This is a genomic window from Amycolatopsis sp. NPDC049252, from assembly GCF_043197175.1.
Lineage (GTDB): Bacteria > Actinomycetota > Actinomycetes > Mycobacteriales > Pseudonocardiaceae > Amycolatopsis.
This window is the reverse complement of the sequence record NZ_JBICSQ010000060.1, coordinates 1-56090: the sequence shown is the minus strand read 5'-3', so window position 1 is coordinate 56090 and position 56090 is coordinate 1. Positions and strand designations below refer to the sequence as shown.

50 protein-coding genes are annotated in these 56090 nt (G+C 71.4%); 32 read left to right on the top strand and 18 right to left on the bottom strand.

The genetic code is table 11. From position 1 onward, the window contains the following. Positions 1-337 precede the first annotated feature (337 nt). Together ACGFMK_RS36955 and ACGFMK_RS36950 are read left to right on the top strand one after the other, a co-directional pair. Positions 338-1156: an alpha/beta fold hydrolase gene (locus ACGFMK_RS36955; protein WP_392773530.1), complete on the top strand. Its 819-nt coding sequence runs from the start codon at positions 338-340 to the stop codon at positions 1154-1156. Further along, positions 1153-1911, top strand: a complete 759-nt coding sequence (locus ACGFMK_RS36950; RefSeq protein ID WP_392773528.1) for an SDR family oxidoreductase — start codon at positions 1153-1155, stop codon at positions 1909-1911. Before ACGFMK_RS36955 ends, ACGFMK_RS36950 begins: the two co-directional genes overlap by 4 nt. Here ACGFMK_RS36950 and ACGFMK_RS36945 read toward each other — a convergent pair. Continuing rightward, positions 1896-3452: a transposase gene (locus tag ACGFMK_RS36945; protein WP_392773527.1), complete on the bottom strand. Its 1557-nt coding sequence runs from the start codon at positions 3450-3452 to the stop codon at positions 1896-1898. The two genes, ACGFMK_RS36950 and ACGFMK_RS36945, sit on opposite strands and share 16 nt — an antisense overlap. A 153-nt stretch (positions 3453-3605) precedes the next feature. Between ACGFMK_RS36945 and ACGFMK_RS36940 the strand changes: the two genes are divergently transcribed. The 5 genes from ACGFMK_RS36940 to ACGFMK_RS36920 all read left to right on the top strand — a co-directional run bounded on the left by ACGFMK_RS36940 (position 3606) and on the right by ACGFMK_RS36920 (position 10446). Beyond that, a complete protein-coding gene (locus ACGFMK_RS36940; protein ID WP_392773526.1) occupies positions 3606-6203 on the top strand; it encodes a bifunctional FO biosynthesis protein CofGH in 2598 nt (865 codons plus the stop codon). A gap of 106 nt (positions 6204-6309) precedes the next feature. After that, on the top strand, positions 6310-6843 hold the full coding sequence (locus tag ACGFMK_RS36935) for a DUF4232 domain-containing protein (protein ID WP_392773524.1): 534 nt from the start codon (positions 6310-6312) through the stop codon (positions 6841-6843). A gap of 111 nt (positions 6844-6954) precedes the next feature. Continuing rightward, positions 6955-7812 carry an arpA protein gene (locus ACGFMK_RS36930; protein WP_392773522.1) on the top strand — a complete coding sequence of 286 codons (858 nt, stop codon included), beginning with the start codon at positions 6955-6957 and terminating at the stop codon, positions 7810-7812. Positions 7813-7829: 17 nt separating this feature from the next. Continuing rightward, positions 7830-8678 (top strand): class I SAM-dependent methyltransferase, encoded by an 849-nt coding sequence (locus tag ACGFMK_RS36925; RefSeq protein WP_392773520.1) that lies wholly within the window; start codon positions 7830-7832, stop codon positions 8676-8678. 13 nt (positions 8679-8691) lie between these two features. After that, positions 8692-10446 (top strand): choline/carnitine O-acyltransferase, encoded by a 1755-nt coding sequence (locus ACGFMK_RS36920; protein WP_392773518.1) that lies wholly within the window; start codon positions 8692-8694, stop codon positions 10444-10446. On the opposite strand, the gene ACGFMK_RS36915 is transcribed toward ACGFMK_RS36920, so the two are convergent. Next, positions 10412-11359 (bottom strand): alpha/beta hydrolase fold domain-containing protein, encoded by a 948-nt coding sequence (locus ACGFMK_RS36915; protein WP_392773516.1) that lies wholly within the window; start codon positions 11357-11359, stop codon positions 10412-10414. The genes ACGFMK_RS36920 and ACGFMK_RS36915 overlap by 35 nt on opposite strands. A 1-nt stretch (position 11360) precedes the next feature. Further along, the gene (locus tag ACGFMK_RS36910; protein ID WP_392773514.1) at positions 11361-12146 is read right to left on the bottom strand and encodes a class I SAM-dependent methyltransferase; all 786 of its coding nucleotides are present in this window, start codon (positions 12144-12146) and stop codon (positions 11361-11363) included. Positions 12147-12354: 208 nt separating this feature from the next. On the opposite strand from ACGFMK_RS36910, the gene ACGFMK_RS36905 reads away from it, so the two are divergent. The 7 genes from ACGFMK_RS36905 (at position 12355) to ACGFMK_RS36875 (ending at position 23044) form a co-directional block, all read left to right on the top strand. Next, entirely contained in the window at positions 12355-14676 is a 2322-nt protein-coding gene (locus ACGFMK_RS36905) for a discoidin domain-containing protein (protein ID WP_392773512.1), read from the top strand. 22 nt (positions 14677-14698) lie between these two features. Beyond that, positions 14699-16891 (top strand): discoidin domain-containing protein, encoded by a 2193-nt coding sequence (locus ACGFMK_RS36900; RefSeq protein WP_392773511.1) that lies wholly within the window; start codon positions 14699-14701, stop codon positions 16889-16891. An 88-nt stretch (positions 16892-16979) separates the two neighbouring features. Continuing rightward, the gene (locus tag ACGFMK_RS36895) at positions 16980-17987 is read left to right on the top strand and encodes a LacI family DNA-binding transcriptional regulator (protein WP_323334255.1); all 1008 of its coding nucleotides are present in this window, start codon (positions 16980-16982) and stop codon (positions 17985-17987) included. A gap of 231 nt (positions 17988-18218) precedes the next feature. Further along, positions 18219-19595 carry an ABC transporter substrate-binding protein gene (locus tag ACGFMK_RS36890; RefSeq protein WP_392773509.1) on the top strand — a complete coding sequence of 459 codons (1377 nt, stop codon included), beginning with the start codon at positions 18219-18221 and terminating at the stop codon, positions 19593-19595. After that, positions 19573-20547 (top strand): carbohydrate ABC transporter permease, encoded by a 975-nt coding sequence (locus tag ACGFMK_RS36885; protein WP_392773507.1) that lies wholly within the window; start codon positions 19573-19575, stop codon positions 20545-20547. Before ACGFMK_RS36890 ends, ACGFMK_RS36885 begins: the two co-directional genes overlap by 23 nt. Beyond that, entirely contained in the window at positions 20544-21413 is an 870-nt protein-coding gene (locus tag ACGFMK_RS36880) for a carbohydrate ABC transporter permease (RefSeq protein WP_392773505.1), read from the top strand. The genes ACGFMK_RS36885 and ACGFMK_RS36880 overlap by 4 nt, the downstream gene beginning before the upstream one ends. 41 nt (positions 21414-21454) lie before the next feature. Continuing rightward, positions 21455-23044 carry a glycoside hydrolase family 13 protein gene (locus tag ACGFMK_RS36875; protein ID WP_392773503.1) on the top strand — a complete coding sequence of 530 codons (1590 nt, stop codon included), beginning with the start codon at positions 21455-21457 and terminating at the stop codon, positions 23042-23044. A gap of 62 nt (positions 23045-23106) precedes the next feature. On the opposite strand, the gene ACGFMK_RS36870 is transcribed toward ACGFMK_RS36875, so the two are convergent. Continuing rightward, on the bottom strand, positions 23107-24441 hold the full coding sequence (locus tag ACGFMK_RS36870; protein ID WP_392773501.1) for an LVIVD repeat-containing protein: 1335 nt from the start codon (positions 24439-24441) through the stop codon (positions 23107-23109). 102 nt (positions 24442-24543) lie between these two features. Between ACGFMK_RS36870 and ACGFMK_RS36865 the strand changes: the two genes are divergently transcribed. Together ACGFMK_RS36865 and ACGFMK_RS36860 are read left to right on the top strand one after the other, a co-directional pair. Beyond that, positions 24544-25980, top strand: a complete 1437-nt coding sequence (locus ACGFMK_RS36865) for an ABC transporter substrate-binding protein (RefSeq protein WP_392773499.1) — start codon at positions 24544-24546, stop codon at positions 25978-25980. A 9-nt stretch (positions 25981-25989) separates the two neighbouring features. Next, positions 25990-26454, top strand: coding sequence for a hypothetical protein (locus tag ACGFMK_RS36860; protein ID WP_392773497.1), 465 nt, complete (start codon positions 25990-25992; stop codon positions 26452-26454). A gap of 10 nt (positions 26455-26464) precedes the next feature. Here ACGFMK_RS36860 and ACGFMK_RS36855 read toward each other — a convergent pair whose 3' ends face one another. Continuing rightward, on the bottom strand, positions 26465-27343 hold the full coding sequence (locus ACGFMK_RS36855) for a LysR family transcriptional regulator (RefSeq protein WP_392773495.1): 879 nt from the start codon (positions 27341-27343) through the stop codon (positions 26465-26467). Positions 27344-27413: 70 nt separating this feature from the next. On the opposite strand from ACGFMK_RS36855, the gene ACGFMK_RS36850 reads away from it, so the two are divergent. Next, positions 27414-28427, top strand: a complete 1014-nt coding sequence (locus tag ACGFMK_RS36850; protein WP_392773493.1) for an SDR family oxidoreductase — start codon at positions 27414-27416, stop codon at positions 28425-28427. Here ACGFMK_RS36850 and ACGFMK_RS36845 read toward each other — a convergent pair. Further along, entirely contained in the window at positions 28424-29155 is a 732-nt protein-coding gene (locus ACGFMK_RS36845) for an SDR family oxidoreductase (RefSeq protein WP_392773491.1), read from the bottom strand. The two genes, ACGFMK_RS36850 and ACGFMK_RS36845, sit on opposite strands and share 4 nt — an antisense overlap. Before the next feature lie 24 nt (positions 29156-29179). Between ACGFMK_RS36845 and ACGFMK_RS36840 the strand changes: the two genes are divergently transcribed. Continuing rightward, positions 29180-29809: a class I SAM-dependent methyltransferase gene (locus tag ACGFMK_RS36840; RefSeq protein WP_392773489.1), complete on the top strand. Its 630-nt coding sequence runs from the start codon at positions 29180-29182 to the stop codon at positions 29807-29809. Between the two features lie 45 nt (positions 29810-29854). Here ACGFMK_RS36840 and ACGFMK_RS36835 read toward each other — a convergent pair whose 3' ends face one another. The 3 genes from ACGFMK_RS36835 to ACGFMK_RS36825 all read right to left on the bottom strand — a co-directional run bounded on the left by ACGFMK_RS36835 (position 29855) and on the right by ACGFMK_RS36825 (position 32883). Then, the gene (locus ACGFMK_RS36835) at positions 29855-31759 is read right to left on the bottom strand and encodes a S8 family serine peptidase (protein ID WP_392773488.1); all 1905 of its coding nucleotides are present in this window, start codon (positions 31757-31759) and stop codon (positions 29855-29857) included. An 81-nt stretch (positions 31760-31840) separates the two neighbouring features. Further along, positions 31841-32104 (bottom strand): hypothetical protein, encoded by a 264-nt coding sequence (locus ACGFMK_RS36830; RefSeq protein WP_392773486.1) that lies wholly within the window; start codon positions 32102-32104, stop codon positions 31841-31843. A 206-nt stretch (positions 32105-32310) separates the two neighbouring features. Then, positions 32311-32883, bottom strand: a complete 573-nt coding sequence (locus ACGFMK_RS36825) for a nucleotidyltransferase family protein (RefSeq protein ID WP_392773485.1) — start codon at positions 32881-32883, stop codon at positions 32311-32313. A gap of 48 nt (positions 32884-32931) precedes the next feature. Here ACGFMK_RS36825 and ACGFMK_RS36820 point away from each other — a divergent pair, with 48 nt between their 5' ends. Together ACGFMK_RS36820 and ACGFMK_RS36815 are read left to right on the top strand one after the other, a co-directional pair. Continuing rightward, positions 32932-33393 carry a GNAT family N-acetyltransferase gene (locus ACGFMK_RS36820; protein WP_392773483.1) on the top strand — a complete coding sequence of 154 codons (462 nt, stop codon included), beginning with the start codon at positions 32932-32934 and terminating at the stop codon, positions 33391-33393. A 9-nt stretch (positions 33394-33402) separates the two neighbouring features. Beyond that, on the top strand, positions 33403-34362 hold the full coding sequence (locus ACGFMK_RS36815; RefSeq protein ID WP_392773482.1) for an SGNH/GDSL hydrolase family protein: 960 nt from the start codon (positions 33403-33405) through the stop codon (positions 34360-34362). Between the two features lie 50 nt (positions 34363-34412). On the opposite strand, the gene lpdA is transcribed toward ACGFMK_RS36815, so the two are convergent. The 3 genes from lpdA to ACGFMK_RS36800 all read right to left on the bottom strand — a co-directional run bounded on the left by lpdA (position 34413) and on the right by ACGFMK_RS36800 (position 37086). Beyond that, positions 34413-35804: a dihydrolipoyl dehydrogenase gene (lpdA, locus tag ACGFMK_RS36810; RefSeq protein ID WP_392773481.1), complete on the bottom strand. Its 1392-nt coding sequence runs from the start codon at positions 35802-35804 to the stop codon at positions 34413-34415. Between the two features lie 49 nt (positions 35805-35853). Beyond that, complete coding sequence (locus ACGFMK_RS36805) at positions 35854-36618, bottom strand: lysophospholipid acyltransferase family protein (RefSeq protein ID WP_392773479.1); 765 nt, start codon at positions 36616-36618, stop codon at positions 35854-35856. Positions 36619-36681: 63 nt separating this feature from the next. Continuing rightward, positions 36682-37086 (bottom strand): nitroreductase family deazaflavin-dependent oxidoreductase, encoded by a 405-nt coding sequence (locus ACGFMK_RS36800; protein ID WP_392773477.1) that lies wholly within the window; start codon positions 37084-37086, stop codon positions 36682-36684. A gap of 314 nt (positions 37087-37400) precedes the next feature. On the opposite strand from ACGFMK_RS36800, the gene ACGFMK_RS36795 reads away from it, so the two are divergent. The 10 genes from ACGFMK_RS36795 to ACGFMK_RS36750 all read left to right on the top strand — a co-directional run bounded on the left by ACGFMK_RS36795 (position 37401) and on the right by ACGFMK_RS36750 (position 48525). Then, entirely contained in the window at positions 37401-38441 is a 1041-nt protein-coding gene (locus tag ACGFMK_RS36795) for a LacI family DNA-binding transcriptional regulator (RefSeq protein WP_392773475.1), read from the top strand. 82 nt (positions 38442-38523) lie between these two features. Next, entirely contained in the window at positions 38524-39657 is a 1134-nt protein-coding gene (locus tag ACGFMK_RS36790) for a DUF993 family protein (protein WP_392773473.1), read from the top strand. Then, positions 39657-40469, top strand: coding sequence for a sugar phosphate isomerase/epimerase family protein (locus ACGFMK_RS36785; RefSeq protein WP_392773471.1), 813 nt, complete (start codon positions 39657-39659; stop codon positions 40467-40469). The genes ACGFMK_RS36790 and ACGFMK_RS36785 overlap by 1 nt, the downstream gene beginning before the upstream one ends. Positions 40470-40524: 55 nt before the next feature. Next, positions 40525-41199 carry an IclR family transcriptional regulator gene (locus ACGFMK_RS36780; protein ID WP_392773469.1) on the top strand — a complete coding sequence of 225 codons (675 nt, stop codon included), beginning with the start codon at positions 40525-40527 and terminating at the stop codon, positions 41197-41199. A 44-nt stretch (positions 41200-41243) separates the two neighbouring features. Beyond that, positions 41244-41954, top strand: a complete 711-nt coding sequence (locus tag ACGFMK_RS36775) for a response regulator transcription factor (protein WP_392773468.1) — start codon at positions 41244-41246, stop codon at positions 41952-41954. Between the two features lie 2 nt (positions 41955-41956). Further along, positions 41957-43240 (top strand): sensor histidine kinase, encoded by a 1284-nt coding sequence (locus tag ACGFMK_RS36770; RefSeq protein ID WP_392773466.1) that lies wholly within the window; start codon positions 41957-41959, stop codon positions 43238-43240. A 721-nt stretch (positions 43241-43961) separates the two neighbouring features. Continuing rightward, entirely contained in the window at positions 43962-45353 is a 1392-nt protein-coding gene (locus ACGFMK_RS36765; protein ID WP_392773464.1) for an amino acid permease, read from the top strand. After that, positions 45350-46105 (top strand): carbon-nitrogen hydrolase family protein, encoded by a 756-nt coding sequence (locus ACGFMK_RS36760; protein WP_392773463.1) that lies wholly within the window; start codon positions 45350-45352, stop codon positions 46103-46105. Before ACGFMK_RS36765 ends, ACGFMK_RS36760 begins: the two co-directional genes overlap by 4 nt. Continuing rightward, positions 46102-47793 (top strand): flavin monoamine oxidase family protein, encoded by a 1692-nt coding sequence (locus ACGFMK_RS36755; protein ID WP_392773461.1) that lies wholly within the window; start codon positions 46102-46104, stop codon positions 47791-47793. Before ACGFMK_RS36760 ends, ACGFMK_RS36755 begins: the two co-directional genes overlap by 4 nt. An 81-nt stretch (positions 47794-47874) precedes the next feature. Continuing rightward, on the top strand, positions 47875-48525 hold the full coding sequence (locus ACGFMK_RS36750) for a TetR/AcrR family transcriptional regulator (RefSeq protein WP_392773459.1): 651 nt from the start codon (positions 47875-47877) through the stop codon (positions 48523-48525). 121 nt (positions 48526-48646) lie between these two features. Here ACGFMK_RS36750 and ACGFMK_RS36745 read toward each other — a convergent pair whose 3' ends face one another. Continuing rightward, positions 48647-49387 carry a TetR/AcrR family transcriptional regulator gene (locus tag ACGFMK_RS36745; protein WP_392773457.1) on the bottom strand — a complete coding sequence of 247 codons (741 nt, stop codon included), beginning with the start codon at positions 49385-49387 and terminating at the stop codon, positions 48647-48649. A gap of 67 nt (positions 49388-49454) precedes the next feature. Between ACGFMK_RS36745 and ACGFMK_RS36740 the strand changes: the two genes are divergently transcribed. Both ACGFMK_RS36740 and ACGFMK_RS36735 read left to right on the top strand, forming a co-directional pair. After that, the gene (locus ACGFMK_RS36740; RefSeq protein WP_392773455.1) at positions 49455-50321 is read left to right on the top strand and encodes an alpha/beta fold hydrolase; all 867 of its coding nucleotides are present in this window, start codon (positions 49455-49457) and stop codon (positions 50319-50321) included. A gap of 80 nt (positions 50322-50401) precedes the next feature. After that, entirely contained in the window at positions 50402-50794 is a 393-nt protein-coding gene (locus ACGFMK_RS36735; RefSeq protein ID WP_392773454.1) for a hypothetical protein, read from the top strand. Between the two features lie 201 nt (positions 50795-50995). Here the strand turns inward: ACGFMK_RS36735 and ACGFMK_RS36730 are convergent, their stop codons facing one another. Genes ACGFMK_RS36730 through ACGFMK_RS36710 form a run of 5 tightly spaced genes read right to left on the bottom strand, consistent with a single transcriptional unit; the run spans position 50996 to position 55942 of the window. Beyond that, positions 50996-51514, bottom strand: a complete 519-nt coding sequence (locus ACGFMK_RS36730) for a pyridoxamine 5'-phosphate oxidase family protein (protein ID WP_392773452.1) — start codon at positions 51512-51514, stop codon at positions 50996-50998. Beyond that, positions 51507-52514 carry an LLM class F420-dependent oxidoreductase gene (locus tag ACGFMK_RS36725; RefSeq protein ID WP_392773451.1) on the bottom strand — a complete coding sequence of 336 codons (1008 nt, stop codon included), beginning with the start codon at positions 52512-52514 and terminating at the stop codon, positions 51507-51509. The genes ACGFMK_RS36730 and ACGFMK_RS36725 overlap by 8 nt, the downstream gene beginning before the upstream one ends. Beyond that, positions 52511-53617 (bottom strand): thiolase family protein, encoded by a 1107-nt coding sequence (locus ACGFMK_RS36720; protein WP_392773449.1) that lies wholly within the window; start codon positions 53615-53617, stop codon positions 52511-52513. Before ACGFMK_RS36720 ends, ACGFMK_RS36725 begins: the two co-directional genes overlap by 4 nt. After that, complete coding sequence (locus tag ACGFMK_RS36715; RefSeq protein WP_392773447.1) at positions 53614-54801, bottom strand: acetyl-CoA acetyltransferase; 1188 nt, start codon at positions 54799-54801, stop codon at positions 53614-53616. Before ACGFMK_RS36715 ends, ACGFMK_RS36720 begins: the two co-directional genes overlap by 4 nt. A gap of 4 nt (positions 54802-54805) precedes the next feature. Next, a complete protein-coding gene (locus tag ACGFMK_RS36710) occupies positions 54806-55942 on the bottom strand; it encodes a fatty acid--CoA ligase family protein (RefSeq protein WP_392773446.1) in 1137 nt (378 codons plus the stop codon). Between the last annotated feature and the right edge of the window lie 148 nt (positions 55943-56090).

The following is a 56090-nucleotide window of genomic DNA, read 5'->3' as shown; positions in this document are numbered from 1 at the left end:
CTCGCAAGGCCCGGCATCACCCGAAGCGGGTTATTCCTAGCAGTTTGTGTGGGACACCCACTCAATCGCTTCTGCGAGAGCTTGGTTCGTGTCCCCGCCGCCCGGTTTCCCTGGCGACTTGGAGAACTTTACATGCCCCGAAACCCCCCGAAACAGGGGGGTCCCTTAACAAGATCAGCGCAGGTCAGAACCCCTGACGGAGCCCGCCTGGCCCCAGTGTGCCCCCAACGCGCCCGGAGCGCCAGAGGAATAGCCCGGGAAGAGCACAGCAAGAACATTGCTCCGAGTACATTGCACCGTATTGCTCCGCGCCAAAGCTCCGCTTAGCGTCGATGGCATGACAGAAGGAACGACCCTCGCGCACGACGACGCGGGACCGAAGGACGCGACGACCGTCCTGCTCGTCCACGGCCACCCCTTCGACCGCTCGATGTGGCGGCCCCAGGTCGAGCACCTGACCGGACACGGCTACCGCGTCGTCGTCCCGGACCTTCGGGGCTACGGCACCCAGAGCACCCAGAGCACCCCCAAGACCGCAGAGGCCAAGACCGGCCTCGACGTCTTCGCGAACGACCTCATCAAGCTGGCCGACCACCTGGCCGTGGAGACCTTCGTGCTCGGCGGCCTCTCCATGGGCGGCCAGATCGTCATGCAGGCGGTCGCCGACCACCCCGGTCGCGTCAGCGCACTCCTGCTGGCCGACACCTTCGCCGGCCTCGACACCCCCGAGGTGAAACAGGGCCGCGTCGACACCGCGGCGAGGATCACCAGGGAAGGCATGGAGCGCTACGCCGACGAGCTCCTGCCCAAGATGATCTCGCCGCAGACCCGCGCGACCAGGCCGGACGTCGAGGAGCACGTCAGGCGGATGATGCGCAACGCTCCCGCCGAAGGTGCCGCGGCCGCGTTGAGAGGACGGGCCGAGCGTCCCGACTACACCCCCGGGCTCAGGAACATCGCGGTCCCGACCCTGGTCGTCGTGGGCAGAGAGGACGAGTTCACCCCGGTGGGCGACGCCGAGCGGATCCACCGGGAAGTGCCCGGTTCCGCCCTGGTGGTGATCGACGGCGCGGGCCACCTGCCTAACCTGGAGCGCGAGACCGAGTTCAACGAAGCGCTCAGCACCTTCCTGACCACAAGCGGAGCCAAGCCATGACCCAGCAGACCGTGTTCGTGACCGGCGCCAGCGCCGGCTTCGGTGACGCCATCGCCCGCCGGTTCGTCGCCGAGGGCGCCCGGGTGATCGCCGTCGCCCGTAGTGAGGACAAGCTCGAGAAGCTCGCCGCGGAACTCGGCGACGCCGTCCTGACGGTGAAACTCGACGTCAGCGACCCCGAAGCCGTCAAGACCGCGATCGACACCCTTCCCGAGGACTGGCGTGAGGTCGACGTCCTGGTCAACAACGCCGGCCTGGCCAAGGGCCTCGAGCCCGCGCACAAGGCCGACCTCGCCGACTGGGACGAGATGATCGCGACCAACGTCCGGGGCCTGGTGCACGTCACGCGCGCGCTGCTGCCCGGCATGGTCGAGCGCGGCCGCGGCCATGTCATCAACATCGGCTCGATCGCCGGCACCTACCCCTACCCCGGCGGCAACGTCTACGGCGCGACCAAGGCGTTCGTGCACCAGTTCAGCCTGAACCTGCGCAGCGACCTGCACGGCACCGGCGTCCGCGTGACGAACATCGAGCCCGGCATGGTCGGCGGCACGGACTTCTCGAAGGTCCGCTTCGACGGCGACCAGGAGAAGGCCGACAAGGTCTACCAGGGCACCACCCCGCTGACCGCGGACGACGTCGCCGAGTCCGTCCACTGGGCGGCGAGCCAGCCGAAGCACGTGAACATCAACGTCATCGAGCTGATGCCGGTGGTCCAGAGCTTCTCCGCGCTGCAGATCTACCGGGAGTCCTGAAACAGGTCGAACAGCGCCTGCTGGGCCGGGTCACGCTCGGTCGGCTGGCGCGCGGTCCGCGGCCGTCCGCCGGTGGACGGGTAGCGCAGCACGAGCTCGCCGATGCCCGCCAGCCGGTCCAGCAGTTCGCGCACGGACAGGTTCATCCCGGCGCGGTCGGCCTCGCGCCGCATCAGGTGGGTCGCCGTCGCGGCGAGGACCGAGACGAGCCCGTGCGCGGCGATCCGCTGCCGGGTCCACTCCCAGCGCGGGGTCGGGCCGGTGACGGCGGGGCCGGTCAGCCAGCGGAACGTCGATTCGAGGTGAGTGCGGGCCCGGTAGGCGGTGACGACCTCGGCGACCGGCCAGTCCTGGTCGGTGACCAGCACCTGCTTGCCGAAGAACTCGTCGTCGAGCCGGGCGACGGCAGCGGTGTCGATCCGCCGTTCGAGCCGGATCTCCCCGGCCCGGCTGCCGCTCAGCACCGCCGTGAGCACACGTTCGACGCGCCGGCCGCGGGTGACCCGGCCGATCTCGGCGTGCACCTGCGCCCGGTCACCGCGGTGGGTGCCCGCGGCCAGGGCCCCGGCCAGGCCGTCCAGCTCGCGGGTCGCGGTGGCCAGCTCGTCGGCGAACGCGCGGGACTGCGCCGCGTGCAGCGTCGCCGAATGCGTCAGGATCACCCGCCGCCGGACGCCGTCGACGACCGCGTGCGTGTCCAGCGCGGTGAGGCCGGCGAACCGTTCGGGGTCGACGCGCTTGCGGGCGGACGCGGGCTGGGTCAGCAGCTCGGGGTGGTCGGTCAGCGGCAGCGAGCCGACGAACCCGCTGCGTGACCCGAGGTCGAGCTGCGCGGCCTGCCCGGTGTGGAAGATGAGCGTCGCCGGGCCCAGCTCCGCGGTCAGCGCGGCGAACGTCGGCGCGGTGCCGTCGTCGCGCCGGTAGAGCCGCGAGCCGAGCGGGATCGCGCCGTCGCGGGTCACCCGCAGGCCCACGCCGGCGAGCACACCCTGGCAGGCCGAGGGCAGCGTGCAGTCCGCGGCGGCGAACGCGGCGAACTGCGGGACGTCGACGGCGAGGGCCGCGTGGTCGTCGAGCACCTCCAGCACGGCCGCGGCGACGGTCTCCTCGATGCGCGCGATGCGTTCGGGGGTCAGCCTTTCCAGCGCCCGCCACACCGTGTCCACTGTGGACACGCGAGGGTGCACCAAGTCCGCCGCGGCCCCGGTCGCCCACCACTGCGCGATCGGCGTCTCCGGCGCGGTCGCCCGGTGCAGCACGGCGATCGCCAGCGTCTGCCCGAGCGTCGTCTTGGCGCGCTGGGGTCCGGCCACCTCGTCGACGCGCCGGACGAAGTCGAGCCGGCGCAGGGTCGCCCACACCGCGGCCACGTCGCCGTACGCGCGGTAGCGTGCCGACGCCGGTTCACCGCCCGGGACGGCCCGGGCGATCTCGTCGGCGGTACCGAGGTAACGCTGGGTCACCACGCGGGGCTTGCCGTCCACGCGGGCGGACTCCGCGAGGTAGTAGTACGTCCGTCCGCCGATCTTCTTCCCGATCACCGAGGCCACCCTTTAGGTAATACACGCCGGACGGCTGATCGACAACCAGCGCACCACGCTGACCTGCGACGACGATCACGATCCACGATCGGGTGAGCCGGGTGCGGAACACACACTGGCTGGTCGTACGAGGACGGTCCTAGCGTGGGCCGAATGGGACCCGATCCTGACGCCACCACCCCGACCGCCTCCGCGATGCGCCGTGCGCTCGCCCGGGCGCGTGACGGGAAGACACTCGACGTAGCCGAGGCGAGCGTCCTGCTGCACGCCCGCGGCGAAGACCTGGGGAAGCTTTCCGAGTACGCCTCCCGCATCCGTGACGCCGGCCTGGCCGAGGCCGGCCGCGCGGGGATCATCACCTACAGCCGCAAGGTCTTCATCCCGCTGACCCGGCTCTGCCGCGACCGCTGCGGCTACTGCACGTTCGTCACCGTCCCCGGCCGGCTCGAATCGCCGTTCCTCTCGCCCGACGAGGTCCTCGACATCGCCCGCAAGGGTGCCGAGATGGGCTGCAAGGAAGCCCTCTTCACCCTCGGCGACCGGCCCGAGGACCGCTGGAAGGCGGCCCGCGACTGGCTGGACGCGCACGGCTACGACGACACGCTCTCCTACGTCCGCGCGATGGCGATCCGGGTGCTGGAGGAGACCGGCCTGCTGCCGCACCTCAACCCCGGCGTGCTGTCCTGGCAGGACTTCCAGCGCCTCAAGCCGGTCGCGCCGTCGATGGGCATGATGCTGGAGACCACGGCGACCCGGCTGTGGAGCGAGAAGGGCGGCCCGCACTACGGGTCACCCGACAAGGATCCCGCCGTCCGGCTGCGCGTGCTCGAAGACGCCGGCCGCAGCAGCGTCCCGTTCACCACCGGCGTGCTGATCGGCATCGGCGAGACGCACGACGAGCGCGCGGACGCCCTGTTCGAGATCCGCAAGATCGCCAAGACCTACGGCGGCATCCAGGAAGTCATCGTGCAGAACTTCCGGGCCAAGCCGGACACGAAGATGCGCGCGACGCCGGACGCCGACCTCGAAGAGCTGGCCGCGAACATCGCCGTGGCGCGGCTCGTGCTCGGCCCGAAGATGCGCATCCAGGCGCCACCGAACCTGATCGGCAACCAGTACGACCTGATGATCCGCGCCGGGATCGACGACTGGGGCGGCGTCTCGCCGCTGACCCCGGACCACGTCAACCCGGAACGCGCGTGGCCGCAGATCGACGAGCTGGCCCGCCGCACCGAGAAGGCCGGCTTCGAGCTGAAGGAACGGCTCACGATCTACCCCGAGTACGTCAACGCCGGCGAGCCGTGGCTGGACCCGCGGATCACCCGGCACGTCGCCGCGCTCGTCGACCCGGCCACCGGGATGGCGCGCGAGGGCGCGATGCCGGTCGGCATCCCGTGGCAGGAGCCGGACGGCGGCTGGCAGCAGTCCGGCCGCACCGACCTGCACACCGAGATCGACACCACCGGCCGGACGGAAGACCGCCGCAGCGACTTCGACTCGGTGTACGGGGACTGGAAGGAGATCGGCGACCGGATCAAGACCGGGCCGCAGAAGTTCGACTCCACCGTGCTGGAAGCCTTGCGCAGCGCCGAAAAAGACCCCGCCGGGCTCTCCGACGACGCCGCGCTGGCGCTGCTGTCCGCCGACGGCAAGGAACTCGACGCCTTCACGAAGCTCGCCGACGACCTGCGGCGCGAGACGGTCGGCGACGACGTCACCTTCGTCGTCACGCGGAACATCAACTTCACCAACGTCTGCTACACGGGCTGCCGCTTCTGCGCCTTCGCGCAGCGGCGCACCGACGCCGACGCGTACACGCTCTCGCTGGAGCAGGTCGGCGACCGCGTCGACGAGGCGTGGGCCGCCGGCGCGACCGAGATCTGCATGCAGGGCGGCATCCACCCGGACCTGCCGGGCACCGCGTACTTCGACCTCGCGGCCGAGGTGAAGCGCCGCCAGCCGGACATCCACCTGCACAGCTACAGCCCGATGGAGGTCGTCAACGGCGCGTCGCGGACCAACCTCTCGCTGCGCGACTGGCTGATCGCGGCGAAGGAGTCCGGCGTCGACTCGCTGCCCGGCACGGCCGCGGAGATCCTCGACGACGACGTCCGCTGGGTGCTCACCAAGGGCAAGCTGCCGACGTCGGAGTGGATCAAGGTCGTCACCACCGCGCACGAGGTCGGCCTGCCGACGACGTCCACGATGATGTACGGCCACGTCGACACGCCGGCGCACTGGGTCGCGCACCTCAAGCTGCTCGCGAAGCTGCAGCGCGACGGCCTGGAGAAGCACGGCAAGCGCGGGTTCAGCGAGTTCGTGCTGCTGCCGTTCATCCACCAGAGCTCACCGATCTACCTCGCCGGGCTCGCCCGCCCGGGCGCGACGCAGAACGAGAACCGGGCGGTGCACGCGCTGGCCCGGCTGCTGCTGCACGGGATGATCGACAACATCCAGAGCTCCTGGGTGAAGCTCGGCACCGAGGGCAGCCGCGCGGTGCTGCAGGGCGGCGTCAACGACATCGGCGGCACGCTGATGGAGGAGACGATCAGCCGGATGGCCGGTGCGTCGAACGGGTCGTACAAGACGATCAGCGACATGCGCGAGATGGTCGAGCCGCTGGGCCGGCCGCTGGTGCAGCGGACGACCGGGTACGGCCGGCCGTCGGCCGAGCGGATCGCCGCGGCCGAGGCGTCCGACGGCGTCGCCACCGCGGTTCGGAAGCCGTTGCTGCCCCTGCTGACGCCGTAGCAAAAGCGGTTCGGGGGTTCCGGGTGGCGGAGCCCCCGGCCCGGGGCGGAGCCCCGGTTGACACAGCGGGCGCCCGGCTCCGGGGCGCCCGCTACTCTTCGGCCGCATGGGGGTTTTCCGCTTCGCGCCGTTGATCGTCGTCGCCCTTCTCGCGGGTTGTGGCCAGGCGCCGCCTCCGCCGCCCGTCCCGTTGCCGACGACGACACCGAGCCCGACGTACGCGCCGCCGCCGTCGGCCGGCCTGTCGCTTTCGGTCGGCCAGGTCGAGGCCGGGCTCGGGCACCGCGCGAGCGTGCTGACGCTGACCAACCTGGACAGCAAGCCGCGCAAGGTCACCGGCTACCCGGACGTGACGATCCTGACGGGCGACGGTTCGCCGTTGCAGGTCCAGGTCCTGCACGAGACGTCCTACTTCGCGCCGGATCCGGGCCCGCAGGACCTGACCGTCCCACCGGGCGGGAAGGTGCTGTCCGTGCTGGCCTGGTCGGCCACCGTCACGACCGGGGACCAGCACACGGGTGCGGCGATCTCGGTGATCCCGATCCCCGGGGAAGCCGCGCAGAAGCAGCCGCTGGAGACCGACCTCGGCACCACGGACACCGTCAAGCTCAGCGCGTGGGCCACCAAAATCGGCACCTGACCACCTTGTGTCACCGCTCACAAACCCACGGTTCCGATCGGGAACCCTGTGCTAGTTGTTTTCCTCACGACCCGGGCAAGCACCGCAGCTTCACCCGTCGAGAGGACTTCGATGAGCACCTCCGTGGCCGCGCTGGACATGATCGATTCGGACCGCTACCCGCTCACTGATCCCGGCAGCGCCGCCTGGCGGGAGGTCGTGGCCCGCACCCGCGCGGACCTCGCCGACGTCGGCTGCAGCGTCCTCGCCGACTTCATCCGGCCCGAGCTGCACAAGGTCCTCCGGGCCGAGTGCGCCGCGCTCGAACCGCACGCCTACACGAAGATCGAAAAGGTCAACGCCTACAACACCGCGATCGACGCGGATCTCCCCGCGGACCACCCGGGCCGGACGATCATGGAGCGGGGCAACGCCTTCGTCGCCCGCGACCACATCCCGGCCGGCGCGATCATCGGCCGGCTCTACGGCAGCCCGCTGTTCCAGCGGTTCATCGCCGACTGCTTCGGCTTGCCGGAGCTGCACGAGCTCGCGGACCCGCTGTCCGGGCTGACGCTGAACGTGATCGCGCCCGGCCGCGCGCACCCGTGGCACTTCGACACGAACTCCTACACCGTCAGCATGCTGACGCAGGCCACCCGTGCCGGCGGCACGTTCGAATACTGCCCGAACATCCGCTCCGCCGACGCGGAAAACTTCGCCGACGTCCGGGCGGTTCTTTCCGGGGAAAGCACCCATCCGGTCCAGCGCCTCCGCCTCCGTCCGGGCGATCTGCAGTTGTTCAAAGGCCGCTTCGCCTTGCATCGGGTCACTAGGGTGGAAGGGAAGATCGCCCGCCACTCGGCGATCTTCGCCTACAGCGAGCGCCCCGGCGTCATCGGCAGCCCGGAGCGGACCAGGCAGCTCTTCGGCCGGGTCCTGCCCGAGCACCTGGCTGGTCACGCTGTGCGGGGCGACGCCCTGCTCGACTAGATCTAGGAGCCTGGCCCGTGCCTTTCGACTCGACCGGCAAGATCTCGTTCGATCACATCTACACCGCGCCCGACCCCCGTCCGTTCTTCGGGACGTTGCAGCGCGTGGACTACCAGATTCCGCAGCTGGCGAAGCCGTACTTCACGAAACTGATCGAGGAATACCAGGCGGAGCGCGCGGTCGCGCGGCCGACGGTGCTGGACGTCGGTTGTTCCTACGGCGTCAACAGCGCGTTGCTGCGGTGCGAAGCGACGCTGGACGACCTCTACGAGCAGTACACCGCGCCCGGTGTCGAGGACCTCGACCGCGCCGCGCTGCTCGAACGCGACCAGCGGCTCGTGCGCAGCCGCGCGACCGCCGACGGCGCCCGGTTCTTCGGTCTCGACGCCGCGGGGGCGGCGCTGGACTACGCGCGGTCCGCCGGGTTCCTCGACGAGACGATCTACGCCGACTTCGAACGCTACGACCCCGACGAGACGCAGCAGCCGCTCCTCGATCAGGTGGATCTCGTCATTTCGACCGGGTGCGTCGGGTACGTCACCGAGAAGTCGATCGCCCGGATCGCGCGCGGCAGCCGGCCGTGGATGGCGCACTTCGTGCTGCGGATGTTCTCCTACGAGCCGGTCGCGGAAAGCCTGGCCGAGCTGGGCTACGAGACCGCGGCCATCGACGGCGTGTTCCGCCAGCGGCGGTTCGCGAGCGCCGAAGAGCAGGCGCACATCATCGACTCGCTGGGCGAGGCCGGCGTCGATCCCGAAGGGTTCGAGTCCGACGGCTGGCTGTACGCGCAGCTGTATGTTTCCCGACCGAAGAAGGGTGCGGCAGCCGGACTGGCTTCCGCGCTCAGCACGGTTTCTCCCGACTAACGAGGATGACAGAGTGAGCAGTCCGGAATGGTCCCCCCGCACGTTCGGCAACGAGGACCGGCTTCCCCGCGTTCCCGTGCCTTCCCTCGCCGACAGCGGCCGCCGCTTCCTGAAGTGGTGCGGCCCGCTGCTGACGCCGGACGAGCTGGCGGAGACCGAAGCGGCGGTCGAGGACTTCCTGGCGCCCGGCAGCCCGGCCCACGGGTTGCAGGCCGCGCTGGAGGAGTACGACTCCTCGCCCGGGGTACACAGCTGGCTGGACACCTTCTGGCCGTACCGCTACCTCGGCCGCCGCGACCGGATCGCGCTGAACGCCAACTTCTTCTTCCTGTTCGCCGCATCGCCGCTGGGCCAGGTGGAACGCGCGGCCGAGCTGACCGCGTCCGCCGTGGACTACAAGCTGCGGCTCGACGACGAGCTGGTGCCGCCGGTGCTCGTGCGCGGTGCGCCGCAGTCGATGGTGCAGCACAAGTACCTGTTCTCGGCGACGCGGATCCCGGGTGACCCGCTGGACCACGCGCGGACGCCGTACCGCGAGGGCTGGGAAGGGCCGTCCCGGGAGCGGCACATCGTGGTGTTCCACCGGAACACGCCGTTCCGGATGGACGTCGTCGCCGAGGACGGCCGCCCATACTCCGCCGGGCAGATCGCCGACGGGCTGCGGGCGATCCTCAAGGACGACCACGACACGGACGTGCCCGCCGGGCACTTCACCACGAAGGCCCGTGCGGAGTGGGCGTCGAGCCGTCAGGCGCTGATCGACGCGGGCAACGCCGAAGCGCTCGAGACCGTCGAGACGGCGTTGTTCTGCTTGTGCCTGGACGACTTCACGCCGTCGACCACGCTCGAAGCCGCGGATCAGCTGCTCTACGGCGCCAACCGCTGGTACGACAAGGCCGTGTCGCTGATCGTGTTCGAGGACGGCACCGCGGGGATCAACGTCGAGCACTGCGAACTCGACGGCACCACGATCCTCGGCTTCACGGACGCGCTGCTGAGCGGGGAACGGCTCCCGCGTGATCCCGCCGGCGGTGTCCCGGGGTTCACGCCGGTCGAGTTCACGCTGACCGACGCGCTCCGCGAAGACGCCCGGGCGGCCGGAGAGGCTTTCGCGGCGTACGCGGACGCCACGGCGACGCAGACCGTGTCGTTCGACTTCGGCGCCAACCGCGTGAAGGAGCTGGGGATGTCCCCCGACGGCTTCGCGCAGATGGCGTACCAGCTCGCGCACAAGCGGGCGAAGGGCCTGACGGGCGCGACGTACGAGTCGATCGCCACCCGGCAGTTCCGGAACGGCCGGACCGAGGCGATGCGGGTCGTGACGCCGGAGGTCTTCCGGTTCGTCGCCGCCATGGAAGACGGCTCGACGGAAGAGAAGCGGGAGGCTTTCCGTACCGCGGCGGCGAAGCACGTCTCACGGGCGAAGGAGTGTCAGGCCGGGGACGCGCCGGAGCAGCACCTGTGGGAGCTGCAGCTGATCGCGAAACGGCGGGGTGACGCGGACACGCTGCCGCTGTACAGCTCGCCGGGCTGGCTGAAGATGCGCGACGACTACCTGAGCACGAGCTCGGCACCGTCGGTGAACATCCAGTACTTCGGGTTCGGCTCGACGAGCCCGCAGTGCATCGGCATCGCGTACGTGCTGCTGCCGGACCGCTGGAACATCTACCTCAGCACGCCGAAGCACGTGTCGTCGGAGATGTACCGCTTCGCCGACGAACTCGGGAAGGCCGTCAGCGAGCTGCAGGAGCTGCTGGCCGGCGGCTGAGCAAGCGCTGTAACCAGGTCAGCCGGGCGGCCCGCGCCGCCCGGCTGAGCTGTGCTTTCGGCACCAGCGCGTCGAAGCCGTGGAAGCCGCCGGGCCAGACGTGCAGCTCCGCCTCGCCGCCCGCCTGCCAGAGGCGGCTCGCGTAGGCGACCACCTCGTCACGGAACGTCTCGGCGGTGCCGACGTCCAGGAACGCCGGGGGCAGCCCGGAAAGGTCGGCGGCGCGGGCCGGCGCGGCGTACGGCGGGACGTCTTCGGTGCCGCGGCGAGCACCGAGGTAGGCCGTCCAGCCGACGTGGTTGGCCGTGCGGTCCCAGAGCCCGCGGCCGTCGAGGTCGACGGCGGACGGCGTGTCGTTGCGGTCGTCGAGCATCGGGCAGATCAGCAGCTGCCCGGCGAGTTCCGGGCCGCCGCGGTCGCGGGCGAGCAGCGCCGTGGCCGCCGCGAGGCCGCCGCCCGCGCTGATGCCGCCGACGACGAGCGGGCCGTCGCCCTGCGACGCCGTCCACAGCAGACCGGCGTAGCAGTCCTCGACGGGCGCCGGGTACGGGTGCTCGGGCGCGAGCCGGTAACCCGGCGACACGACGGTCAGGTCCAGTTCGCCCGCCCAGTCCAGCAGGTTCGGCACGTCCGCGCCGAGGTGGCTGCCGACGATCGTGCCGCCGCCGTGCACGTAGTAGAGAACACCCGCGCTCTCGGCCGGACGCGCGACCAGCAGCGGCACCGCACCGGCGTGCTCTTCCGCAAAAGCGAACCGCGGGTACGCGGCGGCCAGCTCCTCGACGGTCCGGTGGTCGGCGGCGTTCAGCTCGCGGCGGCCGGGGATGTCGGCCAGGTCCGCCAAGGGCGGGCGCAGCGCCCGCAGCTCTTCGACGATCGGCGCCAGCTCCGGGTCGAACGGCGGTGGCGGCACGTCAGGCTCCTTCGGGCACCGAGACGACGAGGACGAGCGAGCCGTCGAACGTCGGCTGCTCGCGAAGGCGGCCGTAGCGGCGTTCCCACGTGCCGTCGTCGAGGTCGTGGCGCAGCTCGGCGGCGAACCGGTGGTGCACGCGGTCGTCGACGAAGCTCCACGCCGAGCACGACAGCCGCGCGCCCGGGTCGAGGAGCCGCTCGGGGCGGGCGTAGTAGGCCTCGTTGAAGCCGTCGGTGCAGTCGATCGGCACCGGGACGCCGACGATCGACGTGTGCCCGCCGAGCCCGTCGGCGATGTCGTCGACCGGCGGGTAGCGCCGCGCCTCGGTCTCGATCACCTCGGGCGCGTAGTCGAGCAGCCAGAACCGCCGCAGCAGCGCCGGGTCGCAGGTCAGGATGGCGACCGGGCCGCGGGTCACCCGGCGGATCTCCTTGAGCCCGGCCCACAGGTCGTTCCACTGGTGGACGCTGAACGTGCTCATCGCGCCCTCGAACGACCGGTCCGGGAACGGCAGCTTCTCGGCGACGGCGTCGATCGCGGGTGGCAGGCCCTCGGGCCGCTGCGCGCGCATCGACGCCGACGGCTCGACCGCGGTCACCTCGCGGTCGTCCGGCTCGTAGGCCCCCGCACCCGCGCCGACGTTGAGGACGGTCCGCGCTTCGCCGAGCGCGTCGAGGATGTACCGGCCGATCCGCGGGTCCGGCACGCGGTAGTCGGTGTACACCCCGCCGATCGCGCCGTAGTCGGCGTCACCGGCGCTTCCGTCGGCGCGTCGCTCGCTCATGCCGTCAAAACTAGCAGCGTTCCGCAGGGCTTCGACGTCGGTGGCGCTGCTCCGCCCGACGGAAACCGACGTCCGGCATCCGGCGCAGCGGTCAGTTTCTGTCGCAAATTTGCGTAAGTTCGTTCATCTATTGCGTTATCTTGTCCCGGATTCGTATGATCCAGGTCACAAGGGTCCCCACCCGCACTCGACGAGGAGTTGCTGCTCCATGTCTCCCCACCCTGTCTTCAGCGCGCCCCAAAACGCTCCGGTACCGCGTCGCCGCGCGAGATTCGGCGCATTGGCCGCCGCCATCGCTGCCGCGACCGGCCTGACCGTCGTCACCCTCGCCGCGTCCCCCGCCACCGGTTCGGCGTTGGCCGCCGGACGCGGCGCGACCGTGCCGTTCCTCGAACAGGAGGCCGAGACCGCCGCGACCAACGGCACGGTCATCGGCCCGGACCGCAACGCCGGCACCCTCGCCGGCGAGGCGTCCGGCCGCAAAGCCGTGACGCTGGGCGGTCAAGGCAAGTACGTCGAATTCACGCTCACCGCGCCGGCCAACTCGATCGACTTCCGGTTCAGCCTGCCGGACTCCGGGAACGGCACGGGCACGAGCGGCTCGCTTTCGTTGTACGTCAACGGTTCCCACAACCGTGACGTCGCGCTGACGTCGAAGTACGCCTGGTACTACGGCTCGTACCCGTTCACCAACAACCCGGGTGACGGCCACGCGCACCACTTCTACGACGAGACCCGCGCGTTGCTGGGCACGAACTACCCGGCCGGCACCAAGATCAAGCTGCAGGTCGACGCGGGCGACGTCACGACCTCGACGATCGACCTGGCCGACTTCGAGCAGGTCGGCGCGGCCGCGGCCAAGCCGGCGAACGCGCTGTCCGTCACCGATTACGGCGCCACCGCGGGTGACACGAGTGACGACGCGGGCGCGTTCGACGCCGCCGTCGCCGCCGCTCGCAGTCAAGGCAAGGAGGTCTGGATCCCGTCCGGGACCTTCACCCTCGGCCACCACGTCACCGTCGACCAGGTGACGATCCGCGGCGCCGGCCCGTGGTACTCCGTGCTGACCGGCCCGCGCGCCGGGATCTTCGGCAAGGGCGAACCGGCCAGCTGCGGCACGTCGACCTACCCCGGCAACGGCGCGGTCCCGGGCACGAGCAGCGCGGTCAAGCTGTACGACTTCGCGATCATCGGCCAGGTCGACGCCCGCGTCGACTGCGACCAGTCCAACGCCATCGGCGGTGCCCTGGGCGGCGGCTCGGTCGTGCAGAACCTGTGGCTGCAGCACACCAAGGTCGGGCTGTGGCTCGACGGGCCGTTCGACGGGCTCACCGTGTCCGGCAACCGGATCCTCGACCAGACCGCCGACGGGCTCAACCTGCACCAGGGCATCAGCAACGTCACCGTCACGAACAACTTCCTGCGCAACACCGGCGACGACGGCCTGGCCATGTGGTCCGAGCACGACGCCGACCACAACAACACGTTCTCCTTCAACACCGTGCTGCTGCCGATCCTGGCCAACAACATCGCGATCTACGGCGGGCACGACAACACCGTGTCCGACAACGTCGTGGCCGACAACCAGGACCAGGGCGGCGGCATTCACATCGCCAACCGCTTCAGCGCGGTGCCCCTGGCCGGCACGACGACCGTCGCGCGCAACACCGCCATCCGCACCGGCGTGCTCGACTCGAACTGGCAGTTCGGCGTCGGCGCCCTGTGGTTCGACGGCCGCGACGGCGCCATCACCGGCCGCGTCGACGTCACCGACCTCGACCTGCTGGACAACAACTACGAGGCCATCCAGTTCATCGACAGCCAGACCACCGACGTGCACTTCACGAACGTGCGCATCACCGGCGCGGGCACCTTCGCCTGGCAGCTGCAGGCGAAGCCGACCGGCACGGTGAAGAACGTCGTCGCGACCGGGATCGGCCGCGCGGGGGTCTACAACTGCATGGGCCCGGACGCGCTGACCGGCCTCGCCGACCAGGGCGGCAACTCGGGCTGGAGCACGACGTACTGCGGCTCCTGGCCGACGCCGGTCTACGGCTCGGACAACGGCGGCACGACCACGCCGACGACCCCGACCACGCCCACCACGCCGCCGACCACCACGACGACGGCCCCGCCGACCGGGAACCTGGCGCTGCACAAGGCGATCAGCGCGTCGGCGTCCCAGGGTGGCTTCCCGCCGGGCAACGCGGTCGACGGTGACGCGAACTCGTACTGGGAGAGCGCGAACAACGCGTTCCCGCAGTCGCTGACCGTCGACTTCGGCGCCACCGTGTCGGTGTCGCGGCTGGTGCTGAAGCTGCCGCCGTCCTCGGCGTGGGGCACGCGCACGCAGACGATCGCGGTCGACGGCGTCAAGGCCGCGGCCGGCTACACGTTCGACCCGGCTTCGGGCAACACCGCGACCATCACCTTCCCGGCGACGTCCGCGCGCACCCTGCGGCTGACCTTCACCGGCAACACCGGCTGGCCCGCGGGACAGCTGTCCGAACTCGAAGCCTATTCGTCCTGAACCCAGCAGAGAGGTGACGACGATGTCCCCCATCCCACGGCGCCACGCGGCGCTGCTGGCCGCGGCCCTCGCCGCGTCCGGCCTGACTGTCCTGGTCAGCGGCACTCCGGCGGCCGCAGCGACCTGCCCGACGACGGCGTCCGGCGGTGCCAGCGTGCCCTTCCGGACGGTCGAGGCCGAGTGCTCGGCGACCAACGGCTCGGCCGTCGGCCCCGACTACACGCAGGGCAGCATCGCTTCGGAGGCGTCCGGGCGGCAGGCCGTCCGGATCGGGTCCGGCCAGTACGTCGAGTTCACGCTGCCGGCGGCGGCGAACGCGATCAACGTCCACTACACCATCCCCGACGGCTCGTCCGGGCGGCTTTCGGTGTACGTCGGCGGGACCAAGCTCGGCAGCGGGCTGTCCGTGACGTCCCGGTACTCCTATGTGGACACCGGCTTCATCTCGGGCTCGAAGACGCACCACTTCTTCGACGACGCCCGGCTGCTCTTCGGCCAGAACGCGGCGGCCGGCACGAAGGTCCGCGTCCAGGCCGACTCCGGTGACGTCGGCCAGGCGACCATCGACCTGGCCGACTTCGAGCAGGTCGGCGGCGCGGGCTCGAAGCCGGCGAACGCGCTCTCGGTGACCGACTACGGCGCCACCGCGAACGACTCCTCCGACGACACCCAGGCGTTCCGCAACGGCCTGTCGGCGGCGCGGTCGCAGGGCAAGGAGCTGTTCGTGCCGTCCGGCCGGTTCGAAATCGGGTCGGCACTGCAGATCGACCAGACGACCGTCCGGGGCGCCGGCCCGTGGTACACCGTGTTGCACGGCAACAACATCTTCAACAACGGCAGCGCGTCCGGGAACATCAAGCTGTACGACTTCGCGGTGTTCGGCGACGTCACCGAACGCAACGACGGCAGCCCGGACAACGCGTTCCACGGCGTCCTCGGCACCGGCTCGGTCGTGAGCGGCCTCTGGATCCAGAACACCAAGTGCGGGCTGTGGCTGATGAACGGCGCGTCGTCGAACCTCACCATCGAGAACAACCGCATCCTGGACACCCAGGCCGACGGCGTGAACTTCGACGGCGCGGTGACGAACTCGGCGTTGCGCAACAACTACCTGCGCAACAACGGCGACGACGGCCTCGCGCTCTGGTCCAACGGCCAGGCCGACTCCGGCAACACGATCGCCAACAACACCGTGGTGCAGCCGAACCTGGCCAACGGCATCGCGCTCTACGGCGGGTCGGACAACACCGTCAGCGGCAACCTGGTGCAGGACACCAACGCGCTCGGCGGCGGTTACCTGGTGGCGAACCGGTTCAGCTCGGTGCCGCTGGGCGGCACGGTCACGCTGTCGAACAACACCGCGCTGCGGGCCGGGGCGCTCGACCCGAACTGGCAGTTCGGCGTCGGCGCGCTGTGGTTCGACGCGCGTGACCAGGCGATCACCGGCGTGACCATCCGCGTCACCGGGTTCACCGCGATCCAGAGCCCGTACGAGGCGATCCAGTTCATCGACGGCAACGGGCAGGGCAAGCAGATCCAGGGCGTCACGATCGACGGCGTCTCGGTGCAGGGCGTCGGCACGTTCGTGGCGCAGTCGCAGACGCAGGGGTCGGTGTCGATCAGCAACCTGAGCGCGTCCGGCGTCGGCGTCACCGGCACCTACAACTGCCCGTACCCGGCGTCGATCCCGAAGATGACCTTCGGCGGCTCGGGCAACAGCGGCTGGACCGGCACCTGGACCGACTGCTCGAGCTGGCCCGCGCCGAACTCGGGCCCGCAGCAGCCGCCGCAGTCCGGCAGCAACATCGCGCGGGGCAAGGCGATCAGCGCGTCGGCGTCCCAAGGCGGGTTCCCGCCGTCGAACGCCAACGACGGCAACGCGGACACGTACTGGGAGAGCGCGAACAACGCGTTCCCGCAGACGCTGACCGTGGACCTGGGCGCGGCGGCGTCGATCAACAAGGTGACGCTCAAGCTGCCGCCGTCCTCGGCGTGGGGCGCGCGCACCCAGACGGTGACGATCTCGGGCAGTCAGGACGGCGGCTCCTACACGACGCTGGTGGGTTCGCGCGGCTACGCGTTCGACCCGGCGTCGGGCAACACGGCGTCGGCGTCGTTCTCGGCGACGTCGCAGCGCTTCGTGCGGCTGACGTTCACCGGCAACACCGGCTGGCCCGCGGGCCAGGTGTCCGAGTTCGAGGTGGCGGCCTCGTAGACTCGCATCGTCCGGCAAGCCCGTACCGGTCCCGGGACCGGTACGGGCTTGTCTTACTTTTGCGCGCAGTTGCTGTAAAGTTTCACTCATGACGCGTCGTCTTGCCGAAGTCGCCCGCCAGGTCGGGGTCAGTGAAGCCACGGTCAGCCGGGTGCTCAACGGGCGGTCGGGGGTGTCCGCCAGCACCCGCGCCGCCGTGCTCACCGCGCTGGACGTGATGGGCTACGAGCGGCCCACCCAGCTGCGCGGGGAACGCGCCCGCCTGGTCGGGCTGGTCCTGCCCGAGCTGCAGAACCCCATCTTCCCGGCGCTGGCCGAGATCATGGGCAACGCGCTCGCGCAGCAGGGGTTCACGCCGGTGCTCTGCACCCGGACCGCGGGCGGGGTGTCGGAGGCGGAGTACGTCGAACTGCTCCTGCAGCAGCAGGTGTCGGGCGTGGTGTTCGCCGGCGGCCTCTACGCGCAGTCCGACGCGGTGCACTCGCACTACCACCACCTGGTCGAGCGGCGGCTCCCGACGGTGCTGATCAACGCGGCCGTCGACCACCTCGGCCTGCCCCAGGTGTCGTGCGACGACGCGGTCGCCGTCGAGCAGGTCGTCGGGCACCTCAGCTCGCTCGGGCACGAGAAGATCGGGCTGGTCCTCGGGCCGACCGACCACGTGCCGTCGAAGCGCAAGCTCGAGGCGTTCCAGGCGTACGCGTCGAAGCTCGGCCTGCCGGTGCTGGACGAGCTGGTCGAGCACGGCATGTTCTCCATCGAAGGCGGCCACGCGGCGGCGGCCCGGCTGTACCCGCGCGGCGCCACCGCCGTGCTCTGCGCGAGCGACCTGCTGGCCCTGGGCGCGGTCCGCGCGGCCCGGCGGCAGGGCCTGTCCGTGCCCGACGACGTCTCGGTGGTCGGCTACGACGACTCGGCCCTGATGAACTGCACCGACCCGCCCCTGACGACCACCCGCCAGCCGATCGAGGCGATGGGCCGCGCGGTGGTCGAGCTGCTGGTCAAGCGCATCAACGGCGGCGAGGTGGCGGCGGAGGAGCTGCTGTTCGCGCCGGAGCTGGTGGTCCGGGGCTCGACGGCCCGCCGCATCGCCTGACCCCGCGTTCCCCCGAGGCGCGACGGCTTCCGAGCCGTCGCGCCTTTTTCGCGCGCCCGGGCGCACTGGAGCGTTCGGCGGTACCCACTCGTCTCCGTTCTCTCTCCGGGTCCGACCGCAGCCTGTTCGTAACTTGCAAAGTCTCGTCGGCTTATTGCGTCGATCCGGTCTCACACTTTAGAGTGACCGCAATCACGTGACAGCCGTCGCGACCCCGAGAAGAGGCTTGAGATGAGCAGTCCCTGGTCCCGATCCTTGCCCCGTCGCTTGTTCTGCGTACTGGCCGCAGGTGGCCTCGCACTGGGGGTGGCCGCCTGCGGCGACGACGGCAACACCGCCGCGCCCGGGAGCAAGGTGAAGATCACGGTCACCGGCCAGCCGCCGACCAGCCAGCCGTTCGAGCGCAGCGTGTTCGACGCCGACGTCAAGGAGTTCGAGGCGTCGCACCCGAACATCCAGATCGAGCCCCACGAAGGGTTCATGGACCCGAAGACGTTCTCCGCGAAGCTCGCCGGCGGCCAGCTCGAGGACGTCTACTACGTCTACTTCACCGACCCGGCGCAGATCATCACGCGTCATCAAGCCGCGGACATCACGGAAGCCGCGAAGAGCGTCCCGCACATCAACGACATCAAGCCGGAACTGCTGGACAACTTCCGTGACGCGAACGGCAAGCTCTTCGGCCTGCCGACGATGAACTACACGATGGGCCTGCTCTACAACCGCACGCTGTTCCAAAAGGCCGGGCTCGACCCGAACAAACCGCCGGCGACGTGGGACGAGGTCCGCGAGGACGCGAAGAAGATCTCCGCGCTGGGCAACGGCACCGTCGGGTACGCCGACTACAGCAAGAACAATCAGGGCGGCTGGCACATGACCAGCTGGCTGTACTCGATGGGCGGCGACATCGCCCGCAAGGACGGCGACAAGTGGGTCGCCGACTTCGACAACGAGAAGGGCAAGCAGGCCCTGCAGTACCTGCACGACATGCGCTGGACCGACAACTCCATGGGCGCCAAGCAGCTGCTGGAAGCCACGGACGTGCAGCGGATGATGGGTGCCGGCCAGCTCGGCATGTACATGGCCGCCCCGGACAACGTCCCGGTGCTGGTCAAGCAGTTCAACGGCAAGTACGAGGACTACGGCATCGCGGGCATGCCCGGCGGGCAGGGCACCCTGCTCGGTGGCGAGGGTTACATGCTCAACCCGAAGGCCTCGCCGGAGAAGATCAAGGCCGGCCTCGAGTGGATCCAGTGGAAGTACCTGAACCCGGACCGCTTCGAGAAGCACATCAAGCAGTACGTCGACGGCAAGCAGCCGGTCGGCCTGCCCGCCGAGCCCACCCCGGACGTCTGGCAGGGCGCCGTGCGTGACCAGCAGCTGACGCTGAAGGCCAAGTACGCCAACGTGCCCGCCGAGAACTTCCGGTCCTACGTGGACACCACGAGCAAGATCAAGGGCAGCATCGAGCCGCCCAACGCCCAGCAGGTCTACGCCGCCCTCGACAGCGTCATGCAGGCGGTGCTCACCGACCAGAACGCCAACATCGACCAGCAGCTGTCGTCCGCGTCGTCGAAGGTCAACAGTGTCCTCGCCCAGGTCAAGTAGCCTTCTCGCCTGGCCCGCGACGTCCTCGTCGCGGGCCAGGCGGCCGGTCGCCTCCCCGGAGGACCGCCGCCGGACGAGGTTCCGGCGCAAGCTGAAGGAGAACCTCACCGCGTACGGCCTGCTCTGCGCGGCGCTCGTGGTGTTCGCGCTGTTCTCCTGGTACCCGATCGTCCGGGGCGTGCTGCTGAGCTTCCAGCAGGTCGACTTCGTCAACGCGCCGACGTGGGTCGGGTTCGACAACTTCAGCCGGCTGTTCGAAGACCCGCTGTTCGGCGTCGCCTGGCGCAACACACTGCTGTTCACCGGGCTCGCGCTGGTCTTCGGGTTCGCCGTCCCGTTCCTCACCGCGGTGCTGCTGAACGAGATCCGGCACGCCAAGGCGTTCTTCCGGCTCGCGGTGTACCTGCCGGTGATGCTGCCGCCGGTCGTCACCGCGCTGATGTGGAAGTGGTTCTACGACCCGGGTCCCGGCCTGTTCAACTCCGCGCTCGGCGCGGTGGGGCTGCCCGGCGGGCAGTGGCTCGACTCCTCCACCACCGCGATGCTGTCGCTGGTGTTCGTCTCCACCTGGGCGAACATGGGCAGCACCACGCTGATCTACCTGGCCGCGCTCGGCACGATCCCCGGCGAGCTGTACGAAGCCGCGGAGCTCGACGGCGCCGGGATGTGGCAGCGGCTGCGGCACGTCACGTTCCCGCAGACCCGGTTCGTGCTGCTGGTGCTCCTGCTGCTGCAGATCGTCGCGACGATGCAGGTGTTCACCGAGCCGTACGTGATGACCGGCGGCGGGCCGGACGACTCCACGGTCACCGTGCTGCTCCTGCTCTACCGGTACGCCTTCGTCTACAACGACTTCGGCTCGGCGAGTGCGATGAGCCTGCTGCTGTTCGTCGCGCTGGGCGTGTTCTCGGCGTGGTACGTCCGGCTGACGCGGAAGGCGGACCAGACATGAGGACCCTCGTCTCCCCCGGCTCGCTGCGCAGCCGGCGGGGCAAGGCCGTCTACGGCGTGATCTTCGCCTGCACGCTCGTGGTGTTCGTCCTGGCGTTCATGTTCCCGCTGTACTGGGTCGTCACCGGGGCGATGAAGTCGCCGCAGGAACTGGCGCAGACGCCGGCCACGCTCATCCCGCACGAGTGGCACCCCGAGACGTTCGGCGAGGCGTGGGACCAGCTGAGCCTCGGCAAGTACTTCCTCAACACGCTGATCGTCGCCGGCGGCGCGTGGCTGGCGCAGCTGGCCATCGACGTCCCGGCCGCGTTCGCGCTGTCGAAGCTGCGCCCGAAGTTCGGCAACGTCGTGCTGGGCCTGATGCTGGCCACGCTGATGCTGCCGGCCACGGCCCTGCTGGTGCCGACGTACGTGACGGTGACGGACCTGCCGCTGGTGCACCTGAACCTGATCAACTCGCCGACCGCGGTGTGGCTCCCGGCGGCGGCGAACGCGTTCAACATCTACCTGCTGAAGCGGTTCTTCGACCAGATCCCGGACGAGCTGATCGAAGCGGCGCGCATCGACGGCGCCGGGCCGGTGCGCACGCTGTGGCGGATCATCCTGCCGATCTCCCGGCCGATCCTGGCCGTGGTGTCGATCCTCGCGGTGGTCACCGCGTGGAAGGACTTCATCTGGCCGCTGCTGGTGTTCCCGGACACCGAAAAGCAGACCCTCTCGGTGATGCTGCAACGGGTGGCGATCGACATGCCGCTCAACGTGCTCGTCGCCGGGATGGTGCTGGCCAGCCTGCCGATGGTGGCGCTGTTCCTGGCGTTCCAGCGGCAGATCCTCGCCGGGCTGACCGCCGGCGCCGTCAAGGGCTGAGCCGCGCCCGGGGTTTCCACGACAACTAGGAGGGCACTTCCGTGACCGACAAGACCGGCTGGTGGCGTAGCGCGGCGATCTACCAGGTCTACATCCGCAGCTTCGCGGACGGCAACGGCGACGGCATCGGCGACCTCGCCGGCGTCCGCGCCCGCCTGGACCACCTGGCGCAGCTGGGGATCGACGCGATCTGGTTCACCCCGTGGTACCCGTCGCCGATGGACGACGGCGGTTACGACGTCGCCGACTTCCGCGACATCGAGCCGCTGTTCGGCACGCTCGCCGAGGCGGAGGAGCTGCTCGCCGAGGCGCACGCCCGGAACATCCGGGTGATCATCGACATCGTGCCCAACCACTGCTCCGACGAGCACCGCTGGTTCCAGGCCGCGCTCGCCGCGGGCCCGGGTTCGCCGGAGCGGCAGCGGTTCTGGTTCCGGCCCGGCCGCGGCCCGGACGGCGCCGAGCCGCCGAACAACTGGAAGTCCCGTTTCGGCGGATCCGCCTGGACGCGCGTGCCGGACGGCGAGTGGTTCCTGCACCTCTACAGCTCGCGCCAGCCGGACTTCAACTGGGAGAACCCGGACATCCGCCAGGAGTTCGAGGACGTGCTGCGGTTCTGGTTCGACCGCGGCGTCGACGGCTTCCGCATCGACGTCGCCGACGGGCTGGTCAAGGACCCACGGCTGCCGGACGTCGAAGACGGCGACGAGACGCCGTTCTCCGACATGGAGGGCCTGCACGAGATCTACCGGTCGTGGCGCAAGATCGCCGACAGCTACGCGGGCGAGCGCGTGCTGGTCGGCGAGATGTGGTTGCCGGACATGTCCCGCGCGGCGCGCTACCTGCGCCGCGACGAGCTGCACTCGGCGTTCAACTTCGACTTCCTGGTCTGCCCGTGGGACGCCGGGCGCTTCCGCGACGTCATCACCCGCACGCTGCTGGCGCACGACGAGGTCGGCGCCCCGGCGGCCTGGGTGCTGTCGAACCACGACGTCACCCGGCACGTCACGCGGTACGGCCGGCAGGGTGACACCGGGTTCAGCTTCGCGAACCGCCTGCACGAGCTGCCGGTGGACCGCGAGCTGGGCACCCGGCGGGCCCGCGCGGCGGCGCTGCTGACACTGGCCCTGCCGGGCGGGCTGTATGTCTACCAGGGCGAAGAGCTGGGCCTCTGGGAGATCCGTGACATCCCCGACGAGCTGCGCCAGGACCCGGTGTGGGCCCGCACGAACGGCGCCGACCCGGGCCGCGACGGCTGCCGCGTCCCGATCCCCTGGTCCGGAGACGAGCCGCCGTTCGGCTTCGGCACCGGGGACGCGTGGCTGCCGCAGCCCGCTGAGTGGAGCGCCTACACGGCTGCCGCGGAAGCGGCGGACCCGACGTCGATGCTGTCGCTCTACCGCGACGGCCTGCGGATCCGCGAGGAGCAGCCGGCCCTCGGCGCGGGCGGCCTGGAGTGGCTGTCCCTCGGAGACGGCGTCCTGGCCTTCACGCGGGACCCGGGCTTCACGTTCGTGCTGAACTTCTCGGCCTCCCCGGTGCCCCTACCCGCCGGAGAAGTCCTGCTGGCGAGCGGCCCGATCACGACCGACCTCCCCACGGACACCGCGGTCTGGCTCCGCTCCTCCTGAAAGTCCGTGAATGGCACATTGAGGGACTCTGAGTCCCTCGATGTGCCATTCACGGACTTGGCTTACTTCGTCAGCTGCAGGATGTCGACCCCGCGCGCGTTGTCCGCGACGTACACGTACTTCCCGTGCCAGTACGGCGCCCACGCGCTCGCGTCACCCGGCCGGTAGTAGGCGATCTGCCGCGGGTTCGTCGGGTCGCTGACGTCGAGGAACCGCGTGCCCTGCGCGTAGAACGACTGCACCAGGATCTTGCCGCGGACGTCGAAGTAGTGCGCGGAGCAGTCGTCGGAGGCGGGGTCGCTGCCCTCCTGGCCGTTGACGCCCCAGGTGCCGACGCTCTGCAGCCGGAAGGGCTGCTCGGGTGTCGAACGCCAGCCTTCGCCGTGGTACGAGCCCGCGAGCGACGAGATCGTCAGGACGCCGTCGCCCGCGCAGCCGTCGACGAAGTTCTCTTCCGTCGCGTAGATCAGGTCGTGCCCGCGCCAGGCGCCGTCGCCGGCGCGGGAGCCGGCCGGGTGGAAGCTGTTGTGCATGAACCGGGACGGCGCCGCCGTCTCCGCGATCCCGCCGCCGGCGTACGGGATCGGCTCGTGCGCCGTCGCGCGGCGGATCCTGTTCGACAGCGGGTCGCGGTGGATCCCGGACGTCCAGTAACCACGCACCCCGCCGCGCCCGGACACCCAGGCCACGCCGTCGCCGTCCACCTGGACGTCGTGCACGTAGTCGGTCTTGCCGTCGTTGCGGGCCAGTTCGATCGGCTGCGGGTTCACCTTCGGGTGCCGCGGGTCGCCGACGTCGGTGACCCAGATCGGCCGCCCGCCCCAGTCCGCGGGCTGGTCGTCGGCCTTCGCCGGGCCGCCGGTCCACAGGTAGCGGCAGCCGTCGACGCAGCTGGTGGTGTGCCCGGCCGGGACCTTGACGTAGCTGAGGATCGACGGCGCCTCGGGCTTCGAGACGTCGACGACGTAGATGCCGGACTCGCCGGTGTGGGTGTTGCCCGCGAACGCGCGCGGGTCGCGGGACAGGAACACCAGCTTGCGGTTCCGGTCGACCTCGGTGTCCTCGGTCTCCCACAGCCCCGGCAAACTGACCTGCCCGACCAGCTTCGGCGCGGCCGGGTTCTTCGTCAGGTCGTAGACCTTCAGGCCGAACTCCCCGGAGACGACCATGACGTCGCGGCGGCCGTAGTCGAGGAAGTTGATCGAGATGGCGCCGGCCGCGTCGGGCACGTTGCCCACGGCCTTCACGTTCTTGATCGCGCCGGGGTCACCCGCCGTCCGCGTGGCCGGGACCACGGGTTTGTCGTCCTCGCCGCAGGCGGCGGCCGGCAACCCGGTCGCGACCAGGGTGGCACTGACGGTGACGGCGGCGAAACACGTCCGGAGCCAGGTGCGCACGAATCCTCCCAGAACGCGTGGAGCGTGACGTTCCGAACCGTACGACGGAGATCAACCGGACACAACCGCCTTTGGTTGCCTCCTGACTGGTAGGACTGGCGCATGCGCTTGCTCGCCCTGTTCGCCGTCCTGGCCCTCGCCGTCGCGGGGTGCGCCGACCCCGGCCCGGCCCCCGGCGTCCTGTCCGTCGGCATCCGGGAGCCCGCGACGCTGCTGCCCGCCGACCTCGCCGACCAGGCGGGCCGGCTGGTGACCGGCGCACTGTGGACCCCGCTCGCCGACTACGACGCGGCCACCGGCAAGGTGACACCCCGCGCGGCCGAGTCGATCGAGAGCACCGACCGGGTGCACTGGACGGTCAAGCTGCGGCCCGCGACCTTCCACGACGGCACCCCGGTCACCGCGCAGTCCTATGTGGACACCTGGCGGGCGGTCGCCGGCGAGCACTGGGTGTCGTCGCCGGTGCTCACGAAGTGGTTGCGCGCCCAGGAGATCAAGGCCTCGGGACCGGACGTCCTCACGCTGACGCTCGACCGCCCCTCCGGCCAGGTCCCGGCGCTGCTGTCGGCGCCGGGCCTGGTGCCGCTGCCCGCGTCGGTGCTCGCCTCCCGCGACTGGAACGGCTTCGCGAAGGCGCCGGTCGGCAACGGCCCGTACCGCCTCGACGGGCCGTGGAAACCCGGTTCGGGCGGGACGCTGAAACGCGTCGGCGAGGGCGGTGCCGCGGAGATCGACCTGCGGGTCGGCGAGCCGGCGGCGCAGTACGACGCGGTCAAGGCGGGCACGCTCGACCTCGCGACGGAGGTCCCCGGCGAGAAGCACGAGGCCATCCACGAGTTCGGCGACCGGCACGCGACGTGGGCGCTGCCGCAGGCCGGCTACCTCGCCTTCCCGGTGACCTCACCCGCCTTCGCCGACGCGACGGTCCGCCACGGTTTCGCGCTCGGCGTCGACCGCGCGGCCCTGGAAGCCGGCCCGCTGGCCCACCAGGTCGACCCGGCCAGGGCCCTGCTGCCCCCGGCGGACGCGCCGGGCGAGCGCACGGGCACGTGCCGTCCGTGCAGCTTCGACGCACCGGCTGGCAAGGCGTTGCTCAAGCAGGCGTCCTTCCCCGGCGGCGCGACCGTCTACTTCGGACCGGGCGCCGAGGAGTGGACGCGCACCCTGGCCGTCGGGCTGCACAAGGCCCTGGACGTTTCGGTGACAGCGCAGGCGAGGCCGGCCGCCGGGCCGCTCGACGGACCGTCCACACTGGACGTCAAACTGGCGACGCCGAGCCCGTACGAGCTGCTGTCGACGCTCGCCGAAGCATCCGGCTACACGGACGAGGTCTTCCGCCAGAACCTGGCGCTGGCCGACGCGGCGGCAACGGCCGACGAAGCCGGCCAGCTCTACCGCCTGGCCGAGAACCAGCTGCTGCGCGACCTCCCGGTGGCCCCGCTCTGGTCGGGTCACGGCCACGCCGTCTGGAGCGAGCGGGTCCGCGCCGTCACGACGACACCGTTCACCGGCCCGATGCTGACCGGGATCACGACCTAGGAGAAGCGGATGGAAGACGCGGTGATGGCCCGGGTGACCGCGGCCGTGCAGCGCGGACAGGCCGGTGAGCGGGCGAGCGCCCGCCAGGAGCTGGAGTCGATGTGGGACGGGGTCGAGGGGGACGACTTCCACCGCTGCGTGATCGCGCACTTCCTGGCCGACCTGCAGGACGACCAGCGTGAGGAGCTGCGGTGGGACGAGCGCGCCCTGGCCGCGGCCGACGGCGTGAGCGACGAGCGGGCGCAGGAGTACGACGGGTCGCTGCGGGTGCGGGGGTTCATGCCGTCGCTGTACCTGAGTCTCGCCGACGACCACCGGCGGCTCGGCGACGCGGACCGTGCTCGCGAGTTCCTCGAGAAAGCGCAGGCGACGGCGGACGCGCTGGGCGACGACGCCTATGGCGGCCTGGTCAGCGGCATCCTGGACAAGGTGAGCCGCGCGCTGGCCGAAGGCTCGACCGAACCGCTGACTTAGCCCGCCGCGGTCAGACCGTCGCGTGCTCGACCAGCGTCTCGATGAACGCCGAGGTCAACGGGTCCGGCGCCGCCCGCGTGTACGCCGCCAAGGTCCGCCGCACCGGCACCGACGGCCGCAGCACCCGGCCGTCGAACCGCGCCGGCAGGACGTTCGCCGGGACCAGCGCCGGCCCCAGCCCGGCCGCCGCCAGGATCGGCGCGGCCGCCGTCTGCTCGGTGCGGACCGCCGCGCGCGGCCGGAAGCCCGCCGCCGCGCACGTCGTGTCGACCAGCTCGGCCAGGCCGTTGCCCGGCGCGTAGTGCACCCACGCGCAGTCGGCGAGCGTGGCCAGGTCGACGACGCCGGTCGTGTCGTCCTCCGCAGCGCCGTCCGCGGGCAGCACGACCACGAACTCCTCGACGCCGAGCGTGCGCACCGGCCCGGTCCAGCCGGCAGGCAGCGGGCCGAGGGCGACGTCGGCCTCGCCCGCGGCCATCGCGTCGCGCAGCTCGTCGGCGTGCCGGAACTCGATCAGCCGGACGTCCACGCCGGGCCGGTCGCGCCGCCACACCCGCAACGCGGGCGGCAGCACGCCGAGACTGACCGAATACACCGTCGCGACCTGCAGCTCACCCGCCGTCGTGCCGGACGCGAGCCGGGCGGCGCAGCGCGCTCGCTCCGCGTCGGCCAGCGCCGCCCGCGCGTGCGGCAGCATCGCCCGGCCCATCGGCGTGAGCCGGACCGCGCGCGGCAGCCGTTCCAGCAGCGCCCCGCCGACGCTCTGCTCCAGCGCCCGCATCTGGTGCGACAGCGCGGGCTGCGTCACGTGCAGCTGCTCCGCCGCACGCGTGAACGACCCCGTGTCGACCACCGTGACCAGGTACTCGAGCTGCCGCAGACTCGTCATGAACACAGCTTATCGCTGGACTGACAACCAAGCCTTGGACTTATCCGACGAGTTTGCGCAGGCTGGTCTCATGGAACGCAAGACAGCCCTGGTGGCCGGGGCGAACGGGATCATCGGCAAGAACCTCGTCGAGCACCTCCGGGCGGACGGCGGCTGGGACGTCGTCCGCCTGTCGCGGCGCGGCGGGCCCGGGAACGTCGCCGTCGACCTGCTCGACCCGGCCGACACCCGCGCGAAGGTCGGCGAGCTGACCGGCACGACCCACCTGTTCTACGCCGCCTACCAGGACAAACCGTCGTGGAGTGAACTGGTCGCACCGAACGTGGCGATGCTGGCCAACCTCGTCGACGCCCTCGAGCCTGCCGCCCTCGAGCACGTCAGCCTGATGCAGGGCTACAAGGTCTACGGCGCGCACCTCGGCCCGTTCAAGACCCCGGCCCGCGAGTCCGACGCCGGGCACATGCCCCCGGAGTTCAACGTCGACCAGCAGCAGGTCCTCGAACGGCGGCAGGGGCCGTGGACGTGGTCGGCGATCCGGCCGTCGGTGGTCGGCGGCACCGCGCTGGGCAACCCGATGAACCTGGCGCTGGTGATCGCGGTCTACGCGTCGATCTCGAAGGAACTCGGCCTGCCGCTGCGGTTCCCGGGCAAGCCCGGCGCGTACGACAGCCTGCTGGAGATGACGGACGCGGGCCTGCTCGCCGAGGCGACGGTCTGGGCGACGGGACAGCAGGGCGCGTTCAACATCGCGAACGGCGACCTGTTCCGCTGGCGCGAACTCTGGCCGAAACTGGCCGCGTACTTCGACCTCGACGTCGCACCGCCGTTGCAGATGTCGCTGACGGACGTGATGGCCGACAAGAGTCCACTGTGGACATCGATGGCGGCGAAGCACGGCCTCACGGCGTCGTACGCAGAGGTCTCGGCATCCTGGTCGTTCGGCGACTTCGTGTTCGGCTGGGACTACGACATGTTCGCCGACACGTCGAAGTCGCGCCGCGCGGGCTTCCACACCTACGTCGAGACGGAGCAGATGTTCTACCGCCTCTTCGACGAATTCCGGAAGGCGCGGGTGATCCCCTAACCGCGGCCGATGAACGGCATGGTCGTCGCGGTGATGGTGAGGAACTGGACGTTCGTGTCGAGCGGCAGCCCGGCCATGTACCGCACGGCGTCGGCGACGTGCCGGACGTCGAAGGTCGGCTCGGCCAGGATCCGGCCGTCGGCCTGGGGGATGCCGGCGGCCATCCGCTCGGTCATCTCGGTGGCCGCGTTGCCGATGTCGATCTGCCCGCAGGCGACGTTCCAGGCCCGGCCGTCCAGCGAGATCGACCGGGTCAGGCCGGTGACCGCGTGTTTGGTGGCGGTGTAGGCGACGCTCGCCGGCCGCGGCGCGTGCGCGGAGATCGAGCCGTTGTTGACGATCCGGCCGCCACGCGGGTCCTGGTCCTTCATCAGCCGGACGGCCTGCTGGGCGCAGAGGAACATCCCGGTGAGGTTGACGTCGACGGTCCGCTTCCAGTCCGCGACGGACAGGTCGGCGACGGTCCCGGCCGCCCCGATCCCGGCGTTGTTGACCAGCAGGTCGAGCCGCCCCCACCGGTCGCGGACGGCGTCGAAGAGCGCTTCGACGGACTGCTCGTCGGAGACGTCGGTGGGCACGGCGAGGGCGTTCGGAGCGCCCGCGGCCGTCTCGGTCAGCGCGTCGGCCCGGCGTCCGGCGAGCGCGACCTGGTAGCCGTCGTCGAGCAGAGCACGGGCCACGGCCCGGCCGATCCCCGAGCCGGCCCCGGTCACCACCGCTGTCTTCACCGTCAGGCCTCCTAGACTGTGCACATGGGACTTCGCGACCGCTTCCAGGCCGGGCTCGCCCGGCAACTCGGCCACCCTAGCGGCCTGCGCGGCCGGTTCGTCGGCTCGGCGCTCAACCGCCGGAACCGGGAAGCGGTCGTGAAGGCGGTCGCGGCTTTGGAGCTGTCGGGCGGCGAGTCAGCGCTGGACATCGGCTTCGGCGGCGGCCTCGGGCTCTCCCTTCTGCTGCGGAAGGCGCGCACGGTGCACGGCGTGGAGATCTCCACGACGATGCTCGACCGGGCGCGAACGACGTTCCACCGGGAGATCGGCGAAGGGCGGCTGGTCCTGGGCGAGGGCCCGATGGCGGCGTTGCCGCTCGAAGACGGTTCGGTGGACGCGATCGTCTCGACGAACACGGTCTACTTCGTCGACGATCTCGATGCCGCGTTCGCCGAGATCGCCCGGGTGCTCGCGCCGGCCGGGCGGTTCGTGCTGGGCGTCGGCGACCCGGACCTCATGGGCCGCGCGCGGATGCTGACCGAAAACGGCTTCCGCATCCGTCCGGTCCCCGTGCTGGAAGCCGCGCTGAGCGCCGCCGGGCTGAGTCCGCTCCGGCACGAGAAGTTCGCCCACAGCGGGCTCGGCTTCCACCTGCTGGTCACCCGCAAATGACGAAAGAGGGCCCGGCGGGTGCCGGGCCCTCTTCGTGAGAAGGACCTACTTCGGCTGCACGCCCAGCGCGGCCAGCGCCGGGCCCGTCATGATCAGGCCGTTGCCCGTCACCGTGTCGAACCCGGGGGCGCCCAGGTCGATCGCGCTCGACACCAGCGCCGTGCGGATCTCCGCCGGCGTCGCCGTCGGCTTGCCCGAGAGCAGCAGCGCCGCGATGGCCGCCGCGTGCGGGGCCGCCGCCGACGTCCCGAAGAACGGCTGGAAGCCCGTCACCGAGGTCGAGACGCCGTCGGCCGCCGTGATGTCCGGCTTGCTGCGCGTCGTGCCGCCGGTCGAGGACACGTTGCCCGCGGTGATCGCGGTGCCGTCGGCGTTGTAGAACAGGTGCCGCTTGCCGTCGGAGGAGAACCGCTCCCACTTGCTCGACGCGGTGAACACGCCGGGGTACGGGCCGGCCGGGTTCGCCGGGTCGCCGGTCTCCAGCGGCCGGCTGAACGCGCCCGCCGCCGGAGCCGCCGCCACGCTGAACGCGCTCGCCGCGGCCGAGTGGCCGTTGGTGACTCCGTTGGTGCTGAACGCCTTGAGCGAGCCCGAGGCGACGAACCGGCCGCGGATCACGTTGAGCGCGATGAAGCGGTCCGCGCCGCTGTACTTCACCACGGCGACCTTGTAGCCGGAGCCGGTGGTCGGCACGTTGGCGATCTCGTACGGGTTCTGGGAGCCGGACTGGCCGTTCTCGCTGGAGGCCACGACGCTGCCCGCGGAGTTCAGGATGAACAGGTCGTAGTCGTTGGCGGACTTGCCCCACGGGTCGGACCAGAACAGCGTCACCGGCTTGCCGAGCGAGCCCGCCGAAAGCGCGTCGAAGTTCTGCGTGGTGCTGCTGGGGTCGAAGTCGTGCGGCGTGCCGGTGACGCCGGTGATCTTCGTCGAGGACGCGCGGAAGTCGCCCTCGTAGTAGCCGCTGGTGCCGTCGGTCGCGTTGCCCGAGTTGCCGGCGGAGGAGAAGTACAAGACGCCGGCCGCGGTGACGTCGTTGACGGCCTGCGCGACCTGGGTGTCCTGGAACGGCGACTCGTCGAAGTACGAGACGTCGTCGACGATGATCTGGCAGTGGCTCGTGGTGCGCAGCGCGCGGATGTTCGCGGCGAAGCTGGCTTCGCTGGTGAAGGCGGTCGCGAAGCCGAGGGTGGCGTCGGGCGCGAGGTCGTGGACGATCTCGAGCATCGCGGTGCCCTCGTCGCCGCTGCCCTTCTGGCCGGACAGGACGTCGACCGCAGGCAGCTCGCCGGCGGTCTGGGACTTCGTGAGCGAGTCGACGCCGTCGGAGAGCACGCAGACCTTCACGCCGGAACCGCTGACGCCGTAGGTGGTGCGAGCGGTGTCGGTGCCGTGGGCCTTGTCCCCTTCCGACACGACGGTCGCGGCGGCGGCCTTGGCGGCGAGCGCCTGGCGCAGGTCCCGGTTGCCCGGCTCGCTCCAGGTGGTGGCCTGGGCGGCGGGCTTGACCTCGGCCACGTCGGCGCGCCCGGCGATCGCGTCCAGGGCGGACAGCGGCAGGTCCGCGCGGACGGTGTCCGCCGCGGCGTAGCGGACGGTGCCGCCGGCCGCCTTGACCGCGTCCGAGACGGCCTGGTCGCGGGAGGAGGCGATGTCGACCGAGACGGTGCCGGCGGCGCTGACACCGACGCCGGAGCGGTATTCCGGCAGCTTCGCGGCCAGGGAACGGTCGGCCCGCAACCGCTTCTCGACGACCAGCTGGCTCGATTGCTTGCGCTCGGCCGGGGTCAGGCTCTTCTTGATGCTCTGCAGCGCGCTGATGCCCGCCTCGGTGCGCGCGGTCGCGGCGTCCACCGTGGACGGCTGCGCCGCGGCGACCCCGGTCGAGAGCAGCAAGGCCCCGACCGTCAGCGGAACCGCGTGCGCGGCGACCCGGCTGAATCTCACCATCGATTTCTCCCCTGTGATACTCGGCCACTCGACCGAATGACACCCGACCGGTGTAATGGGGAGAATCTAAGGAGTCACCGATCACGGGGTCCAGCGACCAAAGTCGGGAACGTGCGCCCGTCCACATCGTGGAACGATCAGGGAAACGTGAGAACGATTTTTCCCGGCCTCGATCTCCCGATGCGCGGCGGCCGCCTCGCCGAACGGGTACGTACGGCGAACGTCGCCCTTGGCGTAGAGCGCGGCCGGCTCGGCGAGGCGGGCCAGCCGAGCGTCCGGAATTCGAGACGAGCACGCCGCTTTCGCGTGCTCGAAGAGCGTCGGTATGCGGTCACGCCACTTCACCAGTTCGAGGGAAACCTCCAGGGTGACCCCACCGTCCCCGTCGAGCGCGACGTCGATCCCCTGCGGCGGCGGCCTCGACCCGTTCCTTCAGCCCGGCGCCGTGAACGACGGCGGTCGCGCCCAGCGAGCGGACGTAGTCCTGGTTGTCTCGCTCGCGGTACCGACCACGGTGGCACCGCGCAGTCTCCTGAGCTGAACGGCTGGAGCTAGCCGGAAGTGAACACCGTGAGTTCCGGCCACCGCCGACGCCACCGGGCGACCTTGCCTTCGAAGACCACACGCGGCGCGAGCACGTCGTTCGGCCGGACGACGAGCGCGAAGAGATCGTCACAGCCATGGGGTGCGTAGACGTGCATTCGCCCGTCGGGTTCGAGCCGCACGCCGACGCAGGAGCAGACCGCGGGAAACGCATTGATGGCCGCTTCCGTACTGGCGAACGGCGGGCAGGGAACGCCGAACTTGGCTTCGTACCAGAGATGTACGCGAGCCTCGTTGCGGACCTCCACCTCGACCGGCAGGTCGCCGCACACCTGCGCGACCGCTTTGATCACGCGGTCCTCCGCGGCCCAGCCAAGATCCGCGGCGTCGTAGTAGAAGAGGTCGTAGTCCTTGATCCCCTCGGCGGCTTCGCGCCCGGTGAGCACGTTCCACACGGTCTGCACCACACACCCGGCTATGAGGTACCAGTCCGGCAGCCCGAGAACCTTCACCCGTTCGAGAATTTCGCCGAGAATTTCGTTGTGCCGCAAGACATTCCGGAGTCGATCGAGATCCGTCACCTCCCCACCGTACCGAAACTGTCGGACGTCGTTCGTAGGCTGCGCAGCATGGTCGACATCGTCCGGGCCACCGGATCCCAAGCAGCCTCCTTCACCGCGCTGATGCACGCTTCTTCCGCCTACCAAGGCGAATACGCGTCCATCCTCGACGGCTACTCCGTCACGCCCGGCTACGTCGAGACCAACCCGACCTTCGCCGCGATGACCGGCGAGGAACTCCTGGGTTTCTACGCACTCCTCGAAGAACCACCGGAACTCGACATCCTGTTCGTCGCGGACACCGCCCAGGGCCTCGGCCTCGGCGGCCGGCTCGTCGCGCACATGTTCGCCGAAGCACGCTCGCGTGGGATGCGGACCGTCCGCGTCGTCTCGCACCCGCCCGCGCTGGGGTTCTACCTCCGCATGGGCGCCCGGCGCACCGGCACGATCCCGCCGAGACCCCCGAAGATCACCTGGGCGCGGCCCGAGGTCGTCTTCACCATCCCTTACATGCGGGAGACTTTGACGTGAAAGAATCTCATGTCTTTTGGGAGCAGGCGACCGGTGCTCACCGGCCTCGTCGCCGCGGCCCCGGCCACTTCCGCGGAGCCCTCGTTCGGCAGGTACGTCGCGCTCGGGGACTCCTGCACGGCCGGGCCGCTGGTCCCGTGGCAGCGGGCGAGCTGGTGCTTCCGCTCGACCGACAACCACCCGTCGGGGCCGGCGACCCGGCTGGGGCTCTACGACGCCCCCGGCGGGTTCACCGACGTGAGCTGCTCGTCGGCGGACACGGCGAACATGACGGCGGCCCAGGGGACCCCGTCGCCGGACATCCGGCTGAGCACGCAAAGCCCGCAGTTCGACGCGCCGACCCTCGACACGGACCTGGTCACGATCAGGATCGGCGGCAACGACCACGGCGTCTTCGGTTCCCTGGTCGGCACGTGCCCGACGCTGCCCGCGGCGGATCCGGCGGGCTCGCCGTGCCAGGCGCACTACCCGGCCGGCGGCGTGGACACGATGACGGCAGCGGTCCAGCACACGGGCCGCAACCTGGCGAAGGTGATCCGGGGCGTCCGCGAGCACTCGCCCGGTGCGGAGATCGTGCTGGTCGGCTACCCGCGGCTGGTCCGGCCGCATGGCTACTGCCCGCCGGTGGTCCCGTTGTCCGATGGCGACTACGCCTGGGCGGGTCAGGTGGAGCGGGCGCTGAACGCGGCGATCGAGTCGGCGGCGAAGCAGGAGAAGGCGCAGTTCGCGGACACCTACGGCCCGAGTCTGGGGCACGACGCGTGCGCGGGCGACCCGGCCTGGGTCGCCGGCCAGTCGACGAACCTGTTCGCGGCCACGGCGTTCCCCCCGTACCAGCCGGGTATGGCGGCGGAAGCGGCCCTGATCACGAAAGCACTGGGCGTGCCGGCGAAGACCGGCGCACCCACGGCCCGCGACGCGGCCCGGCCGGATCAGGTGGCAAGGATGGCCCGCACGGCCGGGTGGTGACCGCCCCCTGCTCCGACCGGCAGCTCGGCCGGTCGGAGCAGGGAACCGGACTACATGTTGATCATGTGCCCCGCGAGGCCGTGCAGGGCTTCCTTCACCGCTTCACCCAGCGTCGGGTGCGCGTGGACGTTGCGGGAGACCTCGTGCACCGTCAGGTCCCACTGCTGCGCCAGCGTCAGCTCCGGGAGCAGCTCCGTGACGTCCGGCCCGATGAGGTGACCGCCGATCAGCTCGCCGTACTTCGCGTCGCTGATCAGCTTCACGAAACCGCCGGCGTCGCCCAGGCCCTGGGCCTTTCCGTTGGCGGTGAAGGGGAACTTCGCGACCTGGACGTCGTAGCCCTTCTCGCGGGCCTGCGCCTCGGTCCACCCGAAGCTGGCGATCTGCGGCTGGCAGTACGTCGCGCGCGGGATCATCGGGAAGTCGAGTTCCATCGTCTCCGCGCCCGCGATCGTCTCCGCCGCGACCACGCCCATCGACTCCGAAGCGTGCGCCAGCATCAGCTTCGCCGTCACGTCGCCGATCGCGAAGATGTGGTCGACGTTCGTGCGGCCGCGGCCGTCGATCGCGATGGCACCGCGGTCGGTCAGGGCGACACCGGTGTTCTCCAGGCCGTACCCCTCGACACGCGGCTGGAAGCCGATGGCCTGCAGGACCTTCTCCGCCTCGAGGACCTGCGTGCCGTCCTTCTCCGAGGACACCGTCACGTGCACCGACGCGTCCGACTCGTCGATCGACTCGACGCGGGTCGAGGTCAGCACCTTGATGCCGAGCTTGCGGTACCGCTTGGCCAGCTCCGCCGACACCTCGGCGTCCTCCAGCGGGACCATCCGGTCGAGGAACTCGACGATCGTGACGTCGACACCGTAGTTGTGCAGCACGTAGGCGAACTCGACCCCGATCGCGCCGGCCCCGGCGATGATGATGCTCGAGGGCAGCTCGCTCGAGAGGATCTGCTCTTCGTAGGTGACCACGCGGGAGCTGCGGGAGGTCCCCGGCAGCAGGCGGGTCGTCGCGCCCGTCGCGATGACGCAGTGGCCGAACGTGAGGCGATCGCCGTTCACCTCGAGGGTGTGGTCGTCGACGAACGTGCCGTGCCCGTCGAACTCGGTGATCTTGTTCTTCTTCATCAGGAAGTGCACGCCCTTGACGCGCCCGTCGGCGACCTTGCGGCTGCGCTCGTAGGCGGCCGTGTAGTCGACGCGGATCGGGCTGTCGGACGAGATGCCGAACGCCTTCGCCTCCTGCGTCACCACGTGCGCCAGCTCGGCGTTGCGCAGGAGTGCTTTCGACGGAATGCACCCGACGTTCAGGCAGACGCCACCCCAGTACTTCTCCTCGACCACGGCGGCGCTGAGCCCCAGCTGGGACGCCCGGATCGCCGCGACGTAGCCACCTACCCCGGCCCCCAGCACGACGACATCAAAGTGTTGTGCACTCATACGTCCGAAACTACCCTCCCGCGCCTCGCCCGGCGGGGTGACCCGGGCCTCAGGCGGCGACCGGCGGGCGCTCGCCGCGCAGCGTCACGAGCAGGTCGGTCACCGCCGCCATGATGCGGGCCGTCGCCTCCTCCAGCACCGCGCGGGTCAGCTCGCGGCCGGCGAGGTCGGACAGGTCGACGGGCGGCCCGGCGACCAGGTCGACGGTCTTGCGCGGCAGGCCGCGGGGGAACCACGCGGTGGCCGGCAGCAGGCGGTGCGTGCCCCAGTTGGCCACCGGGATCACCGGCGCGCCGGTCTCCAGGGCGATCCGGGCGACACCGGTCTTGCCCCGCATCGGCCAGCCGGCCGGGTCCTTGGAGAACGTCGCCTCCGGGAAGATCGCGACGCACTCGCCGGCGTTGACCGAGGCGACCGCGTCGCGGAAGGCCTCCGAGGCCGTCACGGCGCCACGGTAGACCGGGATGTGCCGGCCGGAACGCATCACCGAACGGACGACAGGGAGGTCCCAGAGAGAAGCCTTCGCCAGGTACCGCGGCACACGGCCGGCGGCGAGGCAGAAGGCCGTGAGGGTCGTCGGGTCGGCGAACGACAGGTGGTTGGAGGCCACCAGCACCCCGCCGGTCTTCGGGATGTTCCGCGAGCCCCGCACCCGGAACCGGGTGGTCTGCACGAGGAACTGCCAGACCACCTCGATCGCGAAGCTATACCAGGCGCCACGGCCGGCGCGGGCGAAGCGCCGGCCGTAGGCGATCATCTGGCGTCGGGTGAGCAGCTCACCCTCGAGGTCGAGGGCGGTCCAGCGGTCGGTCATGAAGGTAATTCGTAGCCGACCTCCGGCCGGATCGGCCGTTCCGCGCGCGGAACGCGGCGCAGATCACAGCCGCTCGAGCACCACCACGGGGATCTCGCGGTCGGTCTTCTTCGCGTACTCGTTGTAGTCCGGCCAGACGGCGGCGAGCTTGTCCCACAGCTTCGCGCGCTCCTCGCCCGTGGACGTGCGGGCACGGGCCTTGTACTTGTCGGCCTTCACCTGGACGCCGACCTCGGGGTGCTCGAGGAGGTTGTAGTACCAGCCGGGGTGGTTCGGCGCGCCGCCCTTGGACGCGACGATCACGGCGTTGCCGTCGACCTCCTGGTAGATCAGCGCGAACTTGCGCTCCTGGCCGGTCTTGCGGCCCGTGGTGGTCAGCACCAGCGCCGGGACACCGTCCTTCCAGTCGTGGCCGACCTCACCGTCGGTCTCCTCGTAGCGGCGGACGTGCTCGTCACCGAACAGCATGGGCGTTTCCTCTCACGATCTTCGGGACGTGGCGAACTCACCACGTCAAGGTTCTCCTTGGGGACAACACCCGGCCGGCCGCTGATCTTCCCCGCGGCCCCTTCACTCGATCGGGGTAAGTTTTGGCGCCCGTCGAGGCTGTGACCACCACCCGGACCACCTGGGCGAACCGGAGCGGGCTTACCCTCTCCGTTCCCGCACTCCTCCCCAGTAGATTGCGTTCCCGTCGCCCGCGGAACCGAGCACCACGCGGCCGGCGACCCCACGGAGCAAGGTATGCGGGCCGCACGCCCGAGACCGATCTTGGAGGATCCATGAAGGCCCGGCCGCACGTGACGCTCGAAGACGTCGCACGCAGCGCGAACGTCTCGCTCGCGACGGCGTCGCGGGTGCTCAACGGCACCGCGTCCGTCCGCGCCGACCTGCGGGACCGGGTCTCCGCCGCGGCGGCCGAGCTGGCCTACGCCCCGAACGCGCACGCGCAGGCCCTCGCCGGGGGCACGCACCAGACCGTCGGGGTGATCTGCCACGACGTCAGCGACCCGTACTTCGCCGCCATCGCGAGCGGCGTGATGCGGGTGGCCACGGACAACGGGCTGCTGGTCATGCTGGCCGGCACGTTCCGCGACCCGGACCGCGAGGTCGCCTACGTCTCCACGCTGCGCGCGCAGCGGGCCGCGGCCATCCTGCTGATCGGCTCCGCTTTCGAGGACCGGGCGTGGGAGCGCGCGATGGCCGCGGAGCTCGAGCCGTACCGCCGGGGCGGCGGGCAGGTCGCGGCGGTCAGCCGCCATCGCGGCCTCAAGATCGACACCGTGCAGCCGGACAACAAGGGCGGTGCCACCGAACTCGCGAAGGCGCTGGCCGGCCTCGGGCACAAGCGGTTCGCCGTGCTCGCCGGGCCGCGGCGGCTGAGCACCGTCATCGACCGGCTCGCCGGGTTCACCGACGGCTTGGCCGCGCACGGCATCGACCTGCGCGAGGACGACGTCGTCGAGGCCGCGTTCACCCGCGACGGCGGTTACGAAGCCACGAAACGCCTGCTCGCCGGGCGCAAACGCAAGCTGCCCACCTGCATCTTCGCCGTCACCGACGTGATGGCGATCGGCGCGATGACGGCCTTGCGGGAGGCGGGCCTGTCCGTCCCCGGCGACGTCTCGCTCGCCGGCTTCGACGACATCCCGGTGGTGCGCGACCTCTGCCCGGCGCTCACGACGGTGCGACTGCCGCTGGAGGAACTCGGCGAGCGCGCGATGGACCTCGCGGTCAAGGGCGGCAGCGCGAGCCGGCCGCGGACGATCCGGCTCTCCGGCGAGGTCGTGCTGCGGGACAGCACCGCGCGGCCCAAGCGCTGACCCGGACGGGCCTTGTCGCACTTCGGCACAGGCCCTACCGTAACCGTGAGAAAGCGCTTTCTGGCCACCCAGGAGGGTTCCCGTGCTCGTGCTCCCCAGCCCCGGCGGCGAGCTCACGACGTGGTCGCCGTCCGGACCGAGACCGCCTTCGCCGCCGTCGGTCCCGCCGACGTCGCGGATCGCCTACGCCGCCGCGCACGTCGTGGCGGACGCGCTGGCCGACGAGCCCTACACCGTGGACTGGGACACGACGCTGGCCTTCCGCGAGCACCTCTGGGCGTGCGGGCTCGGCGTCGCCGACGCGATGGACACCGCGCAGCGCGGCATGGGCCTCGACTGGGCGACGACCCGCGAACTGGTCACGCGCACCGGCGCGGCCGCGAACGGACGGCCGTGGGTCGCCGGCGTCGGCACCGACCAGCTGCCCGGCGGGCCGGCCACCATCGCGTCCATTGTGGACGCCTGGCGCGAGCAGCTGGACCTGGTCGGCGGTGCGGGCGCGGTGCCGGTCGTGATGGCCAGCCGGGCGCTCGCCGCGGCGGCGTCCGGGCCGGACGACTACCACGCGGCCTACGGCAAGCTGCTGTCCGAGGCCGGCGGGCCGGTGCTGCTGCACTGGCTGGGCGAGCAGTTCGACCCGGCACTGGCCGGTTACTGGGGCCACGACGACGTCCGGGCCGCGGCCCGCGAGCTGGGCGCACTCTGCGCCGAGCACGCCGGCACCGTGGCCGGGGTGAAGGTGTCCGTGCTCGACGCCGCCGTCGAGACCGAGTTCCGGCGGGCCCTGCCGGACGCCGTCGCGTGCTACACCGGCGACGACTTCCACTACCCCGAGCTCATCGCGGGCGACGAACACGGGCACAGCGAAGCCCTGCTCGGGATCTTCGACCCGATCGCGCCGGTCGCCGGGGCCGCGCTCGCCCGCCTCGACGACGGCGACCGCGCCGGGTTCGCCGCGCTGCTCGACCCGACCGTGCCGCTGGCCAGGGAGATCTTCCGCGCCCCGACCCGGCACTACAAGACCGGCGTCGTCTTCCTCGCCTACCTGAACGGGCACCAAGAGCACTTCCGGATGATCGCGGGCCAGGAGTCGGCGCGCACGATCACACACCTCGCCACGCTGCTGCGGCTCGCCGACGAGGCCGGGGTGCTGGCCGACCCCGACCTGGCCGTCGCCCGGATGCGGCCGCTGCTGCTGGCCGCCGGGGTGGCGTGATGGATCCCCGGTTCAGCCTCAACCAGATCACCACCAGGGCCTGGTCGCTGCCCGAGGCGGTGGCCGGGTGCGCCGGAGCGGGCGTCGGGTGGATCGGGTTGTGGCGTGACAAGGTGGCCGAGACCGGCGTCGACGAAGCCGCGCGCCTGCTGAAGGAGCACGGGGTTCGCGTCTCTTCCTTGTGCCGTGGCGGTTTCTTCACCGGCGTGACACCCGAAGGGTCCCCTGTGGACGGTGTGGCGCAGACCCGGGAAGCGATCGACGAAGCCGCCGCGCTGGGCGCCGGCGTCCTCGTGCTGGTGGTCGGCGGGGTCGCGGGCAACGACCTCAAGGCGTCCCGGCAGCGGGTCGCGGACGCCGTCGGCGAGCTGGCGCCCTACGCCGGGGAACGCGGGGTGCGGCTCGGCCTCGAACCGCTGCACCCGATGCAGTGCGCCGACCGGTCCGTGCTGTCCACAGTGGACCAGGCATTGGCCGTCGCGCTCGAGCACCCGGCGGAGCAGGTCGGGGTGATCGTCGACGAGTTCCACGTCTGGTGGGACCCGCGGATCGAGGAGTCGATCGCCGCGGCCACCGGGCGGATCGCCGGGTTCCACGTGTGCGACGTCCTCGTGCCGCTGCCCGACCCGCTGCTGGGCCGGGCGCTGCCGGGCGACGGCCCGATCGACCACCGGCACCTGCGCGCCCGCGTCGAAGCCGCCGGGTACACCGGCCCGATCGAGGTCGAGGTCTTCAACGGCGACCTGTGGGCCCGGCCCGGCGCGGACGTGCTGGCCGAAACCCTCGTGGCGTTCGAGCGACACGTGGCCTGAACGCCTCCGCCCGCGGATACCCTGAAGCCGTCAGGCGGACGGGGGGGTCGCTGGGGTGAAGACGGACGACGACGGCGCGGTCCGCAGCGTGCTGCGCACCTTCGACCTGCTCGCGTTCTTCACCGAACACCACCGGACCTGGGCCGTGAAGGACCTCACCGCGGCCAGTGGCCTGGCCAAGACCACCGTGCTGCGGCTGGTCGCCACCTGCGAACAGCGCGGCCTGCTCTGGACGCGCCCGGACGGGCGGGTCACCGTCGGCCCGGGCCTGCTGCGCTGGGCCCAGCTGGCGAACACCGCGTGGCAGCTGCCCGAGCCGGTGCGCCAGGTGCTGCGCGAGCTGGCGCTGGAGTGCGGCGAGACGGCCGGGCTCTACGTCCGCAGCACGGCGGTGCTCGTCTGCGTCGCCCAGCAGGAGGGCCCGCAGGCCATCCGCCACGTCGGCCGCGTGGGTGACGAACTGCCCCTGACCTGCGGCGCCGCGGGCCTGGTGCTCGCCCCGGCCGCGGCCGGGGGCGCCGAGACCAGCCACGGCGAGCCGGAGGCCGGGGCGTCCAGCGTCGCCGCCCCGGTGCACGACGGCGAGGGCCGGGTGCTCGCCGCGCTGGCGATCACCGGGCCGACCACGCGGTTCACCGGGACGCGAGCCGACGGGTTCGGCGCGGCCGTGACCGGCGCCGCGCGGCGCATCTCCCGGATCGGCTTCGGCACCCGTCCCGACCAGCCCTGATCCGGATCGCGCGGCACGTCCCGGCGGCGGTTAGGCTGCCCGGCATGCCGAACCTGCTGGTGGTGGAAGACGACGCGGCGATCGGCAGCGTGCTCGAATCGACCCTGCGCCTCCACGGCTACCAGGTGACCTGGCGGCGTGACGGCCGGACCGCGCTGGAGGCCGCCGGGCCGGGCGAGTACGACCTCGTCCTGCTTGACCTCGGCCTGCCCGACCTGGACGGCGTCGAGGTCTGCCGCCTGCTGCGGGTCGCGCTGCCCGCCACGGTGCTGGTCATCCTGACCGCCCGGCAGGAGGAGATGGACGTCGTCGTCGGCCTGGACGCCGGCGCCGACGACTACCTCACCAAGCCGATCCGGCTGGGCGAGCTGCTGGCCAGGGTGCGGGCGCACCTGCGCCGCGGCGCGCCGGTCACGGCCCGGCCGCCGGTGACCGTCGGCGGGCTGACCGTCGACATCGCGAGCCGCCGCGCCAGCGTCAACGGCCAGGAGGTCGTCCTGCGCGCGAAGGAGTTCGACCTGCTCGCCCGGCTGGCCGAGCAGCCCGGCGTCGCGGTCAGCCGCGAGACGCTGATGGCCGAGGTCTGGGACGCGCACTGGTACGGCTCGACGAAGACACTGGACGTGCACATCGCGGCGGTGCGCCGCAAGCTCGGCGCGGCGGCCGGCGCCGGAGCCGAGGCCCCGCGGATCGCCACCCTGCGCGGGCACGGTTACCGCCTGGAGGACCCCGCCCGGACCGTGGCCGAGAGGTAGCCGTGCGCCGCCGGATCATCTCCCTGACGGTGCTGGCCGCCCTGGTGGCGACCGTCCTGTTCGCGCTCCCGCTGGGCGTGGCCGTGATGCGGTACTACCGCGACGACACGACGTCGGACCTGGAGCGCGCCGCGGACACCGCCGCGCTGGCCGTCGCCCACGAGCTGACCGCCGGGCTGCCCCCGGTCGTCCCGCCGCTCGGCGGCGACGAGGCCGACGGGACGGTCGGGGTCTACACCCCGGACGGACGCCTGCTCGCGGGGCAGGGGCCGGCCGCCGGCGGCGCGATCGAGCGGCAGGCGGCCGAGGGCACCCAGGACGTCGTGACCGGCCGCCAGGGCGACGAGCTGGTCCTGGCCGTGCCGGTGGTCAACGGGGCGCGCCCGATCGGCGTGGTGCGCGCCGCGCTGCCGGTGTCCGACCTCTACCTGCGGATCGGGCTGACCTGGCTCACCATGGCCGCGCTGGCGGTGGCCGCGATCGGCGCGAGCTGGCTGATGGCCCGGCGCTCGACGAACCGGCTGGTCCGGCCCCTGGAAGAGCTCGCCGCCGCGGCCGAACGCCTCGGCGAAGGCGACTTCACCGCCCGCGGCCCCCGGGCCGGGATCGCCGAGATCGACCAGGTCGGCGAGGCGCTCGACGCCACGGCGACCCGGATCGGCGAGACGCTCGAGCGCGAGCGCGCGTTTTCCGCGGAGGCGTCCCACCAGCTGCGGACACCCCTGACCGGGTTGCGGCTGCAGCTGGAAGCCGCGCTGGAGACCCTGGCGAGCGATCCGTACGCGGCGATCCGCGCCGGGATCGCGTCCGCCGACCGCCTCGAACGCACCATCGACGACCTCCTGGCCCTGGGCCGCGAACGCCGGGCACCGCGGGCCGAGCTGGCGCTCGACGACCTGCTCGAAGAAGTCCGGCAAGCCGGGGAGGCGCTGCTCGCGCCGCACGGGCGAACGCTGAAGATCACCCACGAGGACCCGCCCCCGGCCCGCGCGGCCGCCGCCGCGGTCCGCCAGGTGCTCGGCGTGCTGCTGGACAACGCCGCGACGCACGGCCGCGGCACGGTCACGGTGCTGGCCCGCGACGCCGGGGACGCGCTGGCCATCGACGTCGCCGACGAGGGCCCCGGCCTGGGCGAGACGGACCCGTTCGCGACCACGGCCGGCGGTCACGGCATCGGCCTGCGCCTGGCCCGCAGCCTCGCCGAAGCGGAGGGCGGCCGGCTGCGCCTGAGCCTCCCCTGCCCGCCGACGTTCACCCTGCTCCTCCCCGCCGCCACCCCGCCCTGACGACGCAGGTACCCACGCCCCACCAGGCACCACCTGCCCACCAGGCACCACCCGCGCCCGTCAGGCAGTACCCGCGCCCCACCAGACCCTCACGCCTCGCCTGACTGCACCCTCACCCCCGCCGGACATCACCCACGCCCACCAGGCAGTACCCGCGCCCACCAGACCCCCGCGCCTCGCCTGACAGCACCCTCACCCCCCGCCGGACATCACCCACGCCCACCAGGCACCACTCGCGCCCGGCACCACTCGCGCCCGCCAGGCAGTACCCGCGCCCCACCAGACCCTCACGCCCCGCCTGACAGCACCCTCACCCCCGCCGGGCACCACCCGCGCCCGCCAGGCACTACCGAGCCCCCGCCGGACCACCCCGTGCCACACCGGGCTCCGCCGAACCCGACCAGGCATCACCCATGGTCTGCGGGCAACACTTGAACCCGCCAGGCACCGCCCGAACCCCACCAGACATCACTTGTGCCCGACCAGGCATCACCCGTGATCCAGCGGACATCACCCGTGACTCGAGAGGCATCAGCGTGTCGTCCTCGCCATCGTGAGTGATGCCTCTCCAATCACGGGTGATGCCCGTCTCAGCCCGCCACGCTCAGTGGAACGATTCGCCACGAACCGAGCGCGTTGTGCAATGAATCACCTGTGATTCATCTTTACGCGCAATGTTCCCCTGTTATGTGCTCCCACGACGGCGGATACGGTCGTCGGCATGACTCTGCGAGCCGCGACGGTGCGGCGGAAACCGGTCGCCGACCTGATCGCCGAAGGTGATCATGGCACGTTGAAGCGCTCGCTCGGCCTGGGCCAGCTCACCACACTGAGCATCGGCGCGACGCTGGGAAGCGGCATCTTCGTCGTATTGGGCGAAGCGGTCCCGGTGGCCGGGCCGGCGGTCGTGCTGTCGTTCGTGCTCGCCGGGATCACCGCGCTCTTCTCCGCGCTGTCGTACGCCGAACTCGCCGGCATGATCCCGCTGTCCGGTTCGTCCTACTCCTACACCTACGCCACGCTCGGCGAGCTCGTCGCCTGGGTCTGCGGGTGGTGCCTGATCCTCGAATACGGCGTCTCGGTGGCGTCGGTGGCCGTCGGCTGGGGCCAGTACCTCAACGAGCTCCTGCGGCTCGTCTTCGGGTTCGCCATCCCGGACGCGCTGAGCCAGCCGCCGGGCTCGGGCGGGATCGTCAACGTGCCGGCCATCGCCGTCGTGCTGCTCGCGATGGTGCTGCTGCTGTCGGGCGCGAAGGAGAGCGCGCGGGCCAACACGATCATGGTCGTGGTCAAGATCGCCACGCTGGTGCTGTTCTGCGCGATCGCGTTCACCGCCGTCCAGGCCAGGAACTACACGCCGTTCCTGCCGCTCGGGCTGGCCGGGATGAGCGCCGGCGGGGCGAAGCTGTTCTTCTCCTACATCGGCTTCGACGCGGCGTCGACCGCCGGCGAGGAGGCGAAGAACCCGCAGCGCGACCTGCCACGGGCGATCCTGCTCTCCCTCGGCATCGTCACGGTGCTGTACTGCCTGGTCGCCGTGGCCGCGGTCGGCGCGCTGCCGTGGCAGCGGTTCGACGGCCAGGAAGCCGCGCTTTCGCACGTGCTCGCGACGGTGTCGGACAACAAGCTGTGGGCCGCGCTGCTGGCCGTCGGCGCGATCGTGGCGATCTCCAGCGTCGTCCTGACCGTCCTCTACGGACAGACGCGCATCCTGTTCGCCATGTCCCGCGACGGGCTCGTCCCGAAGTCACTGTCCACTGTGGACGCCAGGACCGGGGCGCCGCGGACCAACACCCTGGTCGTCTCCGGGTTCGTCGCGGTGCTCGCGGCGTTCATCCCGCTGGGGAAGCTCGCCGACGCCACCAGCATCGGCACGCTCTTCGCGTTCGGCCTGGTCAACGTGGCCGTCCTGCTGCTGCGGCGGCGCCAGCCGGACACCCCGCGCAAGTTCCGCGTGCCGTTCTCGCCGGTCACGCCGATCCTGGGCGTGCTCTGCTGCGGCTACATGATGTTCAGCCTCGACGGCGCCACCTGGGTCGTCTTCGGCGCCTGGATGGCGTTGGGCCTGCTGATCTACTTCGGTTACGGCATCCGGAAGTCGCGGCTGTCATGAGGGTCGCCGTCCACCAGGGCCCGTTCGCCGAGCTGCCCGGCGCCGTCGCGGCCTCCGGCGCCGACCTCGTCGTCGCGGCCGAGATGATCACCACCGGCTACCACATCGGCGCGCGCACGCACGAGCTCGCCGAACCGGCCGACGGGCCCACCGCGGCCCGGATGTCCGCGCTGGCCCGGGAAACCGGCGCCGCGCTGGCCTACGGCTACCCCGAGGCCGACGGCGGGCACGTCTTCAACAGCGTCCAGCTGATCGACAACCAGGGAAGCCGCCTGGCGAACTACCGCAAGACGCACCTCTTCGGCGCGATCGACAAGGACTGGGTCGCGCCGGGCACCGAAGCCGTCGTGCAGGCCGACCTCGGCGGTGTCCGGGTCGGGCTGCTGATCTGCTACGACGTCGAGTTTCCCGAAATGGTGCGGGCGCACGCGCTGGCCGGCACCGAGCTGCTGGTCGCGCCGACCGCGCTGATGAGCCCGTACGAGCTGGTCGCCGACACCCTGGTGCCCGCGCGCGCCTACGAAAGCCAGCTGTTCGTCGCCTACGCGAACCGCTGCGACACCGAGCGGGAGCTGACCTACTGCGGCCGCTCCTGCGTCGTCGCGCCGACCGGCGAAGTCCTGGCCCGCGCCGGTGCCGGCCCGGAGCTCGTCCACGCCGAAATCACCCGGGACGCGCTCGTCGCGTCCCGGCTCGAGAACACCCACCTGGCCGACCGACGGCCCGACCTGTACCGAGGAACCACCGCATGACCTCCGCCGTTCCCACCGCGATCCACCACGACGAACCGGCGGGCCGCCCGATCACGATGTTCGGCCCCGACTTCCCGTTCGCCTACGACGACCACCTCGCCCACCCGGCCGGGCTGGGCTCGGTACCGCCCGAACGGCACGGCACCGAGGTGGCCGTGATCGGCGGCGGGCTCTCCGGCATCGTCACGGCGTACGAGCTGATGAAGCTGGGCTTGCGGCCGGTCGTCTACGAGATCGACGAAATCGGCGGCCGGCTGCGCACCGTGCGGTTCCCCGGCTGCCCCGACGACGTCGTCGCGGAGATGGGCGCGATGCGCTTCCCGCCCGCGTCGACCGCGCTCTTCCACTACATCGACAAGGTCGGGCTGCAGACGACGCCGTTCCCGAACCCCCTCGCGCCGGGGACGCCGAGCACCGTCGTCGACCTCAAGGGGCAGAGCCACTACGCGCGGACGCCGGCCGACCTGCCCGCGGTGTTCGGCGAGGTCGCCGCGGCCTGGGACCGGACCCTGGCCGAGCACGCGTCGTTCGCCGAGATGCAGACGGCGATCCGCGACCGCGACGCGAAGACGATCAAGCGGCTGTGGAACGAGCTCGTCCCGAAGCTGGACAACCAGACGTTCTACGGCTTCCTCTGCGACTCCCCCGCGTTCGCCTCGTTCCGCAACCGCGAGATCTTCGGCCAGGTCGGCTTCGGCACCGGCGGCTGGGACACCGACTTCCCGAACTCCATCCTGGAAATCCTGCGGGTGGTCTACACCGGCGCCGACGACGAGCACCGCAGCATCGTCGGCGGCAGCCGGCAGCTGCCGGTCCGGCTGTGGGAGCACGCGCCGCCGGAGCTCGCTTTCTGGCCCGCCGGAACCAGCCTGAGCACGCTGCACGGCGGCCGGCCGAACCCCGGCGTCACGCGGCTGCACCGCACCGCGCCGAACAACATCACGGTGACCGACACCGAGGGCCACATCCGGACGTTCCCCGCCGCCGTGTTCACCGCGCAGAGCTGGATGCTGCTGTCGAAGATCGAATGCGACGAAGCACTGTTCCCGATCGACCACTGGACGGCGATCGAGCGCACGCACTACATGGAGTCGTCGAAGGTGTTCGTGCCGGTGGACCGGCCGTTCTGGCTGGACCCGGACCCGGTGACCGGGCGCGACACGATGAGCATGACGCTCACCGACCGGATGCCGCGCGGCACCTACCTGCTCGGCGGCGACCCGGCGTCCCCCGCGGTCATCTGCCTGTCCTACACCTGGGCGGACGACTCGCTGAAGTGGCTGCCGCTGACCGTCGGCGAGCGCGTCGAGGTGATGCTGCAGTCGCTGCGCGAGATCTACCCGGGCGTCGACGTCCGGCGGCACATCATCGGCGACCCGGTGACCGTGTCCTGGGAGGCCGAACCGCACTTCATGGGCGCGTTCAAGGCCAACCTGCCCGGGCACTACCGCTACCAGCACCGCCTCTTCACGCACTTCATGCAGGACGAGCTCCCGGAGCGCTACCGCGGCCTGTTCCTCGCGGGCGACGACGTCTCGTGGACGGCGGGCTGGGCCGAAGGCGCGGTGCAGACGGCGCTGAACGCGGTGTGGGGCGTGCTGCACCACTTCGGCGGCGAAACGGACCCGGCGAACCCCGGCCCGGGCGACGGGTTCGCCGACATCGCGCCCGTCACGCTGCCGGACTGACATGCCCCGATCGTGGTACCCCGGCTGCCATCACGGGCGATCGAACTGCCCGGCTCAACGGGTCATGCGACGATGTGGGGCATGAACACCGAGCCGGCGCCACGATGGCGAAGACTGGAACCGGACGAACGGAAGGAACAGATCTTCACCTGCGCCGCGCGGCTGTTCGGTGACCGCCCCTACTCGGAAGTGTCCACTTCGGACATCGCGGCCGCGGCCGGTGTGGCGCGCGGGCTGATCAACCACTACTTCGGCACCAAACGCGAGCTGTACCTGGAAATCATCCGCCGTGCGCTGACCGTGCCGCGGCTGGCCGTCGAAATCCTGCCCGAAGGGCCGCTCGAACTGCGGGCCGACGTCGCGATCGACTGGTTCCTCGACATGGTCACCAGCCAGGAGCGGATGTGGCTGGCCGCGATCGCGCCCGAAGGCATCGGCCGGGACCTCGAAGTGGAGCGCATTCTCGAAGAAGCCGACCGGGAATCGGCCGATCGGGTGCTCGAAGCCGTCGGTCTGTCCAGCGAAAGCGAGCACGGGCCCGAGCTGAACGCGCTCGTGCGCGCGTTCGGCGGGATGGTGAAGTCGGCCGGGCGGGAATGGCTCGTGCGCGGCTCGCTGACCCGGGACCAGGTGCACCTGCTGCTGTCGAAGTCGCTGGTGACGCTGGTCGGCGAGGTCTTCCCGGCGATCCAGCAGCAGCCGCCGGCCCCGCGCCGGGGCGAGCCCGGCTAGCCCTCCGGAGGGCGTCACGGGCAGACCGAAGCCCCCGGCGCCACGAGGGGGAGGAGGGCGCCGGGGGCTTCGGGTCGATGGACGAACCACCGACGCAAGCTCACGGTACGCCGGGGCTCTGTCAAGTCGCTGTCAACCCGCTGGAGCCCTGGTCACGCAGCTCTTCCAGCCGGTGCGCGAGCCCGTCGAGGCACCGGTGCACGGCGTAGTCGTAGAGCTGCTCGTAGTACCCCGCCGCCAGGTCCGGGTCGCCCATCAGGTCGTGCATCGCCGAGCCCAGCTCGGCCATCCCGGGCAGGTCGGTGCGCTCGCGGTAGGTCGCGTACGTCTCGGTGTTGTCGATCCGCAGCGCGAGCGCCGACTCGCGGTCGTCCTCCATCGCGACGAACTGGCAGGCCGTCATCACCAGCAGGTTGTAGGCGAGCACGCTCTCGCGGCCGAAGCCGGCGGTCAGCAGCACGCCGACCCCGGCGTCGATGCTGCGAGTGGCCGCGTCGACCGACGGGCCGAACAGCGCGAGCCGCCGCGCGCAGCCCGGGTAGGTCCGCAGCACCCGGCGCAGCTCGGCGAGCAGCTCGGTGAACCACTCCTGCCACGGTAGCTTCGGGTCCGGCAGCCGCAGGAGGCCGACGACCCGGTCGACCACGGCGTTGACCACCGCGTCCCGGTCGCCCACGTGGTGGTAGATCACCGCCGGGTAGGCGTCGACGGCTCTGGCGAGCTGCCGCAGCGTCCAGTTGTCGAGGCCGGCTTCGGCGGTCAGCTGCGTGGCCGCGCTGACGACCTTGTCGGCGGTGATCGCCGGCAGTCCCGCCGCGGCCCGCGACCGGGGACGTTCTCCGGTACCCGATGTGGTCGGCATGGAGCGTTACGGTAACCGCATCGGCCGGGCCGATGCCAGCGACGCAAGTCTGGGGCAAGATCGGGGCATGGCACGCGCACAGGCCAACGGTCTCGAGCTCGAGTACGACACCTTCGGCGATCCGGGGGCTCCGCCCCTGGTCCTGGTGATGGGCCTCGGGGCCCAGATGATCACCTGGGAGGACGATTTCTGCCGGCTGCTCGCGGACCGCGGGTTCTTCGTGGTGCGCTACGACAACCGGGACGTCGGGCTCTCGACGTACCTCGACGACCTGCCCGCGCCGGACCTGGGCGCGCTCTTCGCGGGTGACCTGTCGACGGCGCCGTACCGGCTCTCGGACCTCGCGGACGACGCCGTCGGGCTGTTCGACGCGCTCGGCATCGCGAAAGCGCACGTCGTGGGCTCATCGATGGGCGGGATGATCGTGCAGCAGCTGGCGATCGACCACCCGGACCGGCTGCTGAGCGTCACGTCGATCATGTCGACCACCGGCGACCCGGCGGTCGGGCAGGCCGAGCCGTGGGCCCTGGCGGTGCTGACCCGGCCGCCGGCCACGACCCGCGAGCAGGCGCTGGCCGACAGCGTCGAGGGCTACCGGCGCCTCGGCTCCCCCGGGTACCCGGACGACGAGGCGTTCCTGCTGGCCAAGGCGACCCTGCACTTCGACCGCGCCCGCCACCCCGTGGGCACCCTGCGCCACGCGGCGGCGGTGATGGCCTCGGGCGACCGGACGTCCGGGCTGCACGACGTCCGGCTGCCGGCCCTGGTCGTCCACGGCGACGCCGACCCGCTGATCAACGTCAGCGGCGGCAAGGCGACGGCGGCGGCGATCCCGGGCGCGGAGCTGCTCGTGATCCCCGGGATGGGCCACAACCTGCCGCGGGCGGTCTGGCCGGAGCTGGCCGAGGCGATCGGGCGCGTGACGGGTCAATAAGACGTCAAAACCGGTGGCCGGGGCGTAGGGAACGCGTCCTGAGTCCTGTCGGCCGCCGGCGGCGGCGGTGCACTGGCGGCATGACAGGTGGTTTCGGGTTCCCGTTCGGCTGCGCAGCCGCGGTGGCCGCCGTGCTCGCGGCGCACGTGGCCGGTCCGAGTCCGTGGTACGCGCTGGTCACGCTGGGTCTGGTGGTGCTGGCGACGGCCCGCTGGACGACCTTCCGGGCGGCCCTCGGCGTGCTCGTGGTCGCCTGGGCGCTGGACGCGGGCTTCGTCCTGGGCCGGTTCGGCGAGCTGACCTTCGACGCGGCTTCGGCGTGGTCCGCGCTCATCCTGGCCGGCGCTCTCGCCCTGGGCCTGCTCACGGCCCGGCGCCCCCGGACACCGGTCCGGATCCCGGCCCCCCGCCGCCCGGAGGCCGCGGCCGAGCACCGGCCCGCACTGGTCCCCGACTCCCCCTCACCCACTTGAGACGACGCCGTGTCGTCCATCCAGGTACGCGTGTCGTCCGCCTGGGTACGCGTGTCGTCCACCTGGGTACGCGAACCCGCTTGGTCGGAGGGCGACTCGCGTGTTCAGCGGGTCGACACGCGTACCTGGGAGGACGACACGCGTACTTGAAAGGACGACACGCGTACCTGGAGGGACGACACGATGTCGGGTCGGGGACTGTCAGCTGGTGAAGTCCCAGCGGGTTGCGCCGTGGGGTTCGGCGGAGGCGACGCCGATGGCTCGGTGCAGGTCGAGGCGGTACAGGTGCCAGGGCGGTGCGCCCGCGCTGGGGGCGCTGTACGGCGCGGTGAGGGTGTCGTCCACCGCGGTCGCGGGCCAGCCGCCCTCGTGGTAGACCGCCGCCACGCGCTCGACCGTGGCGGGGTCGGTCACCCGGCCGGCCTCGCCTTCCAGCGTGAGGTCCAGGCCGCGCAGGCGCACCGAAACGACGCACACCGGGTTCGCGGCCAGGTTCCGCGCCCGGCGGGTGCCCGGCCCAGCCTTGAAGTACAGGGCGTCGTCGACCCACACGCCGCCGACTCCGGCGGAGTGCAGCCGCCCGTCGGGGCGGACGGTCGCCACGAAGAAGGTCAGGTCGGCGGTCGGGGTGTCGGCGGCGAGGATGTCGCGGGCCCGGCTCCACTCCAGCGGAGCGAACCCGTCCTGGGCGAGGTTCTTGGTCTTCGTCGGCTCAGTCATGACTACGCGTCGAACGACGTCCCGCCGGATCGACACGGGCCGCCGGGAAAATTTCGGCCAGGGTCCGGGCGCCGCCGGGATCGTCGTCCGAAGCCGCCGGGACGATCGCCAGTTCGTCGACGCCCGCCGCGGCGAAGTCGGCGATCTTCCTCGCGATGACGTCCCGCGAACCGAGCAGGCCGACCGCCGCGATCGCCGCCACCGGGACCGCCGCCAGCAGCTCACGCGGGTGCGGGCGCGTCCGCGCGAAGTCGACCAGGTCGCCGAACCCCTCCGCACGGAACATGTCCGCGTAGCCCGGCGCGGCGAGGTACCCGACGACACCCCGCCGGAGCTGCTCGATCGCGGCCTCCGACGGGTCCACCGCGCCGACCACCCACGCGGCCACCGGCGGCGGTGTGGTCCCCGCGCGCTCACACGCCTCGTGCAGGCCTTGGACCAGTGAGGCCGCGGCCGCCGGGCTGACCAGGTTGATCACCATCCGGTCGGCGTGCCGGGCCGCGACGTCCAGCGCGCGCGGGCCGAACGCGGCGATCGTCAACGGCGACTTCGGCGCGGGCAACCGCAGCCGATAGCCCTGCGAGCCGACCACCGAGCCGTCCACAGTGGACTTCGCGCCGCCGATCAGCTGCCTGACCGCGACCGCGGACTCCTCCAGCGCCGTCGCGGCGCGGTCGCGGGAGCGGCCGTGCCAGCCGCGCACCACGACGTCACTGGACGTCCCGAGCGCGACGCCGGTCTCGCGGCCGGTCAGCGCCGCCACCGACGCGACGCCCATCGCGATCGTCGCCGGGTCCCGCACCGTCACCGCGAGCGGCCCGAAGGTCAGCGCGAGAGAAGTGGCCGACCCGATCGCCGTGCCCAAGGCGAACGCGTCCCACGTCGCCATCTCGCCGATCCACAGCTCCGGGTACCCGGCCGCGTCCGCCGCGCGCGCCGTCTCCAGTGCCTCCTCCGGCGGGCGGTCCTGCCACAGGCCGAGTGACACCGAAAGCCTCATGCCGCACGCTCCACGAGTACCGCCGTTCCCGATCCCGCGGCTCCGCTGACCGCCGTGACACCGTAACGCCCGCCGCGGCGGGCCAGCTCGTCGACGCAACCCGCCAGCAGAATCGCCCCGGTGGCACCGAACGCGTGCCCCATCGCTATCGTGCCGCCGTTCACGTTGAAGACGTCGTCACCGAACCCGAGGTCGCGCCGGATCTTCAAGCACAGCGCGGCGAACGCCTCGGCGAACTCGACGACGTCCACTTCGGACGGTCGCACGCGGTGCCGCGCCAGCAGCCGCGAGACGGCCAGCTGCCCCGACAGCAGCATCCGGATCGGGTCGCTGCCCGCGGTCACCGATCCCAGCACGCTCGCTCGCGGCGTCAACCCCAGGCGCGAAGCGGCCGCGTCGGAGGCCAGCAGGACCAGCCCGGCGCCGTCGGCCAGCGAGGGCGACGTCCCGCGCGTGTGCAGCCCGCCGAACGACGACGGCAGCTCGGCCAGCGCCTCCGCGGACGTCGACGGCCGGACGTGCTCGTCGTGCGTCAACCCGGCCACCGGGACGAGCGACGCGTCGTAGCGGCCGTCCTTCCAGGCCGCCGCGGCGAGCTGCTGGGTCCGGAGGCCGTAGGCGTCCAGTTCCGCACGGGAGAAGCCCTCGTCAGCGGCCACCAGGTCGGCCGCGACGCCCATGGTGCCCGCGCCGAACCGTTCCTCGGTCCATAGTGGACCACCGTCGGTGAACATCGGGACGCGCGAGACGGACTCGACCCCGCCCGCCACCACGACTTCCGCCTCATCCGCGCGGATCAGCGCCGCGCCCAGGGCGACCGCGTCCAACCCGGACGAGCAGAACCGGTTGACGGTCATCCCGGCCACCGACACCGGCCAGTCCGCCGCCAGCACCGCCGTCCGCGCCAGGTTCGCGCCCTGCTCGCCGGTCTGCGACGCACAGCCGAGGATCACCTGGTCGACCGCCGCGGGATCAAGCCCGCGCGCAACCAGGGCGTCCAGAAGCGTGGTGACCAGTTCCAACGGCGGCACCGAAGCCAGCCCGCCACGCGGGGACGCCTTGCCGCGCGGTGTCCGCACGGTCAGCAGCACCGAAGCCGTCATCGGGTCACGATGGTCGTGACGACCGTGGTGAACGACCCGCCGACGTTGAGCGTCAACGCCGTCCGCGCACCCTCGACCTGGGTCTCCCCGGCCGTCCCGCTCACCTGGCGCGCCGCGTCGTGCAGCATGCGGACGCCGGTGGCGCCGACCGGGTGGCCGAGCCCGAGCAGCCCGCCGCTCGGGTTGATCCCGGCCGTGTCGAGGCCGCCGTCGGCGATGAACCGGCCGCCGCCGCCCGGCGGGGCGACGCCGAGGTGCTCCAGCGCAACGAGCCCGGTGATGGTGAAGCAGTCGTGCAGCTCGACGACGTCGAGTGCGTCCGGCCCGGGCACGCCCGCGCGCCGGTAGGCGTCGACGACGGCGCCGCGCAGCTGCGGGAACAGGTATTCGCCGCCGGTGGCGAGCTTCTCGGTGAGCCCGATGTGCGCGGTGCGGTGGCCGAACCCGGCGATGCGCGGGAAGTCGCCGCCGAGGCGTTCGGCGAACGCCGGCGAGGCCAGCAGGACGGCCGCGGCGCCGTCGGTGATCCGGCCGCAGTCCTGCTTGCGCAGGCTGCCCTCGATCACCGGGTTCAGCTCGTCGTCGGGCCCGAACGCGCCGTCCGGGAACTTCCAGTCCCGCGTCTGCGCCAGCGGATTCCTTGAAGCACAGGCGAAAGCGTGCTCGGCGAACTGACCGAGGTGCGCCGGGTCGACGCCGTACCGCGCGTCGTAGGCGGTGGCGACGTCGGCGAACAGCGCGGGCCACGGGAACTTCGCGTCGACGGCCTCGTGGCCGGCCCACGCGGCGGACCCGAGGTGTTCGGCGGCGCGCTGCCCGTCGGTGTTGCGCATCAGCTCGACGCCGACGACCAGCGCGAGGTCGTACCGGCCCGACTCCAGGTCGGCGCAGGCGGCGAGCACCGCCGTGCTGCCGGACGCGCACGCGGCTTCGTGCCGGGTGCTGGGCACGCCGTCGAGTTCGGGCACCGCGGCCACCAGCAGCCCGCCCAGCTGGGCTTGCCCGGTGAACAGCTCCGCGGCGAGGTTGCCGACGTGCGCGACACCGACGTCCGCCGCCGACACACCGGCGTCCGCGAGCGCGGCCGGCACGACCTCGGCGAACATCTCGAGGATCCCGCGCCCCTCCTTCGCGAAGTTGCGCGCGAAGTCGGTCTGCGCCCCGCCCAGCACGAACACCGTCATGGCCTCACTCCAGACTCTCCCGCAGCTGCCGTTTCAGGATCTTCCCCACCGGGTTGCGGGGCAAGGCGTCCGCGTACTCCAGGCGTTCCGGCAGCTTGAACGCGGCGACCTTCCGCTCACGCAGGTAGGCCACCAGGTCCTCGAGCGACGGCTTGCGCTCGCCGGGCACGACGACCGCGCACACCCGTTCGCCCATCACCTCGTCGGGCACGCCGACGACGCCGACGTCCGCGACGTCCGGGTGCCCGGCCAGCAGGCCCTCGACCTCGGCGGGCGAGATGTTCATCCCGCCCCGGATGACCAGGTCCTTCGCGCGGTCGACGTAGCGCAGGAACTCGCCGCGCTCACCGGCGATCTCGAAGACGTCGCCGGTGCGGAAGTGCCCGTCGTCGTCGAAGGCCGACGTGTCGAGCGGTTCGCCCAGCTGCCCGAGGTACCCGGCGAAGACCGTCGGCCCGGCGATGTGCAGCACGCCGGGGTGCCCGGGTCCGGTCACGTGCTCACCGGTCACCGGGTCGTGCAGCCGCACCGACGTCCAGCCGGCGACCGGGGTCGACCAGGTGACGTCGGAGGCGTAGTTCGGGAAGAAGCTCGCGCGCTGTTCCGGGTCCGGCAGGTCGATCGGGCCGGACAGCAGCGCGGTGCCTTCGTTGGACCCGAAGAAGTTGATGATGTCGATCCCGTACCGCTCGGCCCAGGTGCGCACCAGCCACGGGGAGAGCGGCGCCGAACCGGACCCGATCTTCCGCAGGGCGGAGATGTCCACTCCGGACAGGATCTTTTCGTTGTGCAGCAACATGGTGAGCAACGCGGGCGGCGCGAGCGTGTAGGTCACGCGCTCGGCCGCGAGCTGGCCGAGGAACACGGGCAGGTCGAACGGGTGGTGCGGCACGAACACCGCGCCGGTCTGCAGCCACGGCAGGAACATCCCGCCGATGCCGGCCATGTTCGTCATCGGGAACGGCGACAGCAGGACGTCGCCGCTCGTGATGCCGGCGGCCTGCGTGCAGCCGCCCGCGGTGGCGAGCCAGTCGCCGTGACAGCGCGGCACCGCCTTGGGTTCGGCTTCGGTGCCGGACGTCCAGCAGATCGTCACGCAGTCGTTGACATCGGTGTCCAAACCGGACAGGTATTCGTCCAAAGCGGACTTGTCCGCCGTGGACAGTGGTGCTTCGGGCCAGGACAGGGCGCCGGGCGGGGGGGGGGGCCCCCCGGCGCCGACGCACCCGCCCCCCCGCGCCCCAGCCCCCAGCCACAACGGGAGAGCGGGGGGGTGGGGGAGAGTGTTT

Bases quoted from the DNA above. Each gene is read 5' to 3' on its own strand.
- ACGFMK_RS36725 (WP_392773451.1), bottom strand. From the start codon at position 52,514: ATGAGGCTTTCGGTGTCACTCGGCCTGTGGCAGGACCGCCCGCCGGAG.
- ACGFMK_RS36745 (WP_392773457.1), bottom strand. From the start codon at position 49,387: ATGCCGACCACATCGGGTACCGGAGAACGTCCCCGGTCGCGGGCCGCG.
- ACGFMK_RS36750 (WP_392773459.1), top strand. From the start codon at position 47,875: ATGAACACCGAGCCGGCGCCACGATGGCGAAGACTGGAACCGGACGAA.
- ACGFMK_RS36955 (WP_392773530.1), top strand. From the start codon at position 338: ATGACAGAAGGAACGACCCTCGCGCACGACGACGCGGGACCGAAGGAC.
- ACGFMK_RS36715 (WP_392773447.1), bottom strand. From the start codon at position 54,801: ATGACGGTGTTCGTGCTGGGCGGGGCGCAGACCGACTTCGCGCGCAAC.
- ACGFMK_RS36855 (WP_392773495.1), bottom strand. From the start codon at position 27,343: ATGACGAGTCTGCGGCAGCTCGAGTACCTGGTCACGGTGGTCGACACG.
- ACGFMK_RS36930 (WP_392773522.1), top strand. From the start codon at position 6,955: ATGAGCACCTCCGTGGCCGCGCTGGACATGATCGATTCGGACCGCTAC.
- ACGFMK_RS36820 (WP_392773483.1), top strand. From the start codon at position 32,932: ATGGTCGACATCGTCCGGGCCACCGGATCCCAAGCAGCCTCCTTCACC.
- ACGFMK_RS36800 (WP_392773477.1), bottom strand. From the start codon at position 37,086: ATGCTGTTCGGTGACGAGCACGTCCGCCGCTACGAGGAGACCGACGGT.
- ACGFMK_RS36720 (WP_392773449.1), bottom strand. From the start codon at position 53,617: ATGACGGCTTCGGTGCTGCTGACCGTGCGGACACCGCGCGGCAAGGCG.
- ACGFMK_RS36865 (WP_392773499.1), top strand. From the start codon at position 24,544: ATGCGCTTGCTCGCCCTGTTCGCCGTCCTGGCCCTCGCCGTCGCGGGG.
- ACGFMK_RS36785 (WP_392773471.1), top strand. From the start codon at position 39,657: ATGGATCCCCGGTTCAGCCTCAACCAGATCACCACCAGGGCCTGGTCG.
- ACGFMK_RS36760 (WP_392773463.1), top strand. From the start codon at position 45,350: ATGAGGGTCGCCGTCCACCAGGGCCCGTTCGCCGAGCTGCCCGGCGCC.
- ACGFMK_RS36940 (WP_392773526.1), top strand. From the start codon at position 3,606: ATGGGACCCGATCCTGACGCCACCACCCCGACCGCCTCCGCGATGCGC.
- ACGFMK_RS36910 (WP_392773514.1), bottom strand. From the start codon at position 12,146: ATGAGCGAGCGACGCGCCGACGGAAGCGCCGGTGACGCCGACTACGGC.
- ACGFMK_RS36730 (WP_392773452.1), bottom strand. From the start codon at position 51,514: ATGACTGAGCCGACGAAGACCAAGAACCTCGCCCAGGACGGGTTCGCT.
- ACGFMK_RS36935 (WP_392773524.1), top strand. From the start codon at position 6,310: ATGGGGGTTTTCCGCTTCGCGCCGTTGATCGTCGTCGCCCTTCTCGCG.
- ACGFMK_RS36850 (WP_392773493.1), top strand. From the start codon at position 27,414: ATGGAACGCAAGACAGCCCTGGTGGCCGGGGCGAACGGGATCATCGGC.
- ACGFMK_RS36755 (WP_392773461.1), top strand. From the start codon at position 46,102: ATGACCTCCGCCGTTCCCACCGCGATCCACCACGACGAACCGGCGGGC.
- ACGFMK_RS36950 (WP_392773528.1), top strand. From the start codon at position 1,153: ATGACCCAGCAGACCGTGTTCGTGACCGGCGCCAGCGCCGGCTTCGGT.
- ACGFMK_RS36895 (WP_323334255.1), top strand. From the start codon at position 16,980: ATGACGCGTCGTCTTGCCGAAGTCGCCCGCCAGGTCGGGGTCAGTGAA.
- ACGFMK_RS36860 (WP_392773497.1), top strand. From the start codon at position 25,990: ATGGAAGACGCGGTGATGGCCCGGGTGACCGCGGCCGTGCAGCGCGGA.
- ACGFMK_RS36905 (WP_392773512.1), top strand. From the start codon at position 12,355: ATGTCTCCCCACCCTGTCTTCAGCGCGCCCCAAAACGCTCCGGTACCG.
- lpdA (WP_392773481.1), bottom strand. From the start codon at position 35,804: ATGAGTGCACAACACTTTGATGTCGTCGTGCTGGGGGCCGGGGTAGGT.
- ACGFMK_RS36775 (WP_392773468.1), top strand. From the start codon at position 41,244: ATGCCGAACCTGCTGGTGGTGGAAGACGACGCGGCGATCGGCAGCGTG.
- ACGFMK_RS36805 (WP_392773479.1), bottom strand. From the start codon at position 36,618: ATGACCGACCGCTGGACCGCCCTCGACCTCGAGGGTGAGCTGCTCACC.
- ACGFMK_RS36765 (WP_392773464.1), top strand. From the start codon at position 43,962: ATGACTCTGCGAGCCGCGACGGTGCGGCGGAAACCGGTCGCCGACCTG.
- ACGFMK_RS36880 (WP_392773505.1), top strand. From the start codon at position 20,544: ATGAGGACCCTCGTCTCCCCCGGCTCGCTGCGCAGCCGGCGGGGCAAG.
- ACGFMK_RS36835 (WP_392773488.1), bottom strand. From the start codon at position 31,759: ATGGTGAGATTCAGCCGGGTCGCCGCGCACGCGGTTCCGCTGACGGTC.
- ACGFMK_RS36735 (WP_392773454.1), top strand. From the start codon at position 50,402: ATGACAGGTGGTTTCGGGTTCCCGTTCGGCTGCGCAGCCGCGGTGGCC.
- ACGFMK_RS36740 (WP_392773455.1), top strand. From the start codon at position 49,455: ATGGCACGCGCACAGGCCAACGGTCTCGAGCTCGAGTACGACACCTTC.
- ACGFMK_RS36890 (WP_392773509.1), top strand. From the start codon at position 18,219: ATGAGCAGTCCCTGGTCCCGATCCTTGCCCCGTCGCTTGTTCTGCGTA.
- ACGFMK_RS36900 (WP_392773511.1), top strand. From the start codon at position 14,699: ATGTCCCCCATCCCACGGCGCCACGCGGCGCTGCTGGCCGCGGCCCTC.
- ACGFMK_RS36815 (WP_392773482.1), top strand. From the start codon at position 33,403: ATGTCTTTTGGGAGCAGGCGACCGGTGCTCACCGGCCTCGTCGCCGCG.
- ACGFMK_RS36840 (WP_392773489.1), top strand. From the start codon at position 29,180: ATGGGACTTCGCGACCGCTTCCAGGCCGGGCTCGCCCGGCAACTCGGC.
- ACGFMK_RS36795 (WP_392773475.1), top strand. From the start codon at position 37,401: ATGAAGGCCCGGCCGCACGTGACGCTCGAAGACGTCGCACGCAGCGCG.